This is a genomic window from Bordetella sp. 15P40C-2 (genome assembly GCF_009763235.1).
In the GTDB taxonomy this organism is placed as follows: domain Bacteria; phylum Pseudomonadota; class Gammaproteobacteria; order Burkholderiales; family Burkholderiaceae_B; genus Bordetella_A.
Window position 1 is genome coordinate 1 of the sequence record NZ_WSJA01000036.1, and the last position, 45,875, is coordinate 45,875.

The following is a 45,875-nucleotide window of genomic DNA, read 5'->3' on the forward strand; positions in this document are numbered from 1 at the left end:
GCCTAAGCCCACATGCTGCCGGATGCTTTTACATCCGGCAGCATGTGGGCTTAGGCGGGGTGGGGGTTGGCCTTTGCCAGTTTTAGTTGTGCCAGCTGGCGGATGAAAACTGGGATGCAGACGGCCAGGCCGATCAGGCCGCTGGTCAGGCCCGGGATGATGGTCAACAAGGCGCCAATGACGCACAGCCAACGTTCCCACGTTTTCAGTTTCACCAACATATAGCGGGAGAAGGCAGCCGACAGCAGCGTCAGGCCAATGACGCAACCCAGCAACGTTTCCCAGAACGCCGGCCACGTAAAGCCCTTGACCGAAATCAAGAGCGATGGCGAGAACACGAACACGAATGGGACGATCAGCTTGGTGATGCCTAATCGGAACGCGGTCACGCTGGTGCGCAGCGGGTCGCTACCTGCCATGCCCGCTGCGGCGTAAGCCGCAAGCGCCACGGGGGGTGTGATGTCGGCGAGGATGCCGAAATAGAACACGAAGAAGTGGGCGGCAATGGGTTGTACGCCGAGCTGCACCAGGATGGGCGCCGCGACGGCGACCATGATGAGGTAGTTGGCGGTGGTGGGTACGCCGCAACCCATCAGGACGCAGACGATACCGGTCATGACCAGTGCCGCGAGCAGCGTCAGCGTGGTCATGTTGGCGACAAAGTCGGGAATGACGGAGTCCAGGCCGCCCGCGATGAACTGCGCGGCCGAGATCACGATGAACGAGAGCTTGAAGCCCACGCCCGTCAGGGTGACCACGCCAATGACCAGGCCCACGGTGCCGGCTGCGGCGCCAACGGCCAGCGCATACTTTGCACCGGTCTCGAATGAGTCGTACAGGTCGCGCCATTTCAGGCGTTGAAATGGGTTGAGCAGACCGACGATGATGCAGCCGGTGATGCCGGCGAATGCCGCCAGATACGGCGTACGGCCACTGGCCAGCACGTAGATGAGGGCCACGAGCGGCAGTAGCGTGGGCCAGCGGCGCTTGAAGGATTCGCGCAGCTTGGGCATTTCATCGTCGCGCAGACCGCGCAGGCCTTCGCGTTTGGCCTCGAAGTGCACCTGCATGAACATGCCGAAGAAATACAAAAAGGCCGGCGCGATGCCCGCGACAATAATTTGTTGATAAGGGATGCCGAGGAACTCGATCATCAGGAACGCGGCCGCGCCCATGATGGGGGGCGTGATTTGACCGCCCGTGCTGGAAGCTGCTTCCACGCCTGCCGCGAAATGGCGGGGGTAACCGATACGCACCATGGCCGGGATCGTCAGCGAGCCCACGGTCACGGCGTTGGCGACCGAGGATCCGGACAGCATGCCGAACATGGCCGAGCCAAAGACGGAGACCTTCGCGGGACCGCCTGCGTAGCGGCCCGCGACGAAGGACGCGACATCGAGGAACAACTGGCCCAGACCGATACGGCTGGCCAGCACGCCGAACAAGACGAAGTGAAACACGTAGGTGGCCACCACGCCCACCGCAACGCCGTAGACGCCCTGACTGGTCAGGTACATGTGGTTGACGATCTGCGACCACGAGTTGCCGGCGTGTTTAAACAGGCCGGGGAACATCGGGCCCAGCCAGGCATAGGCAAGGAACACCAGCGCGATGACCGGCAATGGCCAGCCCATCGCGCGGCGTGTGCCCTCTAGCAGGCCAATGATCAGGATGGTGCCCATGGCCACGTCCATCGGCATCGGATTGCCGACGCGAAAGGCGAGGTCTTCGAAAATGTACGGGATATAGAGAACGCTGAAGGCCAGCACGATGGCAATGGCCCAGTCGTAGAGCGGCACGCCGCCGGGGGCATACCAGGTCGAGCGCGGCTCGCGTTTGTAGTGGGCCTTGCTAAAGCCAAACACCAGAAAGATGAGGCTTAAAACAAATGCCAGATGCACGCCGCGATGGGTGGCTTCGCGCAGCAGGCCAAAGCCCGCGGTGTAGTAGTGAAAGACCGACAACGTGACGAGCAAGAACGAAACGATGGCGGTTGCGATGGGCGCTAAGGGGCGAAAGCGGATTTCTGAGTCGAATTTTTCCGCGAGTTGCTGGGCTTTGTCGTGGTCGATTTCCATCGCCGGATCCTATCGAGTAAAACGCAACGCGCCGGGCGGGCCCGGCGCGCTGTGGGGCGGCAAATATGGCGGGCTTATTTCAACAAGCCGGCTTCTTTGTAGAACTTCTCTGCGCCCGGGTGGAACGGAATGCTGGCGCCCTTGACGGCGTTTTCACGCGTAATGAACTTGCCCTTGGCGTGGCCGTTATCGAGCATCTTGCGGGTTTCGTCGTTGTACAGCGCCTTGGTGACTTCGTAGACGACTTCCTCGGGCTGTTTGGCCGAGGTGACCAGCTGGGCGTTGACCGAGATGGTGTTGACCTCGCCTACGCCCTGATAGGTCCCGGCGGCGATGGTGTCGGGCGTGAAGAATTCCTGCTGGCTGCGCAGCTTGTCGATCTCGGGACCGACGATCGGCACCAGCTCGATGCCCTCGCCGCTGGAGGCCAACTCGGCGATCGCACCCGCGGGCGCGCCGCCCACGAAGAAGAACGCGTCCAGGCCGCCATCGCGCATTTTGTCGCCGGCTTGGTTGGGTTTGAGGTATTCGGCCTTGACGTCCTTGTCGGTCATGCCGAATGCGCCCAGGATCAGGCGCACGTCAACCAGCGTGCCCGAGCCCGGCTCGTCCATGGATACGCGCTTGCCGCGCAGGTCGGCCACGGATTTGATGCCCGAACCTTTGCGGGCGACCAGGTGAATGCTTTCGGGATAGAGCGTGGCGATCAGGCGCAGGTCTTCGGCCTTGGGCTTGCCCTCGAACGTGCCGGTGCCGGTGGAGGCCCAGTAGGCGACGTCGGATTGCGTAAAGCCGGCTTCGAGCGAGCCGCCCAGGATGCCGTTGATGTTGGCGACCGAGCCGTTGGAGGCAACCGCCGTGGCGATCAGTTTGCCGGGTTGCGAAACCGCGTTGGCGATCATGCCGCCCACGGGGTAGTAGGTGCCGGCCGTGCCGCCAGTGCCGATGCGGAAGAATTGTTGCGCTTGGGCTTGGCCCACGCTGCCGGCCACGGCCAACGTGACGGCCAGCGCCTTGATCCAGGTTTTGAGTGACATAAAACTTCTCCGTATACAGAGGGTGTGATCTTCCCGATGCGATTGTGTCACGCGGCGGGGGCGCGCATGACTAGGGTTTCCCTGGGGATACACTAAATGCCTGGCACGGCGCCCCGTTCAGGGCCTCGTATAAGTTCGAAAGAAAAGGAATCGCGCATTCATGGCTGCCCTCCCCGCTACTTCGCTGACCCTGCCGCCGGCCGCTGTGCCGGGGCATGAACTTTCGCAAGTCGATACCCCCAGCCTGGTGCTGGATCTGGATGCGTTCGAGGCCAATCTGCAGACGATGCAGCGCTGGGCGGATCGTCATGGCGTGAACTTGCGCCCGCATGGCAAGGCGCATAAATGCCCCGAAGTCTCGCGCCGTCAGATTGCGCTGGGCGCGCGCGGGATCTGCTGTCAGAAGGTCAGCGAAGCGCTGCCTTTTATCCAAGCGGGCATAGACGACATCCATATCAGTAATGAAGTGGTGGGGCCAGCCAAGGTGGCGCTCTTGGCGCAGCTCGCGCGTGCGGCGCGGATCAGCGTCTGTGTGGATCACCCTGACAACCTTGCCGCAATATCGGCGGCGATGGTCGCGGCTCAGGCCGAGGTCGAGGTGCTGATCGAAGTCGATGTGGGTCAAGGGCGCTGTGGTGTCTCCGATGCCGCGATGGTGGTGGCGCTGGCGCGGCAGATTCAGCAGTTGCCCGGCGTGCGTTTTGGTGGGCTTCAGGCCTATCACGGTTCGGTGCAGCACGTGCGCGGTCATGCCGAGCGCGCCGCGATTGCCGCGCGTGCCGCCGAGGCCGCGGCGAACTACGCACGCGAGCTGCGCGACGCCGGCATGCCCTGCGATCGCATTACCGGCGCGGGTACCGGCAGTGCCGAGTTTGATGCGGCTTCGGGGGTCTATACCGAGTTGCAAGCAGGTTCGTACGCGTTTATGGACGGCGACTATGGCGCGAACGCGTGGTCGGACGCGTTGGCTTTTCGCAACAGCTTGTTCTTGTTGACTACGGTGATGAGCGTGCCCACCGCCGATCGCATCGTCGTGGATGCGGGGCTGAAATCGACTACGGTCGAATCCGGCTTGCCGCGCGTGGCGGAACTGGCTGGCTGGGTCTATACCGGGGCCAACGACGAGCATGGTGTCTTGAAAGCGCAGCCGGATACCGTCGCCGCAGGCCCTGGCGCGAGCGCTGCGCCAGCCTCGGCGGGGGCGAGCCCGGTGCGCCTGGGCGACACCCTGCGGCTGATTCCGTCTCACGTGGACCCCACATTTAACCTGCACGACAAGCTTATCGTTTACAGACAAGGTGTGGTCGTAGACGTTTGGGACATCGCCGCACGCGGATTGAGTCGATAATACGTCTGTGCGCCGGTGTAAAAACGCCGGTGCCCCCCTTCACCTATACGGTGCTAAATTCTTTTATTCACCTTTTTGTTTCTCATTCCGTAGGAACCGCCATGGAATTCAGCCAGTTCAACGTCAACGCCCTCATGGAGATCACCTCCCGCCCGGACCTCGTGTTCGTGCGAGGTCAGGGCTCTTGGCTGGAGGACCATACCGGCAAGCGATATCTGGATTTCATCCAAGGCTGGGCGGTCAACACGCTGGGTCACTGCGACCCAGCCATGAAGCGCGCCTTGCTGGAACAGGCCGACAAGCTGATGAATCCCTCGCCGGCGTTCTATAACCAGCCGTCGATCGATCTGGCGCAGCGTCTGACCGGCGCATCGTGCTTTGACCGCGTGTTCTTCGCCAACAGCGGCGCGGAGGCCAACGAAGGCGCGATCAAGCTGGCGCGTAAATGGGGCCGCGTGCATCGCAACGGCGCCTACAAGATCATCACGATGAACCATGGCTTCCATGGTCGTACGCTGGCCACGATGTCCGCCTCGGGCAAGCCGGGCTGGGACACGATGTTCGCGCCGCAAGTCGAGGGCTTCCCCAAGGCCGAGCTGAACGATCTGGATTCGGTGCGTGCGTTGATCGATGACCAGACCGTGGCCATCATGCTCGAGCCCGTGCAAGGCGAGGCCGGCGTTTACCCCGCAACGCGCGAGTTCATGCAAGGACTGCGTCAGTTGGCCGACGAGCATCGCATGCTGCTGATCGTCGACGAAGTGCAGACCGGCATGGGCCGCACGGGTTCCCTGTTCGCCTATCAGCAATTCGACGTCGTGCCCGACATCATGACGTTGGCTAAGGGCATCGGCGGCGGCGTGCCGCTGGCGGCATTGCTGGCGCGTGAAGAAGTGTCGGTGTTCTCGCATGGCGATCAGGGCGGCACCTACAACGGCAACCCGTTGATGGCTGCCGTTGGCGTGTCCGTGTTCGACACGTTGATGGCGCCGGGCTTTATGGATTCCGTCAACGCGCGCGCGAAGCAGTTGTCCGAAGGCTTGTTGGCGCTGTCGGCTAAGTGGGGCATGGGTGGCGAGCGCGGCATGGGTCTGCTGCGTGCCTTGATTCTGAACGGCGATGACGGCCCGGCGATTGTCGAAGCCGCGCGCAACCTGAATCCTCAAGGCATGCTGCTGAACGCACCCCGCGCGAACCTGCTGCGTTTCATGCCGGCCTTGAACGTTACCGAAGACGAAGTCGCGCAAATGCTGTCGTTGCTCGATGGTGTGATCGCGTCGGTGCGTAAAGGCTGATTGTTGCTAGCACGCTAGGGCAGGCGGGGCCGCTTTTGCGGCCCCGTTGTCTTAAAGCATGCAGAACTCAAGCAATCGACTTCAGTCCGACGGTCTGAGGGGCTAAGAGAGATTTTCGAGGGGCGACTGTCGCGGTTTTATGCGGCCTTGGGGCTTTGACGCAAGCGAGGGGTTGCATACATCAGCCAATACCCATGCCAAGTTGTTTGCGCCAATTTGCTCGCGTCGTGCGGCGTTGTGTTCGCCTCGTCGCGCGTGATCTTCGCTATTTCTGATCAACTGCTGCATCGCAGGGCCGAGATGAAGTTTTGTCGTCCAGGCAAGGTCGGATCGTTTTGCATCAAAGAACAAATCCCGCACCATTTCCCTTTGGCCAGCTTTAGCAAGCGCCATCAGCATCTGGGTGGACGGAGCGTAGGCGTCAATGAGAAGCTTCTGGGTGTGTTGATCTCCTCTTCGCCAAGCCGAGTCTAGGATCACTGCCGCAGCGCCTTCTAAGTCTTTTGCGAGACTGATCATCCACTCCAATCGCGCGATTTTTTCGTCCCTTGTTGAACTCTCTTGTCTAAGCACCCAATACAGCATCACAATCGCGAGAATTGGATACCCACGCTCATCATCGTCGCCTTCCCTGGCCAGGAAATCTATGGCAGCCGGCTCACTGCCGTTAGCGATCAAGTCGGTCAAGATTCCAAAATCAGTAAAGTCGCTAAAGTGGCGCAGCGCAAAGTCTGCCGGTACGCCCGCGGCGATCGTTAGCTTCACTGCGTCGGTTTTGTGCATCTTGGACAGGCGCTTATACATCTCGACCACCTTCTTTTCTTCCAGCTCCCATTCAGAGGGCATGGCGTCTAAGATTCTTTTCATCGCTACGCTCTTTTGCTCGTCGGTTCGGTCCGGCACATTAGCGATATCCCCCAGCACGTCATAAGGCGAAAGCCCGCTCTTAAATAAGGCTTGCAGTCCTTCCACATCGCCCGTGCAGACGAAGCGGACGGCCAGCGTTCTGGCTTCCTCAGGTTGATCCTGGGAGACTAAGTTCCTTATGACTTCCTCATTGCCCGAGCGTACCGCCTCTTCCAATAACCGCAACACGTCATGTTCGCGTGTGAGCTTTTCTGAGAGCATGTAGTTGACGTGATCCCATCGTTCTTCGAGGACAAAGTGCTTCAGGGCAGAATAGGTATCCGCGCCGGCGGAAAACAGCACTGGTACGGCAGAGTGCTGCCTGAAACGAACCGCATACTTGAACGATTCCAATAGGTCGCCTCTACCGTTAACAATAGCATTGGCGAGGGTGAAACTCCTTCCGACGCCTGCCTGGGCGGCCATTTCCGCCGCCGCATCGGGATGGTCGAAGTCAACTACCCAGGAGAGATCCACCACACGGCGTGCTCCTGCTCCATATAAGGTCAGCATCATTGCGACATCGGCATTGTCAGCCGCGCGCATCAACGGGGTGTACCCCTCACGGTCCTGGGCATCGAGAATCCGTGGATCGTCGACTGCACACTCCAATAGCAACGCCACAATCTCGGAATCCTTTCGCGAAATGGCCAGCTGAAGGGCCGAGTGTCCCGTGGCTTCGTCAACAGCGGTCAGATCGACCTCATACTCGTAGAGAAGGTAGCAAAGGCGTGTGGCATCCCCTTCCCTGACCGCCGCGAAAACCTCCTCGTCAGTAGCGCGAAGCCGGATCGAGGCATCGAGGGAATGATGGGATGACATGGCGCGGGATATTTGACTTTGTATTTGTCCCATAAAGTGTTTCTCTGAAAGTGGATGGTGGAAAAATGACACAACGGGCGATACGACACCGCCCCGGCTATCTGCCCGTCGATCAGCTTATGTTCGTGAGGCCCTGCGGTGAGAGAGGTAGCCGGGCAATGAGTGTCCCTGCTCGGGGATGAATCAGTAACCGAGCTCTGGATGGGGGAACGGCTGAATGAAGGCGTGCGTTACAATAGCCGCCACTGCCCTTGCAGCGGCTCATCTTTCGCGATGTGCCGCATATATCGGACTAAATGAGATGTCGACGGACCGTAGACAGTCCGCCGAGCGTAGGGATCAGTGCGCACGCATTTGACTGCGACGCAGTCAGCCGGTACGACCGGCTGATGATGAATGTGATCGCGCGAGGCGATCGGGATTCGCAATCAATAGGTCGCGTTAGAAGCGATAACCCACGCCCACGCCCACCAGGACGGGATCGATCTTGACCTTGCCCAGGCCCAGGCCGGTTTCTTTAGTATCCATCCAGATCTTTTTCACATCCACGTTCAACGACCAGTTCTTATCCAGCGCGTAGTCAAAGCCGACTTGCAGCGCGGGACCCCAGCTATGGCGCTTGATGTTGGCGCCGGGCACATCGAGCTTCACGCTGGAAAAGTGCGTGTAGTTGATCCCCGCGCCCACGTACGGCTTGAAGCGGTCGAAGTTCGTGAAGTGATATTGAAGCAGCAACGTGGGCGGCAGTTCTTTGACCGTGCCAATCTTGCCCACGCCTTTCAAGTGCACATTGTGCTTTTGTGGATACGTCAGTATCAGTTCCGCCGCGATGTTCGGCGTAAAGTAGTAGCTGATATCCAACTCGGGGATCGTTTTGTCGCTGACGCTCAGACCGTTAGCACCGGCAGACTTCGTATCCACATTCACGGCACGGACGCGCACTTGCCAGTCGCCGTCTTGCTGATAAGCCATTGCCGCGCCCGAGGACATTAGACAGAGAGCGGCCACCGTGAGCAGAGTCTTTTTCATGATTGAGTATTGCGTGTAACCCGGGGACATCCCCCGCAATACTGATTGGATCACTCATGCCCAAACGGCGATTTGCGAAGTATCAAGGTGTGATCGACTTCGACGTGTTGACGATCACCGCGTTGGTTAATCGCGACAATGTTTTCTTAGTCTGCCGAAACGGTGGCTGCATCCATCGCAATCAGCGGTGAGCCTTCCGCGACCTGATCGCCGACGGCATAGAACACCTCTTGCACGATGCCATCGGCCGGTGCACAGATGGTGTGTTCCATCTTCATCGCTTCCATGACGAGCAAGGCTTGTCCTTTGGATACTTGCTGTCCCGCTTCGACGTTGACGGTGACGATACGACCCGGCATGGGTGCTTTCAGTCCGTCGGTATCGATATGGCCGCCGTGATCGGTCTTGGCCTGCGTATGGGTTCGCGTCAGGGTACGGGCGTAACCCAATGCTGATACGTGTGCGTCGGCGCCTTGAATCACGACGGCGCCCGTCACCTTGCGATCGTTCAGGGTGATACGCAAATCATAGGTATTCTTCTGCGCCGCCGAGGTGGGCAATACGTCCCAGGAAAATCCATACGTCGCGTCATCGAAGGTCAACGACCACGCGCCATTCTCGCGAGTCAGCGTGACTTCGGAAAGCGATTCTTCGCTGGACCATTGCAGGGTTTCTCGATAAGTGCCCGCCACGCGCCATCCATCGCACAGGCTCCATGGATCGGTCCAGCCGGACGCGGCCGGTGTGGCCGTACCGGTGTTGGACCAGCCTTTGTCGCTCAGCGCCGCAGCCGTGGCCAGGGCGACTGTCGTGACATCGAGTGGCTGCGATGCGGGCAACAGCGTTTCGTGTCGCCGCTCGATGAGCGAGGTGTCCAGATCCCCCGCAGCGAATGCGGTGTCGCGCATCAGGCGCGACAGAAACGCCACATTGGTATGCACGCCCACCACTTGTGTCTGTGCCAATGCCTGAAGCATGCGCGCCCTCGCCTGCTCGCGGTCGGCGCCATGCACGATCAGCTTGGCGATCATCGGATCGTAATGCGGCGTGATGGTGTCGCCGGTGCGCACGCCCGCGTCAATGCGTACGTTCGCGCAACGAAACGCCGCAGGCTCGGGCAGCCGTAGATGGGTCAGCGTGCCGATAGAGGGAAGAAAGCCTTTTTCCGGGTTCTCGGCGTAGACGCGTACCTCGATGGCGTGACCATCGATACGCTGCGCATCCTGATTCGCAGGCAATGGCTGCCCGGCCGCCACACGCAGTTGCCATTCAACGAGGTCATGCCCCGTGATCATTTCCGTAACCGGGTGTTCGACCTGCAGACGGGTATTCATCTCCATGAAGTAAAACCGCCCATCCGGTTCAACGATGAATTCGACCGTCCCGGCGCCCACATACCCGACCGCGCGCGCGGCGGCGATCGCGGCCTGGCCCATCGCCTTGCGACGCTCCTCGGTCATGCCCGGTGCAGGCGCTTCTTCGATGACTTTTTGATGGCGGCGTTGCACGGAGCAATCACGTTCGAACAGATACACGCATTGACCGTGACGATCCGCGAACACCTGAATTTCGATATGGCGTGGCTTTTGCAAATAGCGTTCGATCAGCACGCGGTCATCGCCAAAGCTGGAGGCGGCTTCGCGCTGGCATGAGGCGAGTGCTTCTAGAAAGACCTCTGGTGATTCGACGATGCGCATCCCCTTGCCGCCACCGCCCGCACTGGCTTTGATCAGCACGGGGTATCCGATCGCGTCGGCTTGCGATTTCAGGAATGCCGGATCTTGATTGTCGCCGTGATAGCCGGGCACCAGCGGCACGCCCGCTTTTTCCATCAAGGCCTTGGCCGCGGACTTGCTGCCCATCGCGGCGATGGCCGCTGCAGGCGGGCCAACGAATACCAATCCCGCATCTGTCACCGCCTGCGCAAAGGCCTCGTTCTCCGATAGAAACCCATATCCTGGATGAATGGCTTGCGCGCCCGTTTCGCGTGCCGCTTGCAAGATCGCTTGCCCGCGCAGATAACTTGCGCGTGGCTCCGACGCGCCGATATGCACGGCGATATCGCAAGCCGCGACATGCGCGGCATGTGCGTCGGCATCCGAATACACGGCGACCGTGCGCAGGCCCATACGGCGCGCAGTGGCCGCGACACGGCAAGCGATCTCACCACGGTTTGCGATCAGCAAGGTATCGAACATGACGGGTTCCACACAGAGATAGTGACTAGGCTTCGAACGATTCATGCGCCAACGTCATCACGCGGTGCATACGTAAACGCAACTACATGCGGAACACACCGAAGCGTGTGTCCTCGATGGGCGCATTCAACGCCGCGGATAACCCCAGCGCCAGCACGCGACGCGTGTCGGCGGGCGCGATGATGCCATCGTCCCACAAGCGCGCGGTGGCGTAATACGGGTGACCTTCGCGTTCATACTGGTCACGGATAGGCTGCTTGAAGGCGTCCTCTTCCTGCGCGGACCATTGGCCCCCTTTTGCCTGGATGCCATCGCGGCGGATGGTGGCCAACACACTCGCGGCCTGTTCGCCGCCCATGACAGAGATACGCGCATTCGGCCACATGAATAACAGCCTGGGCGAATACGCACGCCCGCACATGCCATAGTTGCCCGCGCCAAACGAGCCGCCAATGATCACCGTGAACTTCGGCACATTCGCCGTGGCCACCGCGGTCACCATCTTGGCGCCATGGCGCGCAATGCCTTCGTTCTCGTACTTGCGTCCCACCATGAAGCCCGTGATGTTCTGCAGGAACACCAGCGGGATCTTGCGTTGCGCGCACAGCTCGATAAAGTGCGCACCCTTTTGCGCGGATTCGGAGAACAAAATGCCGTTGTTCGCCACGATACCTACCGGCATGCCATGGATATGCGCGAAACCCGTCACCAGGGTTGTGCCATAGCGCGCTTTGAACTCATCGAAATCTGAACCATCGACAATGCGTGCGATGACTTCCCGCACGTCATACGGTTTTCGGGTATCGGCGGGAATGATGCCGTTCAGCTCGGCGGGGTCATAACGCGGCTCGCACACGGGCGCCAGTGCCAATGGTATGGATTTACGACGATTGAGCCGCGCCACGGATTGACGGGCCAGCTGCAGCGCATGCAAGTCGTTCGCCGCCAGATGATCAGCCACGCCGGACAGCCGCGTATGCACATCGCCGCCGCCGAGATCTTCCGCGCTGACTTCCTCGCCGGTGGCGGCCTTCACCAGCGGCGGGCCGCCAAGGAAAATCGTGCCTTGATCGCGCACGATAATGGATTCGTCGCTCATGGCGGGCACGTATGCGCCACCCGCGGTACACGAACCCATCACCACCGCGATTTGCGCGATGCCTTGCGAGGACATCACGGCCTGGTTGTAAAAGATGCGACCAAAGTGATCGCGGTCCGGAAATACCTCGTCCTGGCGCGGCAGATTCGCGCCGCCCGAATCGACGAGATACACGCAAGGCAGATGATTCTGCATCGCGATTTCCTGCGCGCGCAGATGTTTTTTGACGGTCATCGGGTAGTACGTGCCGCCCTTGACCGTGGCGTCATTGCAGACGATCACGCATTCGATTCCCGCAATGCGCCCAATCCCCGTGATGATGCCCGCGGCCGGCGCCTCGCCGTCATACATGTCGTGCGCGGCCATTGGCGACAGTTCCAGGAACGCGCTGCCGGGATCGATCAAGCGCTCGACGCGTTCGCGCGGCAAGAGCTTGCCACGCGCCACATGCCGTGCCCGCGCGGTCTCGTTGCCGCCTAATGCTGTTTGCTTCAGATGCTGCGCGAGCTCGTCCAGCTGACGCTGCATGGCGCGCGCGTTTTCGGCATAGTCTTGCGAGCGCGGATTGATGCGGGATTCGATTATGGGCATAAAGGGTCCGTCATCCTGCAAAGCCCGTCGGGCGCCGCTGACGCGGCCCCCGCGGATGGGGGCAACCGCGGGTATCTCGCCTGCCCGATACCCACACCGTATAACGCGATCGAGCAATGCGGGCCGCGTGGGTAGCGGCCCATCGCGTGTCAGGGCCTCTGTGGGCACACTGACACGCGTGTGCGGTCTTAGACCATTTCCACGGCCATGGCGACAGCTTCGCCGCCGCCGATGCACAGCGTGGCCACGCCGCGCTTGCCGCCCGTCTTGCGTAGCGCGCCGATCAGGGTCGTGAGCAGACGCGCGCCCGAAGCGCCGATCGGGTGGCCCAGCGCCGTTGCGCCACCATGGATGTTGACCTTGTCATGCGGCAGGTCAAAGTCCTTCATCGCCGCCATCGTCACCACGGCAAACGCTTCGTTGATCTCGTACAGATCCACGTCCTCGGCCTTCCAGCCGGTCTTCTTGAAGAGGTTCTTCAACGCACCAACGGGAGCGGTGGTGAACCAGTTCGGCTCTTGCGAGTGCTGGCTGTGTGCGACGATACGGGCCAGCGGCGTCAGGCCGAGTTCCTTGGCGGTGGACTCGCGCATCAGCACCACGGCGGCCGCGCCGTCGGAGATGGACGAGGAGTTGGCCGCCGTCACGGTGCCATCTTTCTTGAACGCGGGCTTGAGCGTGGGGATCTTTTCCGGCATGGCTTTGGTGGGCGCTTCGTCGGTGTCCACGACGGTGTCGCCCTTACGGCCGGCCACGGTCACCGGCACGATTTCCCATTTGAAGCTGCCGTCTTCGTTGGCGGCGCGGGCGCGGCGCAACGATTCCAGCGAGAAAGCATCCTGCTGCTCGCGCGTGAATTCGTACTTGGACGCGCAATCTTCGGCAAACACACCCATGGCCTTGCCGCGATCGTAGGCATCTTCCAGGCCGTCCAGGGCCATGTGGTCATACACGGTGTTGTGGCCATAGCGATAGCCCTGACGGCCCTTGAGCAGCAGGTAAGGCGCATTGCTCATGCTTTCCTGACCGCCTGCGACAACGATGCGCGCGGAACCAGCAGCCAGCAGATCATGGCCGAACATGGCGGCTTTCAAACCCGAGCCGCAGACTTTATGGATCGTGGTGCACGCCACGCCCAGCGGCAGTCCGGCGCCTAGCGCCGCCTGACGCGCGGGGGCCTGCCCTTGGCCGGCTTGCAGCACATTGCCCATGATGACTTCATCGACCTGCGCGGGATCGACACCCGCGCGCTCCACAGCGGCCTTGATGGCGATCGAACCCAGCTCGTGAGCGGCCAGGCCCGACAGGCTGCCCAGCATACCTCCCATAGGCGTACGGGCAACGGAAACGATAACAACGGGGTCAGACATGAGAGGCACTCCGAATATCAAAATAAAGGGGTCGCAGACAGGTTAAGTAGGAATTGCCGACCGGCTGCCTGCATATATGCTTATCGTAAAAGAAATCGGTCTTTCAAGGCGCCGGCCACTATCGCACGAGCCTTGGGTGTTCACCGGATCAAGCGGTCTCCGTGAACAATTCTCGGCCGATCAACATGCGGCGGATCTCGCTGGTTCCCGCGCCAATCTCGTAGAGCTTGGCATCGCGCCACAGCCTGCCGGTCGGATACTCGTTGATATAGCCGTTGCCGCCCAGGATTTGCACGCCTTCGCCCGCCATCCAGGTGGCTTTTTCAGCGGTGTACAGGATCAAGGCCGCGCAGTCCTTGCGTACACGGCGGACATGCTCGGCGCCCAGTTGATCCAGGTTTTTACCCACCGCATAACAGAACGCGCGGCTCGCTTGCAGGGTGGTGTACAGATCCGCGATCTTGCCCTGCATCAGTTGAAATTCGCCGATGGCCTGACCGAACTGCTTACGTTCATGGATATAGGGCACCACCACATCCATCACGGCCTGCATGATGCCTAACGGGCCGCCGGCGAGTACCGCGCGCTCGTAATCCAAGCCGCTCATCAGCACCTTCACGCCGCCATTGACCTGACCCAGCACGTTTTCTTCGGGCACTTCGCAGTCTTGAAAAACCAGCTCGCCGGTGTGGCTGCCGCGCATCCCCAGCTTGTCGAGCTTTTGCGCGACCGAGAACCCTTTGAACGACTTTTCGACCAGGAACGCCGTGATGCCGCGCTGGTGCGCCGCCGGATCGGTCTTGGCGTAGACCACCAAGGTATCCGCATCCGGGCCATTGGTGATCCACATCTTGGTGCCGTTGAGCACATAGCGATCGCCACGCTTGTCCGCGCGCAACGTCATGCTGACGACATCCGAGCCCGCGCCCGGTTCGCTCATCGCCAGTGCTCCCACGTGCTCGCCGGAAATCAGCTTGGGCAGATAGCGGGCCTTCTGTTCGGCGGTGCCATTGCGATGGATCTGGTTCACGCACAGATTGGAATGCGCACCATATGACAAACCGACCGACGCACTGGCGCGCGAGATTTCCTCCATCGCGATCATGTGCGCGAGGTAGCCCATATTGGCGCCGCCGTACTCCTCGCTGGCCGTCATGCCCAGCACGCCGAGCTCGCCGAGCTTGCGCCATAGATCCATCGGAAACTGATCGCTGCGATCGATCTCGGCCGCGCGCGGCGCGATCTCGGCCTGTGCGAACGCACGCACCGCATCGCGCAGCATGTCCAGGTCTGCGCCCAGGTTGAAATCCAAGCCGGGTAGATTCATTGTCGTCTCCGAGAGCGCTAGCGAAACGTGGCGGGGCGCGTGCGTCTCCATTGCTAAAACGGCCCGCATGCGAACGCCAGCCGATGCATCTAGTCGTCGAGTGTCTCGCAACGCTGCGCTGATTCATAGTTTACGTTTACGTAAACGTAAATCAAAACGCGGGTTTTCCCTTAGCAGAAAAACTGACGATCGGCTGCACGACCATGCCAGAATCGGACTCGCGCTCGGTTCTACTGGCTCCAAACCTTCAGGGGGAACACCGTGATAGCACTCGCCGATCTGGACGAGATGATTGCCTTGCGCCGTGATATTCACGCGCATCCCGAACTGGCGTACGAAGAACATCGTACGGCCAGCCTGGTGGCCGACAAATTGCGGTCCTGGGGCATCGAAACACACACCGGTATCGGACGCACGGGCGTGGTCGGGGTGCTCAAGGCGGGCAGCGGGTCGCGGGCGATCCTGCTACGCGCGGATATGGATGCATTGCCTATCCAGGAAGCCAACACTTTCCCGCATCGGTCCCAGCACAAGGGCAAGATGCACGGTTGCGGCCATGACGGACACACCACCATGCTGTTGGCCGCCGCGCGGCATCTACAGCAGGCCGGTGGATTCAACGGCACGGTCTATGTTGCCTTTCAGCCGGCCGAAGAAAACGGCGGCGCGGGCGCCCGCGCCATGATCGAAGACGGGTTGTTCGAGCGCTTTCCCTGCGAGGCGGTGTTCGGCATGCACAACTGGCCGGGCATGCCGGCAGGATCCTTTGGCGTGTGTAGCGGCCCGATGATGGCCGCCGCCAACGCGTTTCGCATCACAGTGACCGGGCGCGGTGGCCATGCCGCCGCACCCCAGGATTGCGACGACCCGGTGCCCGCGCTGTTTGCCATCGGCCAGGCCCTTCAAACGATCCTGACGCGCAGCAAGCGCCCGCTGGATGCCGCGGTGGTCTCCATCACGCAAGTCCAGGCGGGCGGCGAGGTCACCAACATCATTCCTGGGTCCGCGTGGCTGGGCGGCTCGGTGCGCGCCTACAGCACCGAGGTCGTGGATCTGATCGAACGGCGCATGCAGGAGCTCTCCGGGCCCATCGCGGCCGCGCATGGTTGCACGGCCGAGGTCTATTTCGAGCGCCGTTATCCCGCGCTCATCAACACCCCGGACGAAACCGCCTTCTGTCTGGACATCATGCGCGATGTGGCCGGCGCCGATCGTGCGCGCGTGATCGAACCGGCCATGGCGTCGGAAGACTTTGCTTTCATGCTGCAAGCTAAGCCCGGTTGCTACGTCTTTCTCGGCAATGGCGAGGGAGAGCATCGCCTGGCAGGTCACGGCATGGGCCCTTGCATGTTGCACAACACCAGTTATGACTTCAACGACAGTCTGATCCCCGTGGGCGCCGCCTATTGGGTACGACTGGCGCAGCGTTACCTCGCCTGAACGTCCCTACTCGTGGAGCTTTGACATGACCCGAACACTCGCTTTGTCGAATGTCGTCCGCTTTATCGCCACCGCCGCGCTCGCGGTGACCGCCGGCCTGGCTCACGCGCAGCAGCCGTGGCCCGGCAAGACGTTGACCTTGATCGTGCCTTATACCGCGGGCGGCACCAACGACACGCTGGGACGCACGCTGGGCGAGATCCTGCGCCGTGACTACGGCACCGCCACCATCGTCGAGAACAAGCCGGGCGCGGGGGGCAGTGTCGGCGCCGATGCGGTGGCGCGCGCCATGCCGGACGGCAACACGCTGCTGTTGGCTTCTACGAGTCCGCTCACCATCTTTCCCAACTTGGTGAAGACCTCGTATGACCCGATGAAAGATCTGGTCCCCGTGGCGAGTGTCGCGGTCGGCCCGGTAGGCATCCTCGCTACCAAAGCCACGCCGGTCAGCACGTTTGAACAACTGGTGGAGGAAGCCAAAAAACGGCCCGGAAAAATCACGTTCGGCGTGCCCGGTCTGGGATCCGTCGCGCATATCGGCATGGCGGCGCTGAGCAAAGAGCTTGGCATTGAAATGCTGCAGGTGCCTTATCGCGGGGGTAGCCAAGCCGTGTCCGACGGTTTAGGCGGTCAGGTCGATTTGCTGGTGGTGAACACGGACATCGTGTTGCCCCACGTAGCCGCCGGCACCTTGAAACCGCTCGCCGTCATGGCGCCCAAACGCCTCGCGCCTTGGCCCGATGTGCCGACCATGGCCGAACTCAATCTGCCAGATATCCGCTATTTCTCGAACTTCGCCCTCTTCGCGCCGGCCGGGGTGCCCGCGCCCGTGATGCAATCCATGCATGAGGTCATCACCAAAGCGCTCGCCGACCCGCAGTTCCAACAGATGCTGGAAAAACAATCCATGCAGCCCGGCACGGGCGTCGGCGATGACTTCGTTAAACAAGTCCGCGAGTCTTATGAACAGAACGGCCGCATCATTCGTGAGGGAAATATCACGGCGCAGTGAACGTCCGTAGCATCAAGGTATGACATAGGCCCGCCATCGCGGGCCTTTTGGCGCGTGATGTAGCGGCACGCGCGTGCCTTGTTCACGCTGCGTCAATACTGCGTTTTTGGACCCAAAATGATCAACGCCATGCCGGCCAGACACAACCCTACGCCTGCCAGATCCGTCATGCTCGGTCGCACGCCATCGACACCCCATAGCCACAGCAACGCCACACTGACGTACACGCCGCCATATGCGGCATAAACCCGTCCGGTGGCGGTTGGATGCAGGGTCAGCAGCCACACAAACAGCGCCAAACTGATCGCGGTGGGCACCAACAACCACGCTGAATGGCCTTGTTTAAGCCATAGATAAGGCAAGTAGCATCCGACGATCTCGGCCAAGGCGGTAAGCACGTAAAGCCCGAGGGTGGCCGATAAGCTCATGATTGCTGATCCAAAGCCGCCTGACACTGCCGTTCCTGCTCGGCGATCTCGTTGAGCGTGTCGTCGATATCGCGGCGCTGCTGCTCCAGCGCCGCGCGATGTTGCGCCAGCACCGCCAGATACTGGCGCAATTGCAGCGTGCTGTCGCCCGGACCGTCATACATGTCGATCAGCGAGCGTATCTGTGCCAGCGGCAAGCCCAGGCGTTTGCCGCGCAGCGCCAGTTTTAGGCGCGTGCGATCGCGCGGGCTGTAGACCCGATTACGACCCTCGCGCGCGGGGCTGACAATGCCCTGATCCTCATAAAAACGGATCGTGCGCGGGGTAATGTCGAACTCGCGCGCGAGTTCAGAGATCGTCCAGGTAGGCGGCATGCGGTGGTTGGCAGTTTACGTAAACGTAAATTATGATGGTCTGCACCAATCGTCAAGCCTGTGCTAGCCGTCAGTGTGACGGCAACCCTATCGTGAGCCATCGATGAATCCAAACGAGCATGCATTGCAGTATCCCTTTGGAGACACACAACCCGAGCGCGGTACGGCGCTAGAGGTCGCCCCCGGCGTGAAATGGGTGCGTATGCCCCTGCCCTTTGCGCTCGATCACATCAACGTGTGGCTGCTGAGGGATGAAATAGACGGGCGCCAGGGCTGGACCATCGTGGACTGTGGCGTGAGCCGCGACGAGGTACGCGAACTATGGGAGCAAGTGTTCGCCACGCAGCTCGACGGCTTGCCCGTGCTGCGTGTGATTGTCACGCATATGCATCCCGATCATATGGGTCTGGCGTATTGGCTCTGTGAGCGCTGGCAGGCGCCATTGTGGATGAGCATGACGGACTATATGACCGCACTGTCCTGGTCATCGCAGGCCGGGGGTTCCGGTTCCAACGGTGAGGCCGCTGTCGCGCATTTTTCGCGTCATGGCATGACCGATCCCGATCAGCAAGAGCAGATTCGCCAACGCACGGGCTATTACCCCGGCCTGGTGCCGTCCGTGCCCGCCAGTTATACGCGGGTGATGGATGGCGATGAAATAAAGATAGGCGATCACGCATGGCAGGTCATCGTCGGCTATGGGCATGCGCCCGAGCATGTGTCGCTGTACTGCCCGGACCTGCGCGTGGTGATCTCGGGCGATATGGTGCTGCCGCGCATTTCCACCAACGTCAGCGTTTTCGCCTACGAACCGGACAGCGACCCGCTGCGCTTGTATCTACAGTCCTTGGACGGCTATCGGGATGTGGCTGACGACGCGCTTGTGCTGCCCTCTCATGGTCGGCCATTCAAGGGCCTGCACGAGCGTATCGCGCAACAGCATCAACATCATGCCGACCGTCTCGCCGAGGTGCTGGAGGCTTGCGCGCAACCGCAATCCACCATGGACATCGTGCCCGTGATGTTCAAGCGCAAGCTGGATCTGCATCAGCTGACCTTCGCGATGGGCGAGGCGCTCGCGCACCTGCATATGCTGTACTTCCAGGGCAAGCTAACGCGTCGCACGGAGGATGACGGCATCGTCCGATTTCGTGTCCGCTAGCCGGGTCGCGGCTCAGGCGCCCGAAGGCGGCGCTTGCCCGCGCGCTTGTAAACCGTGAGGCCAGCGTCAGGGGCGACACGGACCCTCGTCTAGTTACCGGCTGGTGGTCGCCAGCCGTATCGCCAACCCCAGAAATACCACCCCGGTCACCCGATTGAGCCAACTCGCCGCCTTGGGCGAACGCTGCAGCAACCGTCCAAACGCACCCGAGAAAAATGCGATCGCGCTAAACACGATCAGCGCGGCGAACATAAACAGCACGCCCAGCATCACCGTCTGCAGTGCCACCGGGCCATAGGCTGGATTGGGCGACGTGAACTGCGGCAGAAACGCGAAAAAGAACAGCAGCACTTTAGGATTCGTCAGGCTCATGAACACCCCGCGTCGGTACAGCGCCCACGCCGCCATCGCGGGCGGCCGCGAGGCATTGAGCGGCCCGCTGGGCGCACGTAACGCGCCCCAGGCCAAATAGGCCAGATACGCCGCGCCCACGAACTTCAGCGCCGTGAACGCATACGGCGAGGTCGCCACGATTGCCGCCAACCCGGCAGCCACCGCCGCCGTGTGCCCCAACACACCCGTGCACAATCCCAGCACCACGCACATGCCAGCCCGTGGCCCCCACAGAGCGGATTGCATCAGTACGAACAGATTGTCCGGGCCCGGCGTCAACGCCAGCACGATGGCGATACCAAAAAATGCGAACAGCGTGTCAAAGGGCAGCATGATGCGAGGCCGCGCGGGACGGCATAAAGACAAATGGCCAAAGAAGGCTTGAAGCGTACTGCCGCCATACGCCGGCTGGCAATGCCCATATGCCTTGGGCGCTATCGCTTATGCGCACGCGAATGCCTTGAATCCCCTACTATCGGCGTTGTACCTTTCTTCAGTCCGATCACTCTCGCATCGCATCCTATGGCTAAAGACCCTGTTAATCCGCATTTAGACACCTTGTTGCAGCACACCGGCACGGCGCCTTTTAACCCCGACACCGGCTCCGCGCCGGTCAACCTGCCGTCGATGCGGGCGAGCACGGTGCGTTTTCAGAATCTGCAAGCCCTCGAGGCCACGCAACGCCGCAAAAACGCCGGCGAGCGCGTAGCAACCTACGGACGCATGGGCCTGGATACCCACGCCGCGTTGGAGCGCGTGTTCTGCGAACTGGAGGCCGGCACGCATGCGTATCTGGCGTCCTCTGGCGTGGGCGCGATCACCATGGTCATGATGTCGCTCTTGTCTTCTGGCGATCACGTGCTGGTCTCCGACTGCGTCTATGGCCCGGTGTACGAGCTGGACGATGCGCTGCTCAAGCGGCTGAACATCGAGGTGACGTATTTCAGCGCTGGGGACGATCTGGCCTCGTTAGTGCGGCCCAACACGCGGCTCCTGTACGTGGAGTCGCCCGGATCGTTGCTTTTCCAGATGCTGGATATCCCGGCGCTGGCGAATTTCGCGCGCGAGCACGATCTGGTGTTGGCCTGCGACAATACCTGGGGCTCGGGCTACATCTATCAACCGCTTAGCCTGGGCGCGCATGTCTCGGTCGTGGCGGGCACCAAATACGTGGGCGGTCATTCGGACCTGATGCTCGGCGCCGTCATCACCAACGACACGCAAATCGCCCAGCGCATTAACCGCACGCAATACGCCATGGGTTATTCCATCAGCGCGGACGACGCGTGGCTGGCCCTGCGTGGCGTGCGCACCCTGCCCATCCGCATGGCCCAGCATGGCAAGAACGCCTTGCAGGTATGCGAGTTTCTGGCGCAGCGTCCCGAGGTCGCGCGCATCTACCATCCCGCGTGGCCGCAGGATCCCGGACACGCCATCTGGCAGCGTGATTGCACAGGCTCTAACGGCATGATGGCGGTGGAGCTGAAGCTGTCCAAGGAGGCGTCGCGGCGGTTCGTCGACGCGCTAACGCTCTTTGGCATCGGCTATTCGTGGGGCGGCTATGAGAGCCTGGTGCAATGGGTGACCCCGGGCGAACTCGCGCGCCATTGCTATTGGACGGGCGGCGATCATGCACTCGTGCGTTTGCATATCGGGCTGGAAAACCCCGCCGATCTGATCGCCGATCTCACCCAGGCTCTGGAACAAGCCGGCGTATAAAGAAAACCGCCTGCTATGAACTGACTCCAAGAACTTGTAGGGTCAGTTCGCCAAGCAGGCGGTTCTGAGACGACTAAGTCGGTCAGCCGTTTTAGTTCGCGCGAGCCATCGGGATCAAGCGATCGATCTCGCGCAACGCGCCTTCGTAGCTGTTGCCCGCCAGGCTGGGCGAGGTGATGTACTTGCCGCCCACGGCAAACGAAGGCGTGCCCTCGATCTTGTATTCGTTGGCCAGCTGATCGGCGCGTTGTACTTGAGTCTGCACGCTGAACGAATCAAAGATGGAGTCGAACTGCGCGCGATCCACGCCCTGCTCGGCCACCCAATCACCCATCGCTTTCTTGTCGAACAGGCGCTTACGCTCGTTATGCATGGCGTTAAAGACCTTGGCATGCAGGTCCGGGCGGTTCAGCGTTTGCAGCGTGTAGAAAAGCTGCTGCAGCGGCTTCATGCTGGCGTTGAACGCGATGGGCACCTGCTTGAGCACCACGTCGTCGGGCTTGGTTTTGGCCCACTCTTCGACCATGGGCTCGATCACCGCGCAGTGCGGGCAGGTATAGGCGAAAAATTCCAGGACTTCGATCTTGCCCGGGGTGTCCGAAGGTAGCGGCGGATTGACCGCCACATACTGCTGGCTACCTTGCGCGTGGGCCGCGGGGGCGAACATCGTCGAAGCGGCCAAGGCGGCGGCAGCGACCAGGCGGGTGAGCGAAGAAAACTGCATCTGGCGTATTCCTGATTCAATAAATTAATGGACTGCGTTGAACAACCGCAATGCGTGTCTCACACGGATCCAGGGGCGGCGACATCGCTGGCAGCCTTGCGGCTGTGCGTAGGGGCCTACTCACAGACCGCAAACACCGAGCATAAGTTCCGCCGCCCTGGCGCGCAACACCTTGCTGGCATGCTTGCCAAGGCAGGCGCAAATCGCATTATTGCCGCACCACGGCGGTTTCGATCTTGTTTTCCCCAAGGAGCGTGCGGGCGCGGTTCATGTCATCCAGGCGCGCGAAAGGACCGACTCGCACCCGGTTGATCTGCTTGCCATTGACCTCTGCGGCCTGGACTGCCACGGGCAAGCCCAACAGCAATATGCGCGCCTTCGCGGCTTCGGCGTCGGCGGCGCGCTGAAAAGCACCGGCCTGCAGGAAATAGCTGCCATTAGCCGCTGGAGCGGCCGCGGCGGGCGTCGCGGTGCGCGCGGGCGCGGGTGTCGCTGCGGGGGCAGACGCGGGCTTCGGCGCGGCAGCGCGTTCGCCGCTACCGCTGCTGGGCAAGGTCGCGATCAGGGCGCCTAGCTCGTCCAGCGGCTTGACCGGCTCCGGCGCGCCGGGCACCGGAATGGTCGGCTGCAGATTCGGCAGCGGCGTGGGCGCGGTCGCCGTCGGCCCGGTGGGCGGTGTACCCGCCGCGCCATCGCGTCCATACAGGCCCATGTTGGGATCCGGCGCCTGGCGTGGGTCGATCTGCTCGTTGCGGTTGTTATCGCGCGTGGCGCGGTCGACGAAGGGCATGGGCGCCTTGGTCACGTAAAACGCCACCACGGCCGCCACGATCAGACCAACCAGCAGGCCGGCTAACGCACCATACATGGTGCTGCCGCCCTGTGATTTCTTCGCGCTCGATTTGCGTTTGGTCGCCATGTATCCGATTACATCCGTTGCGGGGCCGACACGCCGAGCAACGCCAGCCCGTTAGCCAACACCTGGCGCGTCGTTGCGGCCAGGCGCAGGCGCGCGAGTTTGAGGGCTTCGTCATCGACCAGCACTCGCTCGGCGTTATACCAGCCGTGGAAGTCCGATGCGCAGTCACGCAGCCAGAACGCGATATGGTGAGGCGACAGCTCTTGCGCGGCCAGCGCAACGACCTGCGGGAATCCCGCCAGACGCTGCATCAGCGCGAATTCCGACGGCGCCGTCAGCAGCGATACATCGGCGTTGGCGATACTGGCGTCATCCGCGCCGGCGTTCACGATCATCGAGCAAATCCGCGCGTGGGCGTACTGGATGTAATACACCGGGTTCTCGTCGCTCTTGGACAACGCCAAGTCGATGTCGAACACGAATTCCGTATCCGCGCGGCGCTGGATCAAGAAATACCGCACCGCGTCGCGGCCCACCCAGTCGATCAGATCGCGCAGCGTCACATAGCTGCCCGCGCGCTTGGAGATCTTTACCTCTTCGCCGCCGCGCATGACCTTGACCATCTTGTGCAGCACGTAGGCGGGATAGTCCTTGGGGATACCCTCTTCCAGGCCCTGCAGGCCGGCGCGCACGCGCGCGACGGTGCCGTGGTGGTCGCTGCCCTGAATATTCACCGCGCGATGGAAACCGCGCTCCCATTTGGCCTTGTGATAGGCCACGTCGGGCACGAAATACGTATAACCGCCCTCGCTCTTGCGCATCACGCGGTCTTTATCGTCGCCGGTGCCGAGTTCGGTCGTGCGCAGCCACAGCGCGCCGCCTTCCTCGTAGGTATGCCCCTTGGCAATGAGCGTCTGCACGGTCTGTTCGACGCGTCCGGAGGTGTAGAGCGAGCTTTCCAGATAGAAATTATCGAACGCCAGGCCAAACGCCTGCAGATCCAGATCCTGCTCGCGGCGCAGATAGGCCACGGCAAACGCACGGATGTCGTCCAGGTTGTCCAGGTCGCCGCTGGCCGTCACGGCCTGACCGTCAGCCGCCTGCAGGGTTTTCTTGGCTAGAAAATCCTTGGCGATATCGACGATGTAATCGCCCTTGTAGCCATCGGCGGGATAGTCGGGGGAATCCGGCTCAATACCGCGGGCGCGCGCCTGCACGCTGATGGCCAGATTGTTGATCTGGTTACCCGCGTCGTTGTAGTAGAACTCGCGCGTCACGTCCCAGCCGGTCGCCTCGTACAGGCGGCAGATGGCGTCGCCGAGCGCGGCCTGCCGGGCGTGGCCGACGTGCAGGGGGCCGGTCGGGTTGGCCGAGACAAACTCGACCAGCACTTTTTCGCCATTCTTGGACGTTTGGCCGAAGGCCGCGCCTTGCTCGGCCACGGCGTGGATGACCGCCTGGCGGGCCGCGGCGGTGATGCGGAAATTGATGAACCCGGGGCCCGCGATCTCGGCGCTTTCGATCAGCGCCTGCGCTGCCGGTTGGGCCATCAGGGCGTCGACGATGTTTTGGGCCAGCTCGCGCGGGTTACGGCGCGCGGGCTTGGCCAGTTGCATGGCGACGTTGGTGGCGATATCGCCGTGGGCGGCAACCTTGGGACGCTCCAGCAGCACTTGGGGCTGTGCATCAGGAAGGCATTGCGCGACGGCGGCTTGAATCAGCGAGACGAGTTGTTGTTGTTGCTCAGGGAGCATGAGAGGAATCAGCAGAGAGTGTTAAATATCCGTGACGGGATGCCTGGCGATGTCAAACCCCACATCCGACCGGAGCGGTCACATCGGTATGGCGCACTGCGCCAGGGGGCATCCGTCTCGGACGCGCACGACCCAGCGACACAGCGCAGCGGCAAACCGTGGACTCATTCACGGGTGATGCCTAGATCATAGCGTGATTTGGCCGGATTTCCGTGGGTGCAGTGCCCAGTTGCAATCGCATTGGCGTCCTCGACAACATTGCGGTAGTGTATAGACGTGTCCCTAACGGAATCCTCAGCATGCTAATTAAATTTCGCTCTAAGACGGTTGCCGAAGTTCTGATGCTGTCGGCTAATGCTGCCCCATTGCTGCGCGCCGCTGGAAAGACGGTCGCTGATGACGTGCCCGAACGCGGGGTCTTCACGGTGGAACAGTTGCCCGCCGCCATCGCCGGCATCGAAGCCGCCATCAAGGCCGAAGAGGCCCACCGCCCCGCCCAGCCGAGCGAGGAAGAGGACGACGCGGCTCCCGTGCCGCCCATGGCGCAGCACGTCGAACTGCACCAGCGTGCCTTTCCGCTGCTGGACATGATGCGCCGCTCGCTGCAGGACGGCGAAGACGTCACCTGGGAATCCACCAAGGGCTGGTGAGGCGATCGCGCCCCGGTCTAGCCAAGCGGGTGGCCTGCGCGCCACCCAGCCGTGTCCTGGCTTGTCCCAAGGCTAGCGCACGCCCTAACGAATTCCGGCCCGCATAAACGATTGCACGAACTGACGCTGGAATAACAAGAATCCGACCAGCAGGGGTGCCGCCGATAACAACGTCGCCGCCGTGATCACCGACCAATCAATCCCCTGGTCGGTCGACGAAAACACCTGCAAGCCGACCGTCAATGGTCGCGACTCCACCGAGTTGGTGATGATTAAAGGCCACAGAAAGTTATTCCAATGGTGACTAACCGACACCAGGCCGTAAGCGACATAAATCGGCTTTGCCAGCGGCACGTACACTTTCCACAGAATCTGCAGCGGCCCCGCACCCTCCACGCGGGCAGCCTCCTCCAACTCGCGCGGCACGGTCTTGAAGGTCTGGCGCAGCAGAAATATCCCGAATGCGGAAGCGAAGTACGGCAGCCCGATGGCAAACACCGTATCGCGCACGCCCAGCACACTCATGGACCGATAGTTTTCCACCAGCAACACATCGGGCATGATCATCAGCTGCAACAACACCAGCAGGAATAAAAAATCGCGTCCGGCAAATTCAAACCGCGCGAACGCATAGCCTGCCAGGGTCGAGAGCACCAGCTGCGCGGCCAGCACCATGGTCACGAGCAGAAAGGTGTTGATGTAGTACTGAGGAAACGGCGCGGCATGCCAGGCGCGCGCGAAGTTCTCCAGCGTCCATGGCGCCAGCAGATCAAAACGCGTGGCATAGGCCGGCGGATGAAACGCCGCCCACACCGCATACGCGAGCGGCAAGATCCACAACAGGCCCAGTAGCCAGGCACCCAGCGTGTCGAGTTTTCGGGTCATTGGTAATGCGTCTTCCGGTCAAGCCAGCGAAACTTCACGAGAGCCGTGATCGCCAGGATCAGCAATAGCACCACTGTCAGCGTTGCAGCGTAAGCGGTGTCCCAGAAACTAAAGCCCACCTGATAGATGTAGTAAAGCAGCAGCGTGCTCGCGTTGTCCGGCCCGCCGCGCGTCATGACGACTACGTGATCGACCAGGCGGAACGCATTGATCAACGCATTGACCAGCACGAACAGCGTGGTGGGCATCAACAACGGCCACAATACCCGGCGGAAATACTGCCAGCGTGATGCGCCCTCGAGCAGCGCCGCTTCGCGCAACGAGGGCGATACGGTTTGCAGCGCGGCGAGATAAAAGATCATGAAAAAGCCGGCCTCTTTCCAGATCGTGACCATCATCAGCGCGGGCAAGGCGGTATCGCGGCTACCCAGCCAGTTAGGTCCGGCGATGCCAAACCACTGCAGCACTTGGGCGATCAGTCCGTACTGTGGCGTATAGAAAAATAGCCAGATATTCGCCACCGCCACCATGGGCAATACGGTGGGCGTGAAGTACGCCATGCGCAAAAAACCCCGGCCCGCCAGGCGCTGATTGACCCACAACGCCATCACCAGCGCGATGGCGATGGAAGTCGGTATCGTCCCCAGCGCGAACCACAGGTTGTTCCACAGCGACTGCCAGAACACCGGATCGTCGGCCATCAGCGCATAGTTTTCGAGCCCCACGAAGCGCGCCGGGCGGTTGCCTCGCGGGGTCGAGTAAAAGCTATGCCACATCGTGGCCAGCGCCGGATAGTGCGTGAACGCGGCCAGCAATACCATCGCCGGCAATAACAGCAGCCAGGCGTAGACAGCGTGCAAGGATTTGTTCATCGCACTGATGCCTTAGCGATAGCTGCGCAGAACGCGATCGGCTTCACGCTGAGCGTCGCGCATGGCTTGCTCCGGCGTCTTGGAGCCGGTCAGCATGGCCTGCAGCGCGTCGTTGAGCGTCTTGGTCACGCGTTGATTGTCATGAGTGGAAAACTCCGCGACGCTCACTTCGAGTTGATCGCGCGCCACCGTAGCGGCCGGGACTTCCTCGGCATACTTCTTCATCTTTTCGGTTTCCCACGCAGCCGGCGTCACCGCGACATAGCCGGTCGCGATACTCCAGTCCGCCGCGCGCTCGGGCGTCGTGGCCCATTGCGCGAACTTCAAGGCCGCGGCTTGCTGCTCGGGCGTGCCGCTTTTAAAGATATAAAAATTGCCGCCACCGGTCGGGCTGCCGCCGCGTATTTTCTTGGGCATCATCGCTACGCCAAACGGAAAGCTCGCGTTCTTGCGGATATTGGTGAGGTTGCCCGTGGTGGTCCATACCATCGCGGCCTTCTTTTCCAGGAAGTCTTTCGGCGTGGTACCCCAATCGATGGTGCCGCGCGGCATCACGCCATGCTTGACCGACAGATCCTGCCAGAACTGCGCCGCCTCGATTACGTGGGGTTTATCCAGATAAACTTCGTTGCCCTCTTCGTTCATCAAGATCGCATCGTTCGGCGTGGTCAAGGCCTGGAATAGCCAGTACGCGAATGCGCCACCGGACGGAATCTCCAGCCCCCATTGCGTGACATTGCCCGAGGCGTCTTTCTTGGTGAGCTTCTTGCCGTATTCGACCAGCTCTTCCCATGTGCCCGGCGCGCGCTCGGGATCCAGGCCTGCCTCTTTAAACAGGTCTTTGTTGTAATACATCACGATGGTTGATCGTTGAAACGGTATGCCCCATACATGGCCGCCCGTGCGGCTGTTCTGCATAAAGGCATCGTAGAACCCGCTCAGCCATTTCTTATCCGCATCTGTCTTGGCCAGACCATCGATGGGCACGATCGCATCCTCATCGATGAGCGTGAACATATCGGTGGAAAGCAACACAGCCAGTTGCGGTGGCGTGCCGCCCTTTAACGCGGTCAGCGCCTTGGCGATGGAATCCTGATAGGAGCCCGCGTAAATCGGCTTGATGTCGATATCCGGATTCTCTTTTTCAAACTCGGCCACCATATCGTCGACGATCTTGGTGATCGGCCCACCGACCGCCACGGGGTAATAGAACTCGACTTCCACGGGCTTGGCCAAGACGTATCCCGGCAGGGACAAGCAGGCGCCGGCCAGGGTGGCGGCAAGGGCTTTGAGAGCAGTTTGTCGCATGATCGTTTTCCTAAGATAGCAGTGACTCGGGTGACAGAGACTCGGCGCCAGAGCGCCCCGGCACAGAAATAGCCGCCGCATCGGCGGCAAAAAAATGTTGGTCTTCAGGACGCCACGCGACGGTCAACATATCGCCCGCGTCGGCGCGCAAATGCCCGGGCGCGCGCACCGCAATGCCGCTGCAGCTGCCGATGCGGCATACGACGATGGAATCCGCGCCGAAATACTCCACGCTTTCCACCACGGCCGGATAGCCTTGATCGCTAACGCGGATATGCTCGGGCCGCACTCCCAGACGCTTGGCCTGCTCGGGTGCGCTCGCGATGGTGATCCCGTGCAGGCCCGCGATGCCCAGGCCGCCGTTTTCGCCGGCCAGATCGATCAGATTCATCGGCGGCGTGCCGATAAAACGTGCCGCGAATTCCGTCGCGGGCCGCGCATACAAGCCATCGGGCGTATCGCGCTGTTCAATGCGCCCTTGTCGTAACAACACCACCTGATCCGCCATGCTCATCGCTTCGGTCTGGTCATGCGTCACGTACACCATGGTGATGCCCAACGACTGTTGCAGCGCGCGTATCTCGCGTCGCATTTCATGACGCAACTGCGCATCCAGATTCGACAAAGGCTCGTCCATCAAGCACACGGGCGCTTCCGATATCACCGCGCGCCCCAGCGCCACGCGTTGCTGTTGTCCGCCCGATAATTGCGAAGGCTTGCGATCCAATAGCGCCGTCAATCCCAGCAGTTTCGCCACGCGATCCAATCGGCGCGGGAAGTCGGCGGCGGGCTCCTTGCGCACTTTGAGTCCGAACAGAATGTTCTCGGCCACTGTCAGATGGGGAAAGAGCGCATACGACTGAAACACCATCGAGATGCGCCGCTGCGAGGGTGGCAGATGCGTGACATCGCGATCGCCGATCAATATCCGCCCGGACGTGGGCGTATCCAACCCCGCGATCATGCGCAGCGTGGTGGATTTCCCGCAGCCCGAGGGCCCGAGCAGCACGGTGAAGCTTCCCGCCGGGGCGCTAAAGCTCACGCCCTCGATCGCGGCGGCATCGCCGTACTGCTTCGTCAAATTTTCCAGAACGATGTTGGACATATTGATCGTGAAGAGAAGTGAACGGCTCGGTACGTCATAGGCGCTGTCGCCAGCCCCTGTATTCTGGGTCTAAATGAAATCCTTTTCATTCTGCAGTGCAAACATGACGAGAGCATGTCAGTGCAGCCATGTCGTGAGCGGCGCTATTCATCGATCAGTCCTCCGTTTTCGTCATGAAAGGGATATGGCCCCGGATAGTCGTCGATATAGGCGTGATGCGTGATCAGCGCGCCATCGCGCCAATCGTGCAGATGAAACGCGGGCGGTTCCATGACGAACTGACCCGGCGCATCGGGCTGCAGATTCAGCGCGATTTGATGCGCCGGACTCGGGCAAGTCGAGGCGATCGTGCCGCCAAAACGCCGAAAAATGCTGCGGTGCAAATGCCCGCAGAGGATGCGTTCCACATTGGAATGCGCGGAAACGATCGCTTTTAAGGCCTCGGCGCCTTCGAGCAAACCGATGTTATCCATGTACTCGATGCCCGTTAGGAACGGCGGATGGTGCATAGCGATGACCGTTGGCCGCTCTGGTTGTTCCGCGAGCCGCGCGCGCAACCAGTCCAATCGCCGTGCACACAGCGTGCCATGCCCGTGCATGGGCACGACTGTATCGAGCATCAATAAACGCACGGGATAGTCTTCCACCGCATACTGCACGAATCCATCGATTCCGCGCAGATAGTCATGTCCCGTGAACGTTTCCATCAAGGTCTCGCGCGCATCATGATTGCCCGGCATCAGAAAATAAGGCGCGCGCAATGCATTGAGCATGTTCTTCAGATGTGCGTACTCTTCGCGCTTGCCGAAGTCCGTCAAATCCCCGCTGATGATGACGACATCCGGCGCGGGGTTCAATCGATTCAATGCATGCACCGCGGGCGGCAGATAACTGTCAGTCTCCACCCTGCGATAGGCTTTCTGACCCGGCATGCGGATGTGTAAATCCGAGATCTGTGCGATGAGCATGTGTCAGGTTCTCATGGGTTCGTAGTGGGTAAAACGCCTTCATGCGGCATAGGCACGCCTGCGTCGTGCAGGCTGCGGCTGCCATACGCCAGCCGTGCCGCCATCCACAATGCGATGCGGCAAGCGCACCGAGGCCGCTGGCTTGCCGGCTAATCGATCCAACAGCAATGCGCACGCCGTCGCGCCGATGTCGCGGCTGGGTTGCGCCGCAGTGGTCAACGGAGGAACCAGCAATGCGCCCACGCCCGCCCCGTCAAAACCGCAGACCGCCAGATCGCCGGGCACGTGTACACCCAACTCGGCCAGTTGCGATATCACTGACATGGCCAACAAATCGTTAGAGCAAAACAAGGCGCTGGGCGCATCCGCGCGCGCCAGCAGGTCGCGCAATATCGCCGGACTGGACTCGGTATGCGCGGGCATGACGCAGTGCGCAATGCGCGGCAGCCCCAATGTCTTTGCCCCTGCCCGCGCGCCTTGCAACCGTCGCCGCGCCCTGTCGGACGAGGTTAGCGGGCCGCTGACGAACGTCAATCGCCGATGTCCCCAGGCGCTCAAGCGCGCCACCATATCGAAGGCAGCGGCCTTGTTATCCACCGACACGTACGGGTGCGATGCCGATTCGTTATAGGCCAGAATATGCGGCAGGCCCGCCAGCTCCAGCGCATGCAGCGTGGCATTGCTCGCCGCGTCCCCCACCGTCAAGACCAATCCGTCGATTTGGTGATCGATCAGCGCTTGCGCATAGGCCGATTCGACCGAGGGGTCATAGCCGGTGAGCCCCATCATCACGCTATATCCGGCCCTGCGCGCGGCCTGTTCGGCGCCTTCAAAACATTCCGCGAAAACCGGATTGGCCAGCGTGGGCAACAGCAGCCCGATCGTACGCGTACGCCCCGCACGCAGGCTGCGTCCGACGCGGTTCGGACGAAATCCCAACCGTTGCGTCACTTCATCGATACGCGCGCGGGTCGCCGGTCGCAGCAGGCCAGGTTGATTGAACGCCCTGGACACGGTGGCGGGCGATACTCCGGCTTCGCGGGCGATCTCCAGAATAGACAGGCGCTGCGGCGTTTTTGCGGTCATGGCAGCTCAAGGTTGAAAACGATTTCACTTTAAGGGACGAGCATGACAGCCAGATTGCAGCGCATACGGTATCGTGCTTATATCGTCTTGCCAATCAAAACAGGTGCTGCAATGCGGCAACCTGCCGAGGGCACGCCTGCACCGCGCCACGCAACGTGCGGGCCGCCGTCGCGCAGGGAGTCGATTCAGCGTAGGGGAAAACCACGCCGCCGCATTGGTGCCGTGGTCATAACAGAGCAAAGGATATAGACCCGTGATGGAAGCAAACCGTTTAAGCGCCACCCAGGCCGTTGAACGTCTCGCGCGCCGAGAGTTGAGCGCGGAACAGTTGCTACGTGACTGCCTCGCGCGTATCGAGGCGCGCGAACCGATCGTGCAGGCCTGGACGGCGCGCGATGCCGAGGCCGCCTTGCAGCATGCGCGCGAACTGGATCGCTCGCCGATACGCGGCGTGTTGCACGGTCTGCCGTTTGGCGTAAAAGACGTTTTCGCCACGCATGATCTGCCGACGAGCTGCGGGTCCGCAATCTACGCCGGTCACCGTCCGCCCGCCGATGCCGCGGCCGTTGCGCTTTGCCGGCAAGCGGGCGCCATTGTGGCCGGCAAGACCGTGACCACCGAATTCGCTTCGTATCAGCCCGGGCCCACGCGCAATCCACATAACCCGGCGCATACCCCTGGCGGTTCATCCAGCGGGTCTGCCGCTGCCGTGGCCGACTATATGGTGCCATTCGCACTCGGTACGCAGACCGCTGGCTCTATCATCCGGCCCGCAGCGTACTGTGGCGTCGTAGGCTATAAGCCTTCGTTGGGCCGCATCCAGCGCGCGGGCTTGAAAACCATTGCCGACTCCCTCGACACCATAGGCGGATTTGCGCGCACGGTAGACGATGTCGCATTGTTCGCTTCGGTGATGATGGGCGACGCTTCATTGCGCGACCTGGCCTACGATGGCCGGCCCCGCATTGGCTTGTATCGGCCTTCGCAGTGGCCGAGCACTGAGCCGAGCGTCCAACAAGCCAGCGCGCTTGCGGCCAGCGCCTTGTCGCGCGCCGGCGCAGAGATCGAAGAAATCGATCTGCCTCCTGCACTGGCTGCCCTGGCTCAAGCGCAGGCCGACATCATGGCCGTGGAAATGGCGCAGTCGCTCGCTTTCGAACACCTCCGTTATCGTGATCGATTGGGCGATGCACTGCTCGCCGTGCTGGATGCTGGCACCCGTATCAGCGCCGCCGAACATCAGGCGAACCTGCAGCGCGTGCAAGACGGGCGCGCGCAAGTAGAACGTTGGTTCGAACAATACGATGTGCTGCTCGTCCCCAGCGCGACCGGCGAAGCGCCCTTATTCGAAAGCGGTACCGGCGACCCCATCTTCTGCCGGATGTGGAGCGCGCTTGGCACGCCATGTGTGCATTTACCGTTCCATACGGGCCCTCAGGGTCTGCCCCTTGGATTGCAAGCCATCGGCCGTCGCGATGATGATCGTCGCACCCTCGCGATCGCGCGCTGGATGCTAAGCGTGCTGCGTCCTGGACAGTAATTCAAACGCGGGCATTGCTACCCGTTGTGCTGGCAGACACGGCTCATGCAAAACGCCCTAAGCGCAGGAGGATCACTCCAACACTTAGGGCGTTATCGAGTGGCCGCCTCGTGAGCGGCCATGCCTCATTTGTTTCGGATCAGCCGCGCCACGATAACGGCGCGGTCCTGCTCCATTGCCAAGGTGGTTAAGCGGCGGTAACCGCTGCGTCCACGGACGCTTCCTCGCGATTGTTCAGTTGGCGGTTCACCGCGCTCAACACCGCACGGAACGAAGCCGTCACGATGTCGCGGTCGATGCCTACGCCAAAGCCCGTGGGAGAGTCGCCCACGCGCAATTCCACATAGCTGGCCGCGCGCGTATCGGTGCCGGTGCCGATGGCGTGCTCGTGGTAGTCCATGATGCGCACAGGCACATCCAGCGCATTCACGAAGGCCGAGATCGCACCGTCACCCGAGCCCGTGACCACACGACGCTCGCCGTTGTAGTCCAGCTCCACTCGGATATTGAACTGCTTGCCTTCGCCCGCGGCCGGGTCACCCTCGATGCTGTGACGCACCAGTTTCCACGGTGCATGCTGTTCGAGGTATTCGCGGCTGAAGATCGTATGCACATCGTCGGCCGTGACCTCGCGGCCCGTTTCGTCCGTGACGCGCTGAATCGCGCGGCTGAATTCGATTTGCAGGCGGCGCGGCAACACGAGTCCATGCTCTTGCTCGAGCAGGTAGGACACACCGCCCTTGCCGGACTGGCTGTTCACACGGATCACGGCGTCGTAGCTGCGGCCCAGATCCGCCGGGTCGATCGGCAGATAAGGCACTTCCCAGACGGCGTCGGGTTTCTGCTGCGCAAAGCCCTTCTTGATCGCATCCTGATGCGAGCCCGAGAAAGCCGTGAAAACCAGATCGCCCGCATAGGGATGACGCGGATGCACCGGCAACTGGTTGCAGTACTCGGCGCAGCGGCGCACTTCGTCGATGTCCGAGAAGTCCAGGCCCGGGTGCACGCCTTGGGTATAGAGGTTCAAGGCCAGCGTGACCAGGTCGACGTTACCGGTGCGCTCGCCGCTGCCGAACAGGCAACCTTCGATGCGGTCGGCGCCGGCCATCACGGCGAATTCAGCGGCAGCCACCGCGGTGCCGCGATCGTTGTGCGGGTGCACGCTCACGATGATGCTGTCGCGACGAGCCAGATTCTTGTGCATCCACTCCACTTGGTCCGCGTACAGATTGGGCGTGGTGGCCTCGATCGTGGCGGGCAAGTTCAACACCAGCTTGTTCTCCGGCGTGGCGCCCCAGGTCTCGGCCACGGCGTTGGACACCTCCAGCGCGAATTCCGGCTCGGTGGTGCTGAATACTTCCGGCGAGTACTCGTAACGCCATTGCGTCTCGGGATGCTGCGCCATGTATTTTTTCACCAGCTGCGTGCCGGTGATGGCGATCTGCTTGATCTCTTCTTTGCTCATGTTGAAGACGATCTTGCGAAACGCCGGGGCGCAGGCGTTATACAAGTGCACCATGGCTTGCTTGGCACCTGCGGCCGATTCCACCGTGCGGCTGATCAGGTCTTCGCGGGCCTGTGTCAGCACGATGATGGTCACATCATCGGGGATGCGCTTTTCCTCGACCAGTTTACGTACGAAATCGAAATCCGTTTGCGAGGCAGACGGGAAACCGACCTCGATTTCCTTGAAGCCGATTTTCACCAGCTGCTCGAAAAATCGGATCTTGCGCTCGACGCTCATCGGCTCGATCAACGCCTGGTTGCCGTCGCGCAAATCGGTGCTCATCCAGATGGGCGGCTGGGTGATACGGCGGCTGGGCCAGGTGCGTTCAGAGAAGTCGCGCGTAAACGGCGCAAAGGGGACGTATTTGGTAGCGGGATTAGCAAGCATCATGACACCTTGATCATTAGGCCCCGGGGTTGCCGGGATAAACATTTACCGGAGGGGATAACCGGAATGCTCTGTTCGGCGGGTCAGGGTTTAAGTCTGATCCCTCAATAAACCGCGTATGGGTTTACTGGAAACAATCAATGAACAGAGAAAACGTGTGGCGTACGAGGCTGCCGAGCTACCACAGGCGCGAGGCCCGGCAACCGATCGGTAGGTGTAGCGATAGCGCAATGGTGGAGGTGCGAGCGCACAGGCCAGCGCCCGGAGCGTCGTAGCGTCCGGAAGCAATCGCGAGGGGGATTCGGATATTGGCCATAAGCCGATAGTCAAACATATTTCCCGTGAAAGTGCAATCGACGGACGCCGGAATGCAGTGGGAAACACAAAAAATAGGACTGAAGGCTATCCACGCAAAGGGTCGACGCCCGGCCAGTCGCCGGTGCCACACCCTTCGGTGGCGCTACAGATTAGGCTCGATGCGCTGTGCACCAGCGGGGCGGACAGGCGTGCTCGCGGAGACGCGCGCGCTGGATACCGTGGTCGATGCGGGCGTTGCCACGATGGGCGTGGCGACTGGCGCTGCCTGCGCGCGGGTGGTCAGCACCGGCGTCACTACCTCACCGGTGCCATCCAGAATGGCCGTTTGTTCACGCACCAGCTCGATCTTGTCGATCCGCCGGTGTCGCAGCTCGATCCCGGCCTGACGCAGGTCGCCCAACGTAAACGGTTCCTCGCGATTGCCCCACACCCAGCGCAGCACATCGCGCACTTCCTCGGACAGCTGGGAAGACAGAGACGAGAGCTCCGTCGCGGACAGCGGGCGCGCGCGCGATGCGGCAATATCAGACTGAATCCAGGCGCGGACTGCGAAGAAAACGATCAAGGTCCAGATCGCCACAACGCCCCACCACACATACGGATTGATGCGCGTCAACAGATCGATGGCTTGCTGACCGAACGCCTGCAGACCTTCAAAACTGAGGCCCCGACCAAAATTCAGCAGCCACGAAGCCACCATTAGCCATATGATGGCGGCCACGATCAGCACCACGGCCCGCACAAGCAGTCGCGGCAGCCCTAGTTTGAGCAGCGTTTGGCCGATCAGGCGGCGGTCGTGGCGGATGCGGTCTGGCGAGGCGGCGTTCATCATGCAAAATATTGTACCTATGACCAGGCCAGCCTTAGAACTTCGTACCGGTCAACATTTGACGTTGACACCCCAACTGCAGCAGTCCATCCGATTGTTGCAGCTTTCCACGCTGGATCTGCAAACTGAAATCTCGCAGGCGTTGGCCGAAAACCCCATGTTGGAGCGCAGCGATGAGCGTGTCGAGGCGGAGCCGGAGGCCCCTCCCTCGCCCGAAGCCAGCATGGATGACCTGTCCGCACGCGATGGAGAAGTGCGGCAGGAAGAGATGCCGGGTGCGGGCGGCGTGTATCCCGATGACTTGCCGGAGCGGGAAGATCGCGCGCGCAGCGAGACATTACGTGAACACTTACTTTCGCAATTAGGTTTGACCCGTCTGGGAAGTCGGGACGCAGCACTGGTCACATTGCTGATCGACGAGCTGGATGAAAACGGCTACCTCGCTTCGCCTCTGGATGAAATCCTGGGCTGGCTTCCTGCCGAGGCCGAGATCGATATTGATGAGCTGCGCGCTGCGTTGAGCCTGCTGCAATCTTTCGATCCGCCGGGCATAGGCGCGCGCGATATGTCAGAGTGTTTGTTGTTGCAATTACGCAACCCCGATCCCGAGCGCCTGCGCGAATCCGAGGATCCGGCCGTCCTCGCCTGTGCGCGCGAGCTCTGCACGCACCATCTGAACTTGTTGGCCAGCGGCAATATGACCCGCGTGCGCGACGCCGTCGCGTGCGACGACACCACGGTGCGCCGCGCGCATGCCTTGATCCGCAAACTCGACCCGCGTCCCGGGCGTCCCTGGACCGTGCCTGCCGCCGACTATGCCGTGCCGGACGTCATCGTGCGCAAGAACCGCCAGGGCTGGCAAGTCGTGCTCAATCCCGCTGCGGTGCCACGATTGAAGGTCAACGCCTTGTATGCAGAGCTGCTGGGCAACCAACGCGAATCCCAGCACGCAGGTTTGCACGCGCAACTGCAGCAGGCGCGCTGGATGATACGCAACGTGGAGCAGCGTTTTGACACGATCCTGCGTGTCGCACAGGCCATCGTCGCGCATCAGACCGCGTTTTTCAGCGAGGGCCCGGCGGCCATGCGCCCACTGATTCTGCGCGACATCGCCAACGAGCTGGGATTGCACGAATCAACGATTTCCCGCGCGACCACACAGAAATTCATGCTCACGCCTTTTGGCACGCTGGAGCTGAAGCACTTTTTCGGCACGGGCGTGGCCACGGACGGAGGCGATGTGGCGTCGGCCACCGCCGTGCAGGCGGTGATTCGTCGGCTCGTAGCCGACGAGGATCGCCGTAAGCCGCTCTCGGATAACCAGCTGACGCAACGGCTGGCCGACCAAGGCATCGTCATCGCGCGCCGTACGGTGGCGAAGTATCGCGAGGCCATGCGGATACCGCCAGCCAGTCTACGCAAGGCGCACGCGGCACAGGCTTGATCACCCTTTTGTCCCTGTTTTCATGCACTTACCGTCGGTAATTTGAGACGTCGGAGGGGCTTGCACGCGCGCGAATAAGTGACGATAATTGTTCTCATGTACATTTGCATATGTAATGCCGTCAACGAACGCCAGATCCACGCCGCCGTGGACGCAGGTGCGACGACGCTCGATGATTTACAGTTCGAACTAGGCGTGGCCACGTGCTGCGGATGCTGTGCCGAGATGGCGCAGGAATATCTGCCCGGCGGGCGTTGTTCGAAGGTTTGTCATAGCCAGAGCGTCGCGGTGGAGCTCGATGCCGCGCCCGGACTAGAAGCCGGGCAGGCAGCCAATAGCTTCCCGATCGCCCTCGTCGCTGCCGCCTGAATCCGCAATTGACGCGCTGTTCACGCTAGCCGAAAATCCGCGCAGGTGCGTTGTGCTTACCCAACAGCCCGCCGTGTGCGATTTTTCCCGCTATTTGCTGGCTGCCCGACTCGATTTTCGGCGCCAGGCTAAGTCTTTTCTTCTCGCCTTTAGTCTTTGCGTTCGCCGCAACGCCACGTCAGGCGTCCTCTGACCTGCGGCTCATCCAAAACGCAGACTCATTCTCATTCGATTGTCGTTTTCCGCTCGTGCTTGCAGTGGCATTTACGAAATGACGGCTGGCTCTAGCCCTGGCCGCCGGGCAATGTTAGCCTGCGGACGTTGCATGCGCGATCAGGCGCACGCGGGAGTGCGGCTGACGCATCCCGAGTTCGTAAGGAGTACACCATGAAAGGCGACAAAACCGTCATCCAGTTTCTGAATAAGCAACTGACCAATGAACTGACGGCCATTAATCAATACTTCCTGCACGCCCGTATCCTGGGACACTGGGGACTGAAGAAGCTGGCCAAGCACGAGTATGAAGAGTCCATCGGCGAGATGAAGCATGCCGACCGCCTGATCGAGCGTATTTTGATGCTGGACGGGCTGCCTAACCTGCAAGACTTGCACAAGCTGATGATCGGCGAAGACGTACCCGAATTGCTGGCCTGTGATCTGAAGGTCGAACAAGGCGCACAGGCGACGGTCAAGGACGCCATCGCCTACTGTGAATCGGTGCGCGATTATGTCTCCCGCGATCTGTTCCAGGACATCTTGGACGATACGGAAGAGCATATCGACTATCTGGAAACGCAGATCGAGTTGATTGGCAAGGTGGGATTGCAGAACTATCTGCAAAGCCAGATGGATGTAGACAATCCATAAAAACAAAACGCCACGGTCTGATGTCCGTGGCGTTTTTGCTTTTGGGGGCCATCACTGCGTCAAGGACGCGATGGACATTCCTTGATGGTGCCCCAGGCCCGGTTGGGTCCGCAGTACTTGTTGCGGGCGTTCCACGAGCAGGTGGGGCGCTGGAAGAAGCCTTCGTTGGCACATTGCGCGAGTTCACGGCGCAAGGCGTTTTGCCAATCACCATTGCCAGCGTTCTGGCGAGCCTGCGTATTGGCCTGTGGCGCGCTATTCATCGCCGTGCTCCCGTAGGCATCCTGATTGCCCGGAGGCGCCGTGGTCGTGGGGGGGAGCGAACCGACATCCAACGTCGTGACATCCGACGGCCCGGAAGGCAGCGGCACGTTGGAAGACGCCGCCAGCCCCTTGGCCTGTTCCATGGTGATGTTGTCGCGCGAGAGCTGCACCGAAGGGTCCGTGGTCGTGTCAAACAGCGAGACCGTGGGCACGGCCCAGCTGGTGCCCGACGGACGGTCCGGCACTCCTAGCGTGCCATCCAGGCGCGGCTGGGGCGGCTGTGCGACATAAGGGCGGCCATTGGCATCCAGAATGGGTTCCTGGGATGCCAGCGCCTGCTGCCCCGGCACCGCGGAGGCTTTTGGAGCGTGCGCAACCAGCCAATCGCCCAGTTGGATTCCACCCCATGCCGCCACGCCTAGCGCCAGCAGAAGCGTCGCGATTAATACTCGCCAAGACATTGCTACCCTCATGTTTGCGGCCGCGCTGCGCCTTTAACTGTGACTGCTGAACACCTGCCCGCCGTGTTCACGCATCGCGTGGAATTTCACGTCCGGATACAGGTCTTCGGCCACCCGTAACTGCGCAGGTGAGCTGATCAAAAAGGCCGCCGCATCCACCACATCATAGGCGATGTGTGCTGCGTTGGCATCCATGAACTTGCGCAGGGCCTTCGGGTTATCGGACGTGAACCAGCGCGCCATGGTGTAGCGCGAGGGCATCATCCGGGCCTCGACCCCGTATTCGGTTTTCAGACGGTGCGCGACCACCTCGAACTGCAGCTGACCCACCGCACCCAGCAGCAGCGTGCCGCCGGAGGCTTCGGGACGGAACACCTGAATCGCGCCCTCCTCGCCCAGCTGCGTCAGACCCACGCGTAACTGCTTGGTGCGTAAAGGATCTTTGACTTCCACCGCCTGAAAGAGTTCGGGCGCGAAGAACGGCAAGCCGGTGAACCGCAGGTTTTCGCCTTCGGTCAGCACATCGCCCAGTTGCAGCACGCCGTGGTTGGGAATCCCGATCACGTCGCCGGCATAGGCCTCGTCCAGTAGCTCGCGGCGCTGGGACAGAAAAGACACCACGTTGTTCGGGCGGATTTCCTTGTTGGTTCGGGCGACTTTCAGGCGCATGCCACGTTCGAAGCGGCCGGAGCTCACGCGCACGAACGCCACGCGGTCGCGGTGGGCGGGGTCCATATTGGCCTGCACCTTGAACACCACGCCGGTGAACTTGGGCTCCTGCGGCTCGACCAGGCGTTCGAGCGCCTGACGCGGGCCGGGCGCGGGGGCGAGTTCCACCAGCGCGTCCAGAACTTCCTGCACGCCGAAGTTGTTGATCGCCGATCCGAAGAACACCGGGGTTTGCTTGCCCGCGAGAAAGGCCTCGCTATCGAAGGCGGGCGCGGCTTCGTTAATCAGTTCGATCTCGCCCAGGGCCTGATCGAAGGCCGAGCCAAAGCGCTCGGCGATTTCCGGATTCGACAGGCCGTTGATGATGTCGTCTTCATCGGTACGCCGTTCCTGGCCCGGGCGGAACACGCGCATGCGGTCGCGGCGGATGTCGAACACGCCGCCAAACGACTTGCCCATGCCGACCGGCCAGGAGAACGGCACGGCGTCCATGCCCAGATGGCCTTCAATTTCGGAGAGCAGCTCCAGCGGTTCGCGGACTTCGCGGTCGAGCTTGTTGATAAACGTGATGATGGGCGTGTTGCGCGCGCGGCAGACCTGCAGCAAACGGATGGTCTGCGGCTCCACGCCGTTGGCGGCATCGATCACCATCAGTGCGGCGTCCACCGCCGTCAACACGCGATAAGTGTCTTCGGAGAAGTCTTGGTGGCCCGGGGTGTCGAGCAGGTTGATCACGCAATCGCGATATTCCATCTGCATCACGGAGGACGCGACGGAGATCCCGCGTTGCTTTTCGATTTCCATCCAGTCGGAGGAAGCATGACGCGAGGCTTTACGCGCCTTGACGCTACCGGCGATCTGAATTGCGCCTGCGAAAAGCAGCAGCTTTTCGGTCAACGTGGTTTTACCCGCGTCCGGGTGCGAGATGATGGCGAAGGTACGTCGCCGTGCAACTTCTTGTGGAATATTCATGGTCGATGCGATTTTACTGGCGTGCGAAGGATACGCGCGTAACGCGCGCGGTTACACAGGCTTCGTTACGTATGACGCCGAAAAGTTGCCAGGAAGACACCGGCGAGGATGAATAGGGACCCAAACAGCCGGTTCATCCAGCGGATATGGCGCGCGTTGCGCAGCAGACGCAGCACTTTGGCGGCCAGCAGCGTATAGACGCCCATGGCGACCATATCGGTGAACACCAGCGTGCCGGCGATGGCCAGATACTGCGGGGCCAGCGACGCGGCGGGATTCACGAACTGGGGGACGACGGCGAGCAGGAAGACCGTGCCCTTGGGATTCATCAGGTTGACCAGAATGCCGCGCATGATCAGCTCGCGCACCGAGAAATGCGCGGGATTGCCGGCATCCACGGCTACGGGCGCGGCGTCCGTGCGAATTTGGCGCACGCCCAGGTAGACCAGATACGCCACGCCCAGATACTTGACGATGGCAAAGGCGATTTCAGAGGTCGCCAGCACCGCGCCCAGGCCCACGGCGACAATCAGGAATTGCGCCATGATGCCGATAATCAGGCCCACGGTGTTCCAGTAGCCCCGCGCAAAGCCGTACTTCAACCCCGCCGACATCGCCGAGATGGCCCCCGCGCCTGGCGAAAACGAGATTGCCCATGCAGCGACAAAAAAGGTTAGCCAGGTCGAGAGCGTCATGATGCGGAAATGGTGGAGAAGGACTTGCTAGGGGAACTAGGCTCGGATATTACTTGCCCAGCAGCGCGGCGCGTGGCGCGCTGGCAGGACGGTTACCAGCGGGGCGGCTGGGTGCGCGAGCGTCCGAGCTGCGTGCTCCATGGCCACCGTTGCCGGCAGGACGGTCGCCGCGCGGCGCCGGAGCGCGGTTGGCGCCATGACCCGCGGCAGGCGCACGGCCCGAGCCGGTGCGCGGGGCCTGACCCGCGCGGGGGGCGGCGCGGTGCTCACCGTCGTTGCTCGCGCCACGGCCTGCCGCATTGGCTCCCGTGCCGCGACCCGCGCGGAATTCGCCGTTGCCACCATTGCCGCCATTGCCGCGCGTATTGCGCGATTCGCCATTACCGCCGCTACGGCCCGCTCCGCCTCGATTCGCACCGTTACGCGGTGCGCCCTGGCGACGCGGCTGGCGCGAATCTTCTTCGCGTTCCTGGCGGGCGAAGCTGGCTGCGTTGGTATTCGCATCCGGCGTCCACCCTTCGACCGGCAGACGCGGAATGGCTTTGCCGATCAGGCGTTCGATCGCCTTGAGGAGCTTGATTTCGCTGTTGTCCACCAACGAGACGGCGGCACCCGTGGCGCCCGCGCGGCCGGTACGGCCGATGCGGTGCACGTAGTCTTCCGGCACGTTCGGCAATTCGAAATTCACCACTTGCGGCAGCTGATCGATATCCAGGCCGCGCGCGGCGATATCGGTGGCCACCAGCACGGTGACTTTGCCGTCTTTGAATCCCGCCAGCGCGCGCGTACGGGCCGCTTGGCTCTTATTGCCGTGAATCGCGGCGGCGCTCAGGCCGTCTTTGACGAGCTTTTCGGCCAAGCGGTTCGCGCCATGTTTGGTGCGGGTAAAGACCAGCACTTGATGCCAGCCGCTTTCGCGAATGATGTGGCTGATCAGGTCACGCTTGTGATGCTGTTCGACCATGTGGGCCGTTTGCGTGACGAGTTCGGTGGCGGTGTTGCGCGGGGTGACCGAGACTTCGCCCGGGTTATTCAGCACGCCGCGCGCGAGGCTGCGGATTTCATCCGAGAACGTGGCCGAGAACAACAGGTTCTGACGCTGTTTGGGCAGCAGCGCGAGCACCTTGCGGATATCGCGGATAAAGCCCATGTCCAGCATGCGATCGGCTTCGTCCAGCACCAGGATTTCCACGCCGGATAGATCAACCGTCTTTTGGCCGCAGTGATCCAGCAGGCGACCGGGCGTGGCCACCAGAATGTCCACGGGCTTGCGTAGCGCGCTGATCTGCGGGTTGATGTTCACGCCACCGAACATGACCATGGAGGTCAACGGCGTGTGCTTGCCGTACACCTGCACCGACTCGGCGACCTGGGCGGTCAGTTCGCGCGTGGGCGTGAGGATCAGGCAGCGAGGGCGTCCGGCCTGTTTCAGCGCGGGCTTGTTTTGCATCAGCAGATGCAGGATGGGCAGTGTAAAGCCGGCCGTCTTGCCCGTGCCCGTCTGGGCCGCGGCGAGCAGATCGCCGCCTTTTAACACCTGAGGAATGGCTTGTGCCTGGATGGGGGTCGGCGCGGTGTAGCCGGTCTCGGCAATGGCGCGCAATAAGGGATCGGCCAGCCCGAGGTCGGCAAAAGAAATGGTGGCAGTCAAAACAACTCCAGCGGCAGCCTGTCGCTCTATACGAGAGAGTCCAATCCAGGCGGTCGGATGAGGAGAAAAAAGAGGAGGCCCATTGGTGAAGTGGCCTAGCGTGGCGGCAGAGCACCAGCGTACGTGTGCTGATTGGCTAAGCACACGGATGGCATTGTAGCCCATGGGGGAAATGTGCAGCCCGATGCCGAAATCGAGCGGTTGCGCGATAAAGTAGGGTTACATCAGCCGCCGTTCGTTACACCGCACTTGCGCAGGCAGCGCAGTGCGGGCATTCCGGGCGGCATAATGCCAACTGGCGGTTGAAAGACACAGGGTTGTATTCATCAGACCGCATGATGGTCAGCTACTAGACAGGACAAAAATATGATGACGATTTCTCGCTGGTTAGGTGTGTTTGGCATGGCGCTGGTCGCCGTGGTCATGTCGGGCTGCGGCTACAACAGCATTCAGGCCGCAGACGAAGAGGTCAATGCCTCGTGGTCGGAAGTGTTGAATCAATATCAACGCCGCGCCGATCTGGTGCCGCAACTGGTTAAATCCGTTGACGCCTATATGACGCATGAGCGCGAGGTGCTGACCCAGGTGACCGAGGCACGCAGCAAGGTCGGCTCCCTGCAGATCACGGCGGATCAACTGGATGACCCGGCAGCGCTGCAGCGTTTTCAAGAGGCCCAAAATCAGTTGACCTCGGCCTTGTCGCGATTAATCGCCGTGTCGGAAAACTATCCCCAGCTCAAGTCGGACGGCCTGTTTCGCGATTTGATGACGCAACTGGAAGGCACGGAAAACCGTATCGCGGTCGCGCGTGGCCGGTATGTGAAATCGGTGCAGGCGTATAACGTGCTGGTGCGTCAATTCCCCGCCGTGATCACGGCCAAGGTGCTCGGCTATGCGCCCAAGGCGAACTTTACCGTCGCCGACGAGGCCGCGGTATCGCGCCCGCCGGAGATTCGTTTCAGCAATGAAGCGCCGGCCCGTAATCCGGCTCCGGCGCAATAGGCTGGGTAGGCTCCGGCAACGAGGCGAAATATGGCGATGTGCGGCAAAGCATGGCGGGGGCGTAAGGGCCAGGGCGGAGTTGGTATGAAATCCGCCTGGATACCGGCGAACGCAGTGACAGGCCTGAGGCGTTGGTTTCTGGCGGGCTTGCTGACGGTTTTACCCGTGTTGGGCATGGCTCAACCCGGTACACCGGACGCGCAGACGTCGCCGGCGAACACGCAGCTTTTGCCGCTGCGGTCTGGCGTGGGTACGGGTCTTGCCCCCGTACTGGGGCCTATGCAGGCTCAGCCTTCGGACGAAGCTAAAACGTCGCAGCCGCCAGCGACGACCGGTCAACCACGGCCTGCGGTGAAAGACCTTGCCGATGCCCCCGCCGATGTTCCACAGCTGCGCGCGCGCGTCACCGATATGACGGGCACGCTGGACGCGACACGTCGTCAGGCGCTGGAACAGCAATTAGCGGCGCTGGAGCAGCGCAAAGGCGCGCAAGTCGCGGTGCTGCTTGTCCCAAGCACCGGCCAGGATACGATCGAGCAATATGCCACCAGGGTGTTCGACGCGTGGCGCTTGGGTCGCAAAGACACCGATGACGGCGTTTTGCTTGTCGTGGCCACGGACGATCGCGCGTTGCGCATCGAGGTGGGTTACGGGCTGGAGGGAGCCATTCCCGACGTCATGGCCGGGCGCATTATCCGCGAGCAAATCGTCCCGAGGTTTCAAGCGGGTGATATGGCAGGCGGTGTCGAGGCGGGCGTGGCCGCGATTGAGAAGCTGGTCGATGGCGAAGCGCTACCCCCGCCCGCGCCCACGCCGACGGCAAGCGATGAGCTGCCTATGGGCGAGCTCGCCCTGCCCTTTTTGCTGGGCATGGTCGTGCTGATTCTGGGGGCGTCCACCATATTCGCAGGTGTAGGGGCGGCCTTGGTGTCGTGGTTCGTCTTCGGCAGTGTGGGCGCCGCGTTGATCGGTGGTGTCGCCGGGTTTGCCATCAGTGGCCTGTTGGGCGTGCTGGGCTTTAAGAAGCTGTTTCGCGAATGGCTGCGGCGCGGCGGCGGGGG

At 61.5% G+C, this 45,875-nt stretch carries 39 protein-coding genes; 13 read left to right on the top strand and 26 right to left on the bottom strand.

Features of this window, described 5'->3' with window-relative positions:
* Nucleotides 1-50: 50 nt before the first annotated feature.
* The gene (locus tag GOQ25_RS15265) at nt 51-2,078 is read right to left on the bottom strand and encodes a TRAP transporter permease (RefSeq protein WP_160351337.1); all 2,028 of its coding nucleotides are present in this window, start codon (nt 2,076-2,078) and stop codon (nt 51-53) included.
* Nucleotides 2,079-2,152: 74 nt separating this feature from the next.
* The gene (locus tag GOQ25_RS15270; RefSeq protein WP_160351338.1) at nt 2,153-3,115 is read right to left on the bottom strand and encodes a TAXI family TRAP transporter solute-binding subunit; all 963 of its coding nucleotides are present in this window, start codon (nt 3,113-3,115) and stop codon (nt 2,153-2,155) included.
* A 160-nt stretch (nt 3,116-3,275) separates the two neighbouring features.
* On the opposite strand from GOQ25_RS15270, the gene GOQ25_RS15275 reads away from it, so the two are divergent.
* Together GOQ25_RS15275 and GOQ25_RS15280 are read left to right on the top strand one after the other, a co-directional pair.
* Complete coding sequence (locus tag GOQ25_RS15275) at nt 3,276-4,463, top strand: DSD1 family PLP-dependent enzyme (protein ID WP_160351339.1); 1,188 nt, start codon at nt 3,276-3,278, stop codon at nt 4,461-4,463.
* A 101-nt stretch (nt 4,464-4,564) separates the two neighbouring features.
* Entirely contained in the window at nt 4,565-5,758 is a 1,194-nt protein-coding gene (locus GOQ25_RS15280; protein WP_160351340.1) for an acetylornithine transaminase, read from the top strand.
* 102 nt (nt 5,759-5,860) lie between these two features.
* Here GOQ25_RS15280 and GOQ25_RS15285 read toward each other — a convergent pair whose 3' ends face one another.
* From GOQ25_RS15285 to GOQ25_RS15310, 6 genes are all read right to left on the bottom strand, one after another.
* Nucleotides 5,861-7,558: an ankyrin repeat domain-containing protein gene (locus tag GOQ25_RS15285; RefSeq protein ID WP_160351341.1), complete on the bottom strand. Its 1,698-nt coding sequence runs from the start codon at nt 7,556-7,558 to the stop codon at nt 5,861-5,863.
* A 369-nt stretch (nt 7,559-7,927) separates the two neighbouring features.
* Nucleotides 7,928-8,515, bottom strand: a complete 588-nt coding sequence (locus GOQ25_RS15290; RefSeq protein WP_160351342.1) for an OmpW family protein — start codon at nt 8,513-8,515, stop codon at nt 7,928-7,930.
* Between the two features lie 146 nt (nt 8,516-8,661).
* Complete coding sequence (locus GOQ25_RS15295; RefSeq protein WP_160351373.1) at nt 8,662-10,713, bottom strand: acetyl/propionyl/methylcrotonyl-CoA carboxylase subunit alpha; 2,052 nt, start codon at nt 10,711-10,713, stop codon at nt 8,662-8,664.
* Between the two features lie 82 nt (nt 10,714-10,795).
* Nucleotides 10,796-12,403 carry a carboxyl transferase domain-containing protein gene (locus GOQ25_RS15300; RefSeq protein ID WP_160351343.1) on the bottom strand — a complete coding sequence of 536 codons (1,608 nt, stop codon included), beginning with the start codon at nt 12,401-12,403 and terminating at the stop codon, nt 10,796-10,798.
* Nucleotides 12,404-12,591: 188 nt separating this feature from the next.
* Nucleotides 12,592-13,773, bottom strand: a complete 1,182-nt coding sequence (locus GOQ25_RS15305) for an acetyl-CoA C-acetyltransferase (RefSeq protein ID WP_160351344.1) — start codon at nt 13,771-13,773, stop codon at nt 12,592-12,594.
* 148 nt (nt 13,774-13,921) lie between these two features.
* Complete coding sequence (locus GOQ25_RS15310) at nt 13,922-15,100, bottom strand: isovaleryl-CoA dehydrogenase (RefSeq protein WP_160351345.1); 1,179 nt, start codon at nt 15,098-15,100, stop codon at nt 13,922-13,924.
* A 261-nt stretch (nt 15,101-15,361) separates the two neighbouring features.
* Between GOQ25_RS15310 and GOQ25_RS15315 the strand changes: the two genes are divergently transcribed.
* Complete coding sequence (locus GOQ25_RS15315; RefSeq protein WP_160351346.1) at nt 15,362-16,540, top strand: M20 aminoacylase family protein; 1,179 nt, start codon at nt 15,362-15,364, stop codon at nt 16,538-16,540.
* A 25-nt stretch (nt 16,541-16,565) separates the two neighbouring features.
* A complete protein-coding gene (locus tag GOQ25_RS15320; protein ID WP_160351347.1) occupies nt 16,566-17,552 on the top strand; it encodes a tripartite tricarboxylate transporter substrate binding protein in 987 nt (328 codons plus the stop codon).
* Between the two features lie 92 nt (nt 17,553-17,644).
* On the opposite strand, the gene GOQ25_RS15325 is transcribed toward GOQ25_RS15320, so the two are convergent.
* Entirely contained in the window at nt 17,645-17,980 is a 336-nt protein-coding gene (locus GOQ25_RS15325) for a YnfA family protein (protein ID WP_160351348.1), read from the bottom strand.
* Nucleotides 17,977-18,354 carry a MerR family DNA-binding transcriptional regulator gene (locus tag GOQ25_RS15330; RefSeq protein WP_160351349.1) on the bottom strand — a complete coding sequence of 126 codons (378 nt, stop codon included), beginning with the start codon at nt 18,352-18,354 and terminating at the stop codon, nt 17,977-17,979. The genes GOQ25_RS15325 and GOQ25_RS15330 overlap by 4 nt, the downstream gene beginning before the upstream one ends.
* A gap of 103 nt (nt 18,355-18,457) precedes the next feature.
* Between GOQ25_RS15330 and GOQ25_RS15335 the strand changes: the two genes are divergently transcribed.
* On the top strand, nt 18,458-19,516 hold the full coding sequence (locus tag GOQ25_RS15335) for an MBL fold metallo-hydrolase (RefSeq protein ID WP_160351350.1): 1,059 nt from the start codon (nt 18,458-18,460) through the stop codon (nt 19,514-19,516).
* A gap of 93 nt (nt 19,517-19,609) precedes the next feature.
* On the opposite strand, the gene GOQ25_RS15340 is transcribed toward GOQ25_RS15335, so the two are convergent.
* Nucleotides 19,610-20,242 (bottom strand): LysE family translocator, encoded by a 633-nt coding sequence (locus tag GOQ25_RS15340; RefSeq protein WP_160351351.1) that lies wholly within the window; start codon nt 20,240-20,242, stop codon nt 19,610-19,612.
* Nucleotides 20,243-20,431: 189 nt separating this feature from the next.
* Here GOQ25_RS15340 and metC point away from each other — a divergent pair, with 189 nt between their 5' ends.
* Nucleotides 20,432-21,628: a cystathionine beta-lyase gene (metC, locus tag GOQ25_RS15345; RefSeq protein WP_160351352.1), complete on the top strand. Its 1,197-nt coding sequence runs from the start codon at nt 20,432-20,434 to the stop codon at nt 21,626-21,628.
* Between the two features lie 91 nt (nt 21,629-21,719).
* On the opposite strand, the gene GOQ25_RS15350 is transcribed toward metC, so the two are convergent.
* From GOQ25_RS15350 to argS, 3 genes are all read right to left on the bottom strand, one after another.
* Entirely contained in the window at nt 21,720-22,352 is a 633-nt protein-coding gene (locus GOQ25_RS15350) for a thiol:disulfide interchange protein DsbA/DsbL (RefSeq protein WP_160351353.1), read from the bottom strand.
* 208 nt (nt 22,353-22,560) lie between these two features.
* Nucleotides 22,561-23,271 (bottom strand): SPOR domain-containing protein, encoded by a 711-nt coding sequence (locus GOQ25_RS15355; protein WP_160351354.1) that lies wholly within the window; start codon nt 23,269-23,271, stop codon nt 22,561-22,563.
* A gap of 8 nt (nt 23,272-23,279) precedes the next feature.
* The gene (argS, locus tag GOQ25_RS15360) at nt 23,280-24,965 is read right to left on the bottom strand and encodes an arginine--tRNA ligase (RefSeq protein ID WP_160351355.1); all 1,686 of its coding nucleotides are present in this window, start codon (nt 24,963-24,965) and stop codon (nt 23,280-23,282) included.
* A gap of 299 nt (nt 24,966-25,264) precedes the next feature.
* On the opposite strand from argS, the gene GOQ25_RS15365 reads away from it, so the two are divergent.
* Nucleotides 25,265-25,615, top strand: coding sequence for a DUF1840 domain-containing protein (locus GOQ25_RS15365; protein WP_160351356.1), 351 nt, complete (start codon nt 25,265-25,267; stop codon nt 25,613-25,615).
* Nucleotides 25,616-25,699: 84 nt separating this feature from the next.
* Here GOQ25_RS15365 and GOQ25_RS15370 read toward each other — a convergent pair whose 3' ends face one another.
* The 6 genes from GOQ25_RS15370 to GOQ25_RS15395 all read right to left on the bottom strand — a co-directional run bounded on the left by GOQ25_RS15370 (nt 25,700) and on the right by GOQ25_RS15395 (nt 31,839).
* Complete coding sequence (locus tag GOQ25_RS15370; RefSeq protein ID WP_160351357.1) at nt 25,700-26,500, bottom strand: carbohydrate ABC transporter permease; 801 nt, start codon at nt 26,498-26,500, stop codon at nt 25,700-25,702.
* Nucleotides 26,497-27,372, bottom strand: coding sequence for a carbohydrate ABC transporter permease (locus GOQ25_RS15375; protein ID WP_160351358.1), 876 nt, complete (start codon nt 27,370-27,372; stop codon nt 26,497-26,499). The genes GOQ25_RS15370 and GOQ25_RS15375 overlap by 4 nt, the downstream gene beginning before the upstream one ends.
* Nucleotides 27,373-27,384: 12 nt before the next feature.
* Entirely contained in the window at nt 27,385-28,680 is a 1,296-nt protein-coding gene (locus GOQ25_RS15380; RefSeq protein ID WP_160351359.1) for an ABC transporter substrate-binding protein, read from the bottom strand.
* Nucleotides 28,681-28,690: 10 nt separating this feature from the next.
* Nucleotides 28,691-29,785 (bottom strand): ABC transporter ATP-binding protein, encoded by a 1,095-nt coding sequence (locus tag GOQ25_RS15385; RefSeq protein ID WP_160351360.1) that lies wholly within the window; start codon nt 29,783-29,785, stop codon nt 28,691-28,693.
* Nucleotides 29,786-29,928: 143 nt separating this feature from the next.
* Nucleotides 29,929-30,753 (bottom strand): phosphodiesterase, encoded by an 825-nt coding sequence (locus GOQ25_RS15390; RefSeq protein ID WP_160351361.1) that lies wholly within the window; start codon nt 30,751-30,753, stop codon nt 29,929-29,931.
* Nucleotides 30,754-30,792: 39 nt separating this feature from the next.
* Nucleotides 30,793-31,839: a LacI family DNA-binding transcriptional regulator gene (locus tag GOQ25_RS15395; RefSeq protein WP_160351362.1), complete on the bottom strand. Its 1,047-nt coding sequence runs from the start codon at nt 31,837-31,839 to the stop codon at nt 30,793-30,795.
* Between the two features lie 256 nt (nt 31,840-32,095).
* Between GOQ25_RS15395 and GOQ25_RS15400 the strand changes: the two genes are divergently transcribed.
* Nucleotides 32,096-33,379: an amidase gene (locus GOQ25_RS15400; protein WP_160351363.1), complete on the top strand. Its 1,284-nt coding sequence runs from the start codon at nt 32,096-32,098 to the stop codon at nt 33,377-33,379.
* Nucleotides 33,380-33,566: 187 nt separating this feature from the next.
* On the opposite strand, the gene leuA is transcribed toward GOQ25_RS15400, so the two are convergent.
* The gene (gene leuA, locus GOQ25_RS15405) at nt 33,567-35,276 is read right to left on the bottom strand and encodes a 2-isopropylmalate synthase (protein WP_160351364.1); all 1,710 of its coding nucleotides are present in this window, start codon (nt 35,274-35,276) and stop codon (nt 33,567-33,569) included.
* Between the two features lie 457 nt (nt 35,277-35,733).
* The gene (locus tag GOQ25_RS15410) at nt 35,734-36,423 is read right to left on the bottom strand and encodes a hypothetical protein (protein ID WP_160351365.1); all 690 of its coding nucleotides are present in this window, start codon (nt 36,421-36,423) and stop codon (nt 35,734-35,736) included.
* On the opposite strand from GOQ25_RS15410, the gene GOQ25_RS15415 reads away from it, so the two are divergent.
* The 3 genes from GOQ25_RS15415 to bfr all read left to right on the top strand — a co-directional run bounded on the left by GOQ25_RS15415 (nt 36,422) and on the right by bfr (nt 39,100).
* Nucleotides 36,422-37,864, top strand: a complete 1,443-nt coding sequence (locus tag GOQ25_RS15415; protein ID WP_160351366.1) for an RNA polymerase factor sigma-54 — start codon at nt 36,422-36,424, stop codon at nt 37,862-37,864. The two genes, GOQ25_RS15410 and GOQ25_RS15415, sit on opposite strands and share 2 nt — an antisense overlap.
* A gap of 96 nt (nt 37,865-37,960) precedes the next feature.
* Complete coding sequence (locus tag GOQ25_RS15420) at nt 37,961-38,233, top strand: bacterioferritin-associated ferredoxin (RefSeq protein WP_160351367.1); 273 nt, start codon at nt 37,961-37,963, stop codon at nt 38,231-38,233.
* A gap of 387 nt (nt 38,234-38,620) precedes the next feature.
* On the top strand, nt 38,621-39,100 hold the full coding sequence (gene bfr, locus GOQ25_RS15425) for a bacterioferritin (protein WP_160351368.1): 480 nt from the start codon (nt 38,621-38,623) through the stop codon (nt 39,098-39,100).
* Nucleotides 39,101-39,159: 59 nt separating this feature from the next.
* On the opposite strand, the gene GOQ25_RS15430 is transcribed toward bfr, so the two are convergent.
* The 4 genes from GOQ25_RS15430 to GOQ25_RS15445 all read right to left on the bottom strand — a co-directional run bounded on the left by GOQ25_RS15430 (nt 39,160) and on the right by GOQ25_RS15445 (nt 43,812).
* Entirely contained in the window at nt 39,160-39,837 is a 678-nt protein-coding gene (locus tag GOQ25_RS15430; RefSeq protein ID WP_202109499.1) for a hypothetical protein, read from the bottom strand.
* 21 nt (nt 39,838-39,858) lie between these two features.
* Nucleotides 39,859-41,466 carry a peptide chain release factor 3 gene (locus GOQ25_RS15435; RefSeq protein ID WP_160351370.1) on the bottom strand — a complete coding sequence of 536 codons (1,608 nt, stop codon included), beginning with the start codon at nt 41,464-41,466 and terminating at the stop codon, nt 39,859-39,861.
* Nucleotides 41,467-41,531: 65 nt separating this feature from the next.
* Nucleotides 41,532-42,161 carry a LysE family transporter gene (locus GOQ25_RS15440; RefSeq protein WP_160351371.1) on the bottom strand — a complete coding sequence of 210 codons (630 nt, stop codon included), beginning with the start codon at nt 42,159-42,161 and terminating at the stop codon, nt 41,532-41,534.
* 49 nt (nt 42,162-42,210) lie between these two features.
* A complete protein-coding gene (locus GOQ25_RS15445; RefSeq protein ID WP_160351372.1) occupies nt 42,211-43,812 on the bottom strand; it encodes a DEAD/DEAH box helicase in 1,602 nt (533 codons plus the stop codon).
* A gap of 369 nt (nt 43,813-44,181) precedes the next feature.
* Between GOQ25_RS15445 and GOQ25_RS15450 the strand changes: the two genes are divergently transcribed.
* Both GOQ25_RS15450 and GOQ25_RS15455 read left to right on the top strand, forming a co-directional pair.
* Complete coding sequence (locus GOQ25_RS15450) at nt 44,182-44,814, top strand: LemA family protein (protein WP_160351374.1); 633 nt, start codon at nt 44,182-44,184, stop codon at nt 44,812-44,814.
* An 84-nt stretch (nt 44,815-44,898) separates the two neighbouring features.
* Nucleotides 44,899-45,875, top strand: a 977-nt coding sequence (locus GOQ25_RS15455) for a YgcG family protein (RefSeq protein WP_236844608.1), incomplete at its 3' end; no start/stop codon positions are given.

Coding starts and splice junctions, on each gene's coding strand:
- GOQ25_RS15265 (WP_160351337.1), bottom strand. CDS start 2,078: ATGGAAATCGACCACGACAAAGCCCAGCAACTCGCGGAAAAATTCGAC.
- GOQ25_RS15270 (WP_160351338.1), bottom strand. CDS start 3,115: ATGTCACTCAAAACCTGGATCAAGGCGCTGGCCGTCACGTTGGCCGTG.
- GOQ25_RS15275 (WP_160351339.1), top strand. CDS start 3,276: ATGGCTGCCCTCCCCGCTACTTCGCTGACCCTGCCGCCGGCCGCTGTG.
- GOQ25_RS15280 (WP_160351340.1), top strand. CDS start 4,565: ATGGAATTCAGCCAGTTCAACGTCAACGCCCTCATGGAGATCACCTCC.
- GOQ25_RS15290 (WP_160351342.1), bottom strand. CDS start 8,515: ATGAAAAAGACTCTGCTCACGGTGGCCGCTCTCTGTCTAATGTCCTCG.
- GOQ25_RS15295 (WP_160351373.1), bottom strand. CDS start 10,713: ATGTTCGATACCTTGCTGATCGCAAACCGTGGTGAGATCGCTTGCCGT.
- GOQ25_RS15300 (WP_160351343.1), bottom strand. CDS start 12,403: ATGCCCATAATCGAATCCCGCATCAATCCGCGCTCGCAAGACTATGCC.
- GOQ25_RS15305 (WP_160351344.1), bottom strand. CDS start 13,773: ATGTCTGACCCCGTTGTTATCGTTTCCGTTGCCCGTACGCCTATGGGA.
- GOQ25_RS15310 (WP_160351345.1), bottom strand. CDS start 15,100: ATGAATCTACCCGGCTTGGATTTCAACCTGGGCGCAGACCTGGACATG.
- GOQ25_RS15320 (WP_160351347.1), top strand. CDS start 16,566: ATGACCCGAACACTCGCTTTGTCGAATGTCGTCCGCTTTATCGCCACC.
- GOQ25_RS15325 (WP_160351348.1), bottom strand. CDS start 17,980: ATGAGCTTATCGGCCACCCTCGGGCTTTACGTGCTTACCGCCTTGGCC.
- GOQ25_RS15330 (WP_160351349.1), bottom strand. CDS start 18,354: ATGCCGCCTACCTGGACGATCTCTGAACTCGCGCGCGAGTTCGACATT.
- GOQ25_RS15335 (WP_160351350.1), top strand. CDS start 18,458: ATGAATCCAAACGAGCATGCATTGCAGTATCCCTTTGGAGACACACAA.
- GOQ25_RS15340 (WP_160351351.1), bottom strand. CDS start 20,242: ATGCTGCCCTTTGACACGCTGTTCGCATTTTTTGGTATCGCCATCGTG.
- metC (WP_160351352.1), top strand. CDS start 20,432: ATGGCTAAAGACCCTGTTAATCCGCATTTAGACACCTTGTTGCAGCAC.
- GOQ25_RS15350 (WP_160351353.1), bottom strand. CDS start 22,352: ATGCAGTTTTCTTCGCTCACCCGCCTGGTCGCTGCCGCCGCCTTGGCC.
- GOQ25_RS15355 (WP_160351354.1), bottom strand. CDS start 23,271: ATGGCGACCAAACGCAAATCGAGCGCGAAGAAATCACAGGGCGGCAGC.
- argS (WP_160351355.1), bottom strand. CDS start 24,965: ATGCTCCCTGAGCAACAACAACAACTCGTCTCGCTGATTCAAGCCGCC.
- GOQ25_RS15365 (WP_160351356.1), top strand. CDS start 25,265: ATGCTAATTAAATTTCGCTCTAAGACGGTTGCCGAAGTTCTGATGCTG.
- GOQ25_RS15370 (WP_160351357.1), bottom strand. CDS start 26,500: ATGACCCGAAAACTCGACACGCTGGGTGCCTGGCTACTGGGCCTGTTG.
- GOQ25_RS15375 (WP_160351358.1), bottom strand. CDS start 27,372: ATGAACAAATCCTTGCACGCTGTCTACGCCTGGCTGCTGTTATTGCCG.
- GOQ25_RS15380 (WP_160351359.1), bottom strand. CDS start 28,680: ATGCGACAAACTGCTCTCAAAGCCCTTGCCGCCACCCTGGCCGGCGCC.
- GOQ25_RS15385 (WP_160351360.1), bottom strand. CDS start 29,785: ATGTCCAACATCGTTCTGGAAAATTTGACGAAGCAGTACGGCGATGCC.
- GOQ25_RS15390 (WP_160351361.1), bottom strand. CDS start 30,753: ATGCTCATCGCACAGATCTCGGATTTACACATCCGCATGCCGGGTCAG.
- GOQ25_RS15395 (WP_160351362.1), bottom strand. CDS start 31,839: ATGACCGCAAAAACGCCGCAGCGCCTGTCTATTCTGGAGATCGCCCGC.
- GOQ25_RS15400 (WP_160351363.1), top strand. CDS start 32,096: ATGGAAGCAAACCGTTTAAGCGCCACCCAGGCCGTTGAACGTCTCGCG.
- leuA (WP_160351364.1), bottom strand. CDS start 35,276: ATGATGCTTGCTAATCCCGCTACCAAATACGTCCCCTTTGCGCCGTTT.
- GOQ25_RS15415 (WP_160351366.1), top strand. CDS start 36,422: ATGCAAAATATTGTACCTATGACCAGGCCAGCCTTAGAACTTCGTACC.
- GOQ25_RS15410 (WP_160351365.1), bottom strand. CDS start 36,423: ATGATGAACGCCGCCTCGCCAGACCGCATCCGCCACGACCGCCGCCTG.
- GOQ25_RS15420 (WP_160351367.1), top strand. CDS start 37,961: ATGTACATTTGCATATGTAATGCCGTCAACGAACGCCAGATCCACGCC.
- bfr (WP_160351368.1), top strand. CDS start 38,621: ATGAAAGGCGACAAAACCGTCATCCAGTTTCTGAATAAGCAACTGACC.
- GOQ25_RS15430 (WP_202109499.1), bottom strand. CDS start 39,837: ATGAGGGTAGCAATGTCTTGGCGAGTATTAATCGCGACGCTTCTGCTG.
- GOQ25_RS15435 (WP_160351370.1), bottom strand. CDS start 41,466: ATGAATATTCCACAAGAAGTTGCACGGCGACGTACCTTCGCCATCATC.
- GOQ25_RS15440 (WP_160351371.1), bottom strand. CDS start 42,161: ATGACGCTCTCGACCTGGCTAACCTTTTTTGTCGCTGCATGGGCAATC.
- GOQ25_RS15450 (WP_160351374.1), top strand. CDS start 44,182: ATGACGATTTCTCGCTGGTTAGGTGTGTTTGGCATGGCGCTGGTCGCC.